General features: G+C 55.9%; 54 protein-coding genes, 1 tRNA gene and 1 riboswitch (1 of these 56 running past the window's edge). Of the genes, 14 read left to right on the forward strand and 41 right to left on the reverse strand.

Annotated features, from left to right (window positions below; all coding sequences use genetic code 11):
- Positions 1-751, reverse strand: partial view of a YbaL family putative K(+) efflux transporter gene (ybaL, locus tag ACCC84_RS14970; RefSeq protein ID WP_004954475.1) — the 5' end (the start) only. It extends 944 nt beyond the left edge of the window; 751 of the gene's 1,695 nt are visible here — the first part of the coding sequence; it begins with the start codon at positions 749-751; the stop codon falls past the left edge of the window.
- A gap of 229 nt (positions 752-980) precedes the next feature.
- Positions 981-2,201 (reverse strand): MFS transporter, encoded by a 1,221-nt coding sequence (locus tag ACCC84_RS14975; protein ID WP_004954469.1) that lies wholly within the window; start codon positions 2,199-2,201, stop codon positions 981-983.
- A gap of 178 nt (positions 2,202-2,379) precedes the next feature.
- Here ACCC84_RS14975 and ushA point away from each other — a divergent pair, with 178 nt between their 5' ends.
- Positions 2,380-4,032 (forward strand): bifunctional UDP-sugar hydrolase/5'-nucleotidase UshA, encoded by a 1,653-nt coding sequence (gene ushA, locus ACCC84_RS14980; RefSeq protein ID WP_198773337.1) that lies wholly within the window; start codon positions 2,380-2,382, stop codon positions 4,030-4,032.
- A 49-nt stretch (positions 4,033-4,081) separates the two neighbouring features.
- On the opposite strand, the gene ybaK is transcribed toward ushA, so the two are convergent.
- The 3 genes from ybaK to copA all read right to left on the reverse strand — a co-directional run bounded on the left by ybaK (position 4,082) and on the right by copA (position 8,276).
- Complete coding sequence (gene ybaK, locus ACCC84_RS14985; protein ID WP_371902030.1) at positions 4,082-4,561, reverse strand: Cys-tRNA(Pro)/Cys-tRNA(Cys) deacylase YbaK; 480 nt, start codon at positions 4,559-4,561, stop codon at positions 4,082-4,084.
- Positions 4,562-4,792: 231 nt separating this feature from the next.
- Positions 4,793-5,596 carry a TraB/GumN family protein gene (locus tag ACCC84_RS14990; protein ID WP_004954455.1) on the reverse strand — a complete coding sequence of 268 codons (804 nt, stop codon included), beginning with the start codon at positions 5,594-5,596 and terminating at the stop codon, positions 4,793-4,795.
- Positions 5,597-5,756: 160 nt separating this feature from the next.
- On the reverse strand, positions 5,757-8,276 hold the full coding sequence (gene copA / locus ACCC84_RS14995; protein WP_443096494.1) for a copper-exporting P-type ATPase CopA: 2,520 nt from the start codon (positions 8,274-8,276) through the stop codon (positions 5,757-5,759).
- A 106-nt stretch (positions 8,277-8,382) separates the two neighbouring features.
- Between copA and cueR the strand changes: the two genes are divergently transcribed.
- Complete coding sequence (cueR, locus tag ACCC84_RS15000; RefSeq protein WP_273869000.1) at positions 8,383-8,784, forward strand: Cu(I)-responsive transcriptional regulator; 402 nt, start codon at positions 8,383-8,385, stop codon at positions 8,782-8,784.
- On the opposite strand, the gene ACCC84_RS15005 is transcribed toward cueR, so the two are convergent.
- A complete protein-coding gene (locus ACCC84_RS15005) occupies positions 8,781-9,239 on the reverse strand; it encodes an NfeD family protein (RefSeq protein WP_273869123.1) in 459 nt (152 codons plus the stop codon). The two genes, cueR and ACCC84_RS15005, sit on opposite strands and share 4 nt — an antisense overlap.
- 2 nt (positions 9,240-9,241) lie before the next feature.
- A complete protein-coding gene (locus tag ACCC84_RS15010) occupies positions 9,242-10,147 on the reverse strand; it encodes an SPFH domain-containing protein (RefSeq protein ID WP_004954444.1) in 906 nt (301 codons plus the stop codon).
- 243 nt (positions 10,148-10,390) lie between these two features.
- Here ACCC84_RS15010 and cfa point away from each other — a divergent pair, with 243 nt between their 5' ends.
- A complete protein-coding gene (gene cfa / locus ACCC84_RS15015; RefSeq protein ID WP_198773334.1) occupies positions 10,391-11,542 on the forward strand; it encodes a cyclopropane fatty acyl phospholipid synthase in 1,152 nt (383 codons plus the stop codon).
- 182 nt (positions 11,543-11,724) lie between these two features.
- On the opposite strand, the gene ACCC84_RS15020 is transcribed toward cfa, so the two are convergent.
- From ACCC84_RS15020 to tesA, 3 genes are all read right to left on the reverse strand, one after another.
- The gene (locus ACCC84_RS15020) at positions 11,725-12,579 is read right to left on the reverse strand and encodes a thioredoxin family protein (RefSeq protein WP_004954440.1); all 855 of its coding nucleotides are present in this window, start codon (positions 12,577-12,579) and stop codon (positions 11,725-11,727) included.
- A gap of 77 nt (positions 12,580-12,656) precedes the next feature.
- On the reverse strand, positions 12,657-13,433 hold the full coding sequence (locus tag ACCC84_RS15025) for an SDR family oxidoreductase (protein ID WP_004954437.1): 777 nt from the start codon (positions 13,431-13,433) through the stop codon (positions 12,657-12,659).
- A gap of 25 nt (positions 13,434-13,458) precedes the next feature.
- Positions 13,459-14,097 carry a multifunctional acyl-CoA thioesterase I/protease I/lysophospholipase L1 gene (tesA, locus tag ACCC84_RS15030; protein WP_164844328.1) on the reverse strand — a complete coding sequence of 213 codons (639 nt, stop codon included), beginning with the start codon at positions 14,095-14,097 and terminating at the stop codon, positions 13,459-13,461.
- Between tesA and ybbA the strand changes: the two genes are divergently transcribed.
- Together ybbA and ybbP are read left to right on the forward strand one after the other, a co-directional pair.
- The gene (gene ybbA, locus ACCC84_RS15035) at positions 14,068-14,754 is read left to right on the forward strand and encodes a putative ABC transporter ATP-binding protein YbbA (protein WP_039991029.1); all 687 of its coding nucleotides are present in this window, start codon (positions 14,068-14,070) and stop codon (positions 14,752-14,754) included. The two genes, tesA and ybbA, sit on opposite strands and share 30 nt — an antisense overlap.
- A complete protein-coding gene (gene ybbP, locus ACCC84_RS15040; RefSeq protein ID WP_004954431.1) occupies positions 14,751-17,183 on the forward strand; it encodes a putative ABC transporter permease subunit YbbP in 2,433 nt (810 codons plus the stop codon). The genes ybbA and ybbP overlap by 4 nt, the downstream gene beginning before the upstream one ends.
- 57 nt (positions 17,184-17,240) lie before the next feature.
- Here the strand turns inward: ybbP and ACCC84_RS15045 are convergent, their stop codons facing one another.
- A complete protein-coding gene (locus ACCC84_RS15045) occupies positions 17,241-18,146 on the reverse strand; it encodes a LysR family transcriptional regulator (protein WP_371902031.1) in 906 nt (301 codons plus the stop codon).
- Between the two features lie 184 nt (positions 18,147-18,330).
- Between ACCC84_RS15045 and ACCC84_RS15050 the strand changes: the two genes are divergently transcribed.
- Positions 18,331-19,428, forward strand: coding sequence for an NADH:flavin oxidoreductase (locus tag ACCC84_RS15050; protein WP_371902032.1), 1,098 nt, complete (start codon positions 18,331-18,333; stop codon positions 19,426-19,428).
- Between the two features lie 87 nt (positions 19,429-19,515).
- On the opposite strand, the gene purK is transcribed toward ACCC84_RS15050, so the two are convergent.
- The 4 genes from purK to ppiB all read right to left on the reverse strand — a co-directional run bounded on the left by purK (position 19,516) and on the right by ppiB (position 22,498).
- Positions 19,516-20,583, reverse strand: a complete 1,068-nt coding sequence (gene purK / locus ACCC84_RS15055) for a 5-(carboxyamino)imidazole ribonucleotide synthase (RefSeq protein ID WP_371902033.1) — start codon at positions 20,581-20,583, stop codon at positions 19,516-19,518.
- Complete coding sequence (gene purE / locus ACCC84_RS15060) at positions 20,580-21,104, reverse strand: 5-(carboxyamino)imidazole ribonucleotide mutase (protein ID WP_004954422.1); 525 nt, start codon at positions 21,102-21,104, stop codon at positions 20,580-20,582. The genes purK and purE overlap by 4 nt, the downstream gene beginning before the upstream one ends.
- Before the next feature lie 166 nt (positions 21,105-21,270).
- The gene (locus tag ACCC84_RS15065) at positions 21,271-21,993 is read right to left on the reverse strand and encodes a UDP-2,3-diacylglucosamine diphosphatase (protein ID WP_004954419.1); all 723 of its coding nucleotides are present in this window, start codon (positions 21,991-21,993) and stop codon (positions 21,271-21,273) included.
- Between the two features lie 10 nt (positions 21,994-22,003).
- On the reverse strand, positions 22,004-22,498 hold the full coding sequence (gene ppiB / locus ACCC84_RS15070; RefSeq protein ID WP_004954414.1) for a peptidylprolyl isomerase B: 495 nt from the start codon (positions 22,496-22,498) through the stop codon (positions 22,004-22,006).
- Positions 22,499-22,777: 279 nt separating this feature from the next.
- On the opposite strand from ppiB, the gene cysS reads away from it, so the two are divergent.
- The gene (gene cysS, locus ACCC84_RS15075) at positions 22,778-24,163 is read left to right on the forward strand and encodes a cysteine--tRNA ligase (protein ID WP_004954412.1); all 1,386 of its coding nucleotides are present in this window, start codon (positions 22,778-22,780) and stop codon (positions 24,161-24,163) included.
- Between the two features lie 54 nt (positions 24,164-24,217).
- On the opposite strand, the gene ybcJ is transcribed toward cysS, so the two are convergent.
- On the reverse strand, positions 24,218-24,430 hold the full coding sequence (gene ybcJ / locus ACCC84_RS15080; RefSeq protein ID WP_004954409.1) for a ribosome-associated protein YbcJ: 213 nt from the start codon (positions 24,428-24,430) through the stop codon (positions 24,218-24,220).
- Positions 24,431-24,440: 10 nt separating this feature from the next.
- Entirely contained in the window at positions 24,441-25,307 is an 867-nt protein-coding gene (folD, locus tag ACCC84_RS15085) for a bifunctional methylenetetrahydrofolate dehydrogenase/methenyltetrahydrofolate cyclohydrolase FolD (protein ID WP_198773331.1), read from the reverse strand.
- A gap of 320 nt (positions 25,308-25,627) precedes the next feature.
- Between folD and ACCC84_RS15090 the strand changes: the two genes are divergently transcribed.
- Positions 25,628-25,704 (forward strand) — tRNA-Arg (locus ACCC84_RS15090).
- A 387-nt stretch (positions 25,705-26,091) separates the two neighbouring features.
- On the opposite strand, the gene ACCC84_RS15095 is transcribed toward ACCC84_RS15090, so the two are convergent.
- The 5 genes from ACCC84_RS15095 to ACCC84_RS15115 form a co-directional block, all read right to left on the reverse strand.
- On the reverse strand, positions 26,092-27,558 hold the full coding sequence (locus tag ACCC84_RS15095; RefSeq protein WP_371902034.1) for a hypothetical protein: 1,467 nt from the start codon (positions 27,556-27,558) through the stop codon (positions 26,092-26,094).
- A 363-nt stretch (positions 27,559-27,921) separates the two neighbouring features.
- Positions 27,922-28,536 (reverse strand): YagU family protein, encoded by a 615-nt coding sequence (locus tag ACCC84_RS15100; RefSeq protein ID WP_371902035.1) that lies wholly within the window; start codon positions 28,534-28,536, stop codon positions 27,922-27,924.
- A 705-nt stretch (positions 28,537-29,241) separates the two neighbouring features.
- A complete protein-coding gene (locus ACCC84_RS15105; RefSeq protein WP_371902036.1) occupies positions 29,242-30,345 on the reverse strand; it encodes an acyltransferase family protein in 1,104 nt (367 codons plus the stop codon).
- 400 nt (positions 30,346-30,745) lie between these two features.
- Complete coding sequence (locus ACCC84_RS15110; protein ID WP_127913644.1) at positions 30,746-31,081, reverse strand: hypothetical protein; 336 nt, start codon at positions 31,079-31,081, stop codon at positions 30,746-30,748.
- A 386-nt stretch (positions 31,082-31,467) separates the two neighbouring features.
- Entirely contained in the window at positions 31,468-32,367 is a 900-nt protein-coding gene (locus ACCC84_RS15115; protein ID WP_004954332.1) for a LysR family transcriptional regulator, read from the reverse strand.
- A 281-nt stretch (positions 32,368-32,648) separates the two neighbouring features.
- On the opposite strand from ACCC84_RS15115, the gene ACCC84_RS15120 reads away from it, so the two are divergent.
- Together ACCC84_RS15120 and ACCC84_RS15125 are read left to right on the forward strand one after the other, a co-directional pair.
- Positions 32,649-33,083, forward strand: a complete 435-nt coding sequence (locus tag ACCC84_RS15120) for a (R)-mandelonitrile lyase (protein ID WP_273869125.1) — start codon at positions 32,649-32,651, stop codon at positions 33,081-33,083.
- Between the two features lie 56 nt (positions 33,084-33,139).
- The gene (locus ACCC84_RS15125) at positions 33,140-34,189 is read left to right on the forward strand and encodes an NAD(P)-dependent alcohol dehydrogenase (protein ID WP_371902054.1); all 1,050 of its coding nucleotides are present in this window, start codon (positions 33,140-33,142) and stop codon (positions 34,187-34,189) included.
- 240 nt (positions 34,190-34,429) lie between these two features.
- Here the strand turns inward: ACCC84_RS15125 and ACCC84_RS15130 are convergent, their stop codons facing one another.
- The gene (locus ACCC84_RS15130; protein ID WP_371902037.1) at positions 34,430-35,497 is read right to left on the reverse strand and encodes an aldo/keto reductase; all 1,068 of its coding nucleotides are present in this window, start codon (positions 35,495-35,497) and stop codon (positions 34,430-34,432) included.
- Between the two features lie 93 nt (positions 35,498-35,590).
- Between ACCC84_RS15130 and ACCC84_RS15135 the strand changes: the two genes are divergently transcribed.
- Together ACCC84_RS15135 and ACCC84_RS15140 are read left to right on the forward strand one after the other, a co-directional pair.
- Positions 35,591-36,484, forward strand: coding sequence for a LysR family transcriptional regulator (locus tag ACCC84_RS15135; RefSeq protein ID WP_371902038.1), 894 nt, complete (start codon positions 35,591-35,593; stop codon positions 36,482-36,484).
- A gap of 459 nt (positions 36,485-36,943) precedes the next feature.
- The gene (locus ACCC84_RS15140; protein WP_004954322.1) at positions 36,944-38,392 is read left to right on the forward strand and encodes a GGDEF domain-containing protein; all 1,449 of its coding nucleotides are present in this window, start codon (positions 36,944-36,946) and stop codon (positions 38,390-38,392) included.
- A gap of 4 nt (positions 38,393-38,396) precedes the next feature.
- On the opposite strand, the gene ACCC84_RS15145 is transcribed toward ACCC84_RS15140, so the two are convergent.
- Complete coding sequence (locus ACCC84_RS15145; RefSeq protein ID WP_004954320.1) at positions 38,397-38,558, reverse strand: YnfU family zinc-binding protein; 162 nt, start codon at positions 38,556-38,558, stop codon at positions 38,397-38,399.
- Between the two features lie 76 nt (positions 38,559-38,634).
- Positions 38,635-39,114, reverse strand: coding sequence for a cold-shock protein (locus ACCC84_RS15150; protein WP_039991019.1), 480 nt, complete (start codon positions 39,112-39,114; stop codon positions 38,635-38,637).
- 302 nt (positions 39,115-39,416) lie between these two features.
- Between ACCC84_RS15150 and cspE the strand changes: the two genes are divergently transcribed.
- Positions 39,417-39,626 (forward strand): transcription antiterminator/RNA stability regulator CspE, encoded by a 210-nt coding sequence (gene cspE, locus ACCC84_RS15155; RefSeq protein ID WP_002210315.1) that lies wholly within the window; start codon positions 39,417-39,419, stop codon positions 39,624-39,626.
- Positions 39,627-39,683: 57 nt separating this feature from the next.
- On the opposite strand, the gene ACCC84_RS15160 is transcribed toward cspE, so the two are convergent.
- The 3 genes from ACCC84_RS15160 to crcB all read right to left on the reverse strand — a co-directional run bounded on the left by ACCC84_RS15160 (position 39,684) and on the right by crcB (position 42,143).
- Complete coding sequence (locus ACCC84_RS15160) at positions 39,684-40,877, reverse strand: Bcr/CflA family efflux MFS transporter (RefSeq protein WP_004954314.1); 1,194 nt, start codon at positions 40,875-40,877, stop codon at positions 39,684-39,686.
- Positions 40,870-41,481: a TetR/AcrR family transcriptional regulator gene (locus ACCC84_RS15165; protein WP_004954311.1), complete on the reverse strand. Its 612-nt coding sequence runs from the start codon at positions 41,479-41,481 to the stop codon at positions 40,870-40,872. Before ACCC84_RS15165 ends, ACCC84_RS15160 begins: the two co-directional genes overlap by 8 nt.
- A gap of 278 nt (positions 41,482-41,759) precedes the next feature.
- Entirely contained in the window at positions 41,760-42,143 is a 384-nt protein-coding gene (gene crcB, locus ACCC84_RS15170; protein ID WP_004954303.1) for a fluoride efflux transporter CrcB, read from the reverse strand.
- A gap of 175 nt (positions 42,144-42,318) precedes the next feature.
- Positions 42,319-42,381, reverse strand: a riboswitch (Fluoride riboswitch).
- 177 nt (positions 42,382-42,558) lie between these two features.
- On the opposite strand from crcB, the gene tatA reads away from it, so the two are divergent.
- Positions 42,559-42,765, forward strand: coding sequence for a Sec-independent protein translocase subunit TatA (gene tatA, locus ACCC84_RS15175; RefSeq protein WP_004954300.1), 207 nt, complete (start codon positions 42,559-42,561; stop codon positions 42,763-42,765).
- A 100-nt stretch (positions 42,766-42,865) separates the two neighbouring features.
- Here tatA and lipA read toward each other — a convergent pair whose 3' ends face one another.
- The 13 genes from lipA to leuS form a co-directional block, all read right to left on the reverse strand.
- Positions 42,866-43,831, reverse strand: a complete 966-nt coding sequence (lipA, locus tag ACCC84_RS15180; protein WP_004954298.1) for a lipoyl synthase — start codon at positions 43,829-43,831, stop codon at positions 42,866-42,868.
- A complete protein-coding gene (gene lipB, locus ACCC84_RS15185) occupies positions 43,824-44,492 on the reverse strand; it encodes a lipoyl(octanoyl) transferase LipB (RefSeq protein ID WP_198773327.1) in 669 nt (222 codons plus the stop codon). Before lipB ends, lipA begins: the two co-directional genes overlap by 8 nt.
- A gap of 134 nt (positions 44,493-44,626) precedes the next feature.
- Positions 44,627-44,893, reverse strand: coding sequence for a DUF493 family protein YbeD (ybeD, locus tag ACCC84_RS15190; protein WP_004965965.1), 267 nt, complete (start codon positions 44,891-44,893; stop codon positions 44,627-44,629).
- A 202-nt stretch (positions 44,894-45,095) separates the two neighbouring features.
- Positions 45,096-46,307, reverse strand: coding sequence for a D-alanyl-D-alanine carboxypeptidase DacA (gene dacA / locus ACCC84_RS15195; protein ID WP_039992375.1), 1,212 nt, complete (start codon positions 46,305-46,307; stop codon positions 45,096-45,098).
- A 161-nt stretch (positions 46,308-46,468) separates the two neighbouring features.
- Positions 46,469-47,545, reverse strand: coding sequence for an endolytic peptidoglycan transglycosylase RlpA (rlpA, locus tag ACCC84_RS15200; RefSeq protein ID WP_371902039.1), 1,077 nt, complete (start codon positions 47,543-47,545; stop codon positions 46,469-46,471).
- Between the two features lie 10 nt (positions 47,546-47,555).
- Positions 47,556-48,668: a peptidoglycan glycosyltransferase MrdB gene (mrdB, locus tag ACCC84_RS15205; protein ID WP_004965959.1), complete on the reverse strand. Its 1,113-nt coding sequence runs from the start codon at positions 48,666-48,668 to the stop codon at positions 47,556-47,558.
- 6 nt (positions 48,669-48,674) lie between these two features.
- Positions 48,675-50,570 (reverse strand): peptidoglycan DD-transpeptidase MrdA, encoded by a 1,896-nt coding sequence (gene mrdA / locus ACCC84_RS15210; RefSeq protein WP_198773325.1) that lies wholly within the window; start codon positions 50,568-50,570, stop codon positions 48,675-48,677.
- Positions 50,571-50,606: 36 nt separating this feature from the next.
- Positions 50,607-51,077 carry a 23S rRNA (pseudouridine(1915)-N(3))-methyltransferase RlmH gene (gene rlmH / locus ACCC84_RS15215; RefSeq protein ID WP_004965954.1) on the reverse strand — a complete coding sequence of 157 codons (471 nt, stop codon included), beginning with the start codon at positions 51,075-51,077 and terminating at the stop codon, positions 50,607-50,609.
- Positions 51,078-51,080: 3 nt separating this feature from the next.
- On the reverse strand, positions 51,081-51,398 hold the full coding sequence (gene rsfS / locus ACCC84_RS15220) for a ribosome silencing factor (RefSeq protein ID WP_039992842.1): 318 nt from the start codon (positions 51,396-51,398) through the stop codon (positions 51,081-51,083).
- An 88-nt stretch (positions 51,399-51,486) separates the two neighbouring features.
- Positions 51,487-52,149, reverse strand: a complete 663-nt coding sequence (nadD, locus tag ACCC84_RS15225) for a nicotinate-nucleotide adenylyltransferase (RefSeq protein ID WP_004965948.1) — start codon at positions 52,147-52,149, stop codon at positions 51,487-51,489.
- On the reverse strand, positions 52,139-53,173 hold the full coding sequence (holA, locus tag ACCC84_RS15230) for a DNA polymerase III subunit delta (RefSeq protein WP_004965946.1): 1,035 nt from the start codon (positions 53,171-53,173) through the stop codon (positions 52,139-52,141). The genes nadD and holA overlap by 11 nt, the downstream gene beginning before the upstream one ends.
- Entirely contained in the window at positions 53,170-53,742 is a 573-nt protein-coding gene (gene lptE / locus ACCC84_RS15235; RefSeq protein WP_039992374.1) for an LPS assembly lipoprotein LptE, read from the reverse strand. The genes holA and lptE overlap by 4 nt, the downstream gene beginning before the upstream one ends.
- A gap of 14 nt (positions 53,743-53,756) precedes the next feature.
- Positions 53,757-56,339, reverse strand: coding sequence for a leucine--tRNA ligase (leuS, locus tag ACCC84_RS15240; RefSeq protein WP_371902040.1), 2,583 nt, complete (start codon positions 56,337-56,339; stop codon positions 53,757-53,759).
- Positions 56,340-56,379 lie beyond the last annotated feature (40 nt).

Here is a 56,379-nt window from a genome sequence, read left to right on the forward strand (position 1 = left end):
ACGACACGTCAAACAGGCCGACGGCACCGTAGGCGATACCGAGCGCCAGCGCCAGCACCGCCAGGGTAAACAGTTCGCGTGAGCCCGTGCTGGCGGTCTTGGCCAGGATCCACGGCACGGCACGGCGGCCGACGACGATCATCAGCGCCATAAAGGCCACCACCTTGCCGATGGTGATTGCCAGCTCGCTCAGCAGTTGCAGAGTGCTGGCGTGATTGCCGCCGCCCAACAGATTGCCGAAGGCCGGCAACAGCACCAGCGTCAGCACCATCGCCAGATCTTCGACGATCAGCCAGCCGATGGCGATTTGCCCGCGCTGGCTGTCGATAAGCTGCCGTTCTTCCAGCGCCCGCAGTAACACCACGGTACTGGCGGTCGACAGGCAGAGGCCAAATACCAGCCCGGAAATCAGATCCCAGCCTAGCAGATGCGACAGGCCGATACCCAACAGGGTGGCGACGGCGATCTGCGCAACGGCGCCGGGGATGGCGATGGATTTTACTGCCAGCAGATCTTTAAGCGAGAAATGGAGACCGACGCCGAACATCAACAGGATCACGCCGATTTCCGCCAGTTCCGGCGCCAGTGAGGTGTCGGCGACAAAGCCCGGCGTGAACGGGCCGGCGAGTACGCCTGCGGCAAGGTATCCCACCAACGGGGAAATGCGCAGACGGTTCGCCAGCATGCCGAGGAGGAAGGCGAGTACTAACCCTCCGACGATGGTGGTAATCAGCGGTGTTGAATGATGCATCCAGTCTCCTTCATGCTTGCGGCGGGCGGGCTGTTACGTATTGATACATTTAGTTTATGACATTTGTCGGCACGCCGTTTGATTAAATGTTGCTATTTTGCGGAAAAAACGCTGATTGTTATGATAATCATGCCAAATGGCAGTTTTATGATGGATGGCGACAAATCACTAGTGGAGACAAGGAAGTGACCCGGTTGAAAGCTGATTTTCAACCGGGATAAAACGGCTGTTACTGCGGTTTATGATCCATATTTGGCAATAGTGCGGTGATAATGCCAATAAGAGGCAGGAAAGCACAGATTTTATAAACCAGCTCGATGCTGGTGGCATCCGCGACGTAGCCGAGTACCGCCGCGCCCAACCCGCCCATGCCAAAGGCAAAACCGAAGAACAGACCGGACACCATCCCCACTTTGCCGGGGATCAGCTCCTGCGCATATACCAGAATGGCCGAGAAGGCGGAAGCCAGAATCAGGCCGATGATCACCGTTAAAATGCCGGTCCATTCCAGCGAAACATAGGGCAGGGCCAGGGTAAACGGCGCCGCACCCAGAATGGAGGCCCAAATCACGTATTTGCGCCCGAAGCGGTCGCCAATCGGCCCACCGATAATGGTGCCGGCTGCCACCGCGAACAGAAAGGCGAACAGATGGATTTGCGCACTTTGCACCGACACGCCGAACTTGTGGATCAGATAAAAAGTGTAATAGCTACTGATGCTGGTGAGATAAAAATACTTGGAAAAAATCAGCACCAGCAAAATGGTCAGCGAAAAGGCGACGGTACGCTTGGGCAGCGGTTGCAGCAGCGCTGCCGGTTTGGCTTTGCCCTGTGCCGCACGATGCTGTTGTTGATACCATTTGCTGACCTGCAATAACACCACGATCGCCAATAGCGCCGCCAGGGTAAACCAGGCGACGTTGCCTTTGCCGTAAGGAGCAATAATCAGCGCAGCCAGTAGCGGGCCAAGCGAACTGCCAAAATTGCCGCCTACCTGGAACAGCGATTGTGCCAGTCCATGGCGCCCACCGGACGCCATGCGCGCTACCCGCGACGATTCCGGATGGAACACCGACGAGCCGGTACCGACCAGCGCCGCCGCCAGTAGCACCAGCGGGAAGGTGTTGGCCATCGACAGCAGCAGCAGGCCGCACAGGGTAAAGCCCATACCTATCGGCAGCGAATAGGGCTGCGGGTGCTTGTCGGTGTAATAGCCGATCAGCGGTTGCAGCAGCGAGGCAGTGAGCTGATAAGTCAGGGTAATCATGCCGATCTGCACGAAGCTAAGGTTAAAGTCGGCTTGCAAAATAGGGTAAATCGCCAGGATCAGCGATTGGATCATATCGTTAAGCAGGTGTGAAACGCTGATGGCGCCCAGTATGGAAAACGCGGTGCCCTTAACCGCGCTGCCTTTGGCCGGAGGCGTGGCGATGTCGCTACGGTCAGTCATATTATTGTTAGCCTGGTAAGGTTTAGTAGACAGGCTCACATCTTAAGCAGGTTGCTGGTTTTTTGCCAGATGCGACATAATCTGACGCATATCGCAAAAAATTGAAATCAGCGGTGGTTTATCTGCGTTACAATTCTGCACTCGTCACTTTGAACTGCTTATAACATGGAGATTCGTCATGCGTTTTGCGTTAAAAGCCAGCGTCTGTGCGTTGGCGGCGTCCCTCAGCGTGCTGCCAGGATTGGCCAGCGCCTGGGAAAAGGATAAAACCTACGACATCACCATTTTGCATACCAACGATCATCACGGCCATTTCTGGCGTAACGATCACGGCGAATATGGCCTTGGCGCGCAAAAAACGCTGGTGGACAGCATTCGTCAACAGGTGGCTGCACAGGGTGGCAGTGTGCTGCTGCTGTCGGGTGGCGACATCAATACCGGCGTGCCGGAGTCAGACTTGCAGGACGCCGAGCCTGATTTCCGCGGCATGAATCTGATTGGTTACGATGCAATGGCCATTGGCAACCATGAATTTGATAACCCGCTGAGCGTGTTGCGCCAGCAGGAAAAGTGGGCCACATTCCCACTGCTTTCCGCCAATATTTACCAAAAAAGCACTCAGCAGCGATTGTTCAAACCGTATGCGCTGTTTGACCGGCAAGGTATCAAAATTGCCGTTATCGGCCTGACAACCGACGATACTGCCAAAATCGGCAACCCGGAATATTTCACCGATATCGAGTTCCACGCGCCGGCCCAGGAAGCCAGGCGGGTGGTGGAGCAACTGCGTAACAGCGAAAAACCGGACGTGATCATCGCGGCGACCCATATGGGCCATTATGACGACGGAAAGCACGGCTCCAACGCACCCGGTGACGTCGAAATGGCCCGTAGCCTGCCGGCAGGCTATCTCGACATGATCGTCGGTGGCCACTCGCAGGATCCGGTATGCATGGCTGACAAAAACCATAAACAGGTCGATTACGTACCGGGTACGCCCTGTGCGCCAGACCGGCAGAATGGCACCTGGATCGTTCAGGCTCATGAGTGGGGCAAATACGTTGGCCGCGCTGACTTCCAGTTCCGCAACGGCGAGCTGAAGCTGGTGCATTATCAACTGATTCCGGTGAACCTGAAAAAGAAAGTGGACAAGGCCGACGGCAGCAGCGAACGGGTGTATTACACCCAGGAGATTGCGCAAGACCCCGGCATGATGAAATTGCTGACGCCGTTCCAGGACAAGGGCAAGGCGCAGCTGGAGGTCAAGATCGGCAGCGTTGACCGCAAACTGGAAGGCGATCGCAGCAAAGTGCGTTTTGTGCAGACCAATCTGGCGCGGGTGCTGCTGGCAGCACAAATGGAACGTGCCAACGCCGATTTCGCCGTGATGAGCGGCGGCGGGGTGCGGGATTCGATCGAGCCTGGCGACATCACCTATAAAAACGTGCTCAAGGTACAGCCGTTTGGCAACACCTTGGTGTATGCGGATATGACCGGTCGCGAAGTGGAAAAATACCTGGCGGTGGTGGCCAATATGAAACCGGATTCCGGTGCCTATGCCCAGTTCGCCAACGTCAGTCTGCTGGCCGATGGCACCGGCGTCAGCCAGGTGAAGATCAACGGACAACCGCTGCAGGCGGATAAAACCTACCGTATGGCGACGCTCAATTTCAACGCCCTGGGCGGTGACGGCTATCCGAAGATCGACGGCTTGCCAAGCTATGTCAACACCGGTTTTATTGATGCCGAAGTGCTCAAGCAGTATATCGAGCAACATTCGCCGCTGAAGGCTGCGGCGTATGAGCCAAAAGGTGAAATCGTTTATCGGTAAACCTGGCGGCGGTGTTTTGTCGACGACAAGGCACTGCCGTGCGCCATGCTCAGTCCCGCTTGGCGATATCGGCAAAGCTGCCTGACAGCAAACGACACAGGTCCGCTGCTGCCAGTTCAATATCCAGCCCGCGTTTGCCGCCGGAGACAAAGATGGTGGCAAACTGCTGTGCCGGGCTGTCGATCACCGTTGGCAGGCGCTTTTTTTGCCCAAGCGGGCTGATGCCACCGACCAGATAGCCGGTCACGCGTTGCGCCAGCTGCGGATCGGCCATTTCCGCCTTTTTGGCTCCCAGCGCCTTGGCCACCTTCTTCAGATCCAACTGACTGGCTACCGGCGTGACCGCCACCGCCAGGTGTTTGGCATCGCCGTTTAACGCCACCAACAGCGTTTTATAGACTTGATCGGCATTGAGCCCGAGCTTTTTGACCGCCTCATCACCAAAGTTGGTTTCGTCACTGTCGTGGTGATAAGGATGCAGGGTGAAGGCGACCTTTTGTTTTTCAAGCAGCACAACGGCGGGTGTCATAATGTTTGTCCTAGGATGATCCCGAGCGGGAAAGCGTTGCAACGTACGGCAACAAAATTACAAAAATAGCGCAAATACAGCAAGCCGTGCCGCCAATCAATAAAGCAGGTTGCCAATATGTTCACCAGATTGCTACCCTGTCAGCTGTAACCGTTAACACGGTTGCAATGCGTATAACTAGAATATGAGAAATTCCTCTTTGACTGGCCAATAGCGATATTGGCCATTTTTTTACTCTGCCAGCAGCATCGCCGGCAGGTTGTCCTCGCCGTACAAATGCAGGGCGCCGACCGCCACCACATATTTACCCGGCGGCAACGCCCGCAGTTGTTGCTGCCAGTTGCGGTTGCGCTGCTGCATCAGCACATCGTATAGCGCAGCGCTAAAGGTGGCCGGCAGCGTTTCCAGCGCCGTGTTGGGTTTGGCGTCCAGCCACCAACTGACCATGGTTTGCAGCAGGCGTGCATTGGTATGCCAATGCTCCAGCGTATCGCGCAGCAACGCCATACCGCCTTCGGGCAGCGCCTGCAGCATGTTCAATTGCTGTTGTGCACCTTCCAGCTCAATGACCTTTTTTTGCTGATCTCTGGCGGCCTGCAACAGCTGATAGTCAATGCCGTACTCCGCCCGTAGCCCAAGCCGTTGCGCTTGACGTGCCTGCATCATCAGCGCCACTTGCCAACCGGGCAGGGCGTTGAAAGCCTCAATATCCGTTCCCAGCTCCTGACACAGGAGTTGCAACTGCGCCAGCTCTTCTGCGTTGAGCCTTTCCGTCATCAGGGGCTGCGGATCGGCATCTGCGAACGGCGATGCGCTACCGGTAATGTCCGCTTCAACGATCAGCGCGTCGGCCTGCTTAAGCCGGCTGACCAACCGGGCAGGCAGTGGTTCCATGTCGACGGTGCCCATGTGAATGCTGCCAACCAGATGCAGTTGGCGATCGCCCGGCAGCGTCACGTCCAGAGCTGGATAGGCGTAGGCGATGGGAGAGATAAGGCCGAAAAAAGCGGCAATGCGGCGTAGCAGTTGACCCATACAACGTGGCTCCTGATGGCTCCGAGGACGCAGGCGATATGCTGTCGTTCATCGGGTAAAGCGTTTACCCCATGCTAAACGCTCTGCGCCGCGCAGGAAAGACAGAAAGTGGCAAAGAAGGGGCACAAAGAAAGGGGCCGCCAATGGCAGCCCCCGAGCATTACTGTTTAGGTTTAAAGCGCAATAAGCGGTTGGCGTTGCTGACCACGGTAATCGATGAGAGCGCCATTGCCGCGCCGGCCACCACCGGACTGAGCAGCGTCCCGGTGAGCGGGTACAGCACGCCGGCGGCGATCGGGATGCCCAAGGTGTTGTAAATAAACGCTCCGAACAGGTTTTGCTTCATGTTGCGCAGCGTAGCCTTGGACAGTTCAAGCGCATCGGCAACGCCGTTCAGGCTGTGGCGCATCAGCGTAATCGCGGCGGTTTCGATGGCAATATCGCTGCCGCTGCCCATGGCAATACCGACGTCGGCCTGCGCCAATGCCGGGGCGTCGTTGATGCCGTCGCCCACCATTGCGACACGATGGCCCTGTGCCTGCAATTGCTTGATGGCGTCTGCCTTGCCGTCTGGCAGAACGCCGGCAATCACTCGGTCAATTCCGGCCTCCTTGGCGATGGCGTTTGCCGTCACCGGGTTATCGCCGGTCAGCATCACCAACTGATACCCCTGTTGATGCAAGCGCTGCAATGCGGCGACGCTGTCGCTGCGCAGCGGATCGCGAATGGCGATCAACGCAGCCGGTTTGCCGTCGGCGGCCAACAGCACCGGCGTGATGCCGCGCTCGGCCTGTTGTTGCATCTGGCTTTCCAAGGCGGTGATGGCAATCTGATGGTCCTGCAACAACCTGGCGTTGCCCAGCAGCAGTTTTACCCCGTCGGCCTCACCACTGACACCGGCACCGCGCAGGGTACGGAACTGACTAATCTGCGGCAGGTTCTGGCCCTCGGCGTGGTCGATAATGGCGCGTGCCAGCGGGTGGCTGGCGCCCTGCTCGAGCGCTGCTGCCCAACGTAGCGCCTGCTGTTCGCTCACCTGATTAAAGGTGACGATCTCCACCACGCGTGGTTGGCCTTCGGTCAGGGTGCCGGTTTTATCAAACACCAGCGTATCGAGATTACTGGCCTGTTGCAGCGCATCGGCATCACGTACCAGAACGCCAAACTCTGCCGCACGGCCGACGCCGGAAATAATCGACATTGGCGTTGCCAGGCCGAGCGCACACGGACAGGCGATGATCAGCACCGTGGTGGCGATCACCAGGGTATAAACCAGCTGCGGCTGCGGGCCGAAGAAATACCAGATTGCCGCGCTGAACAGCGCGATGGCGACCACCGTCGGCACGAACACCGCAGATATCCGGTCGGCCAACTGGCCTATTTCCGGTTTACTGCTTTGCGCCTGGCGTACCAGCTTGATGATGCGCGCCAGCGTGGTTTTGCTGCCGATGGCGGCGGCGCGGAACAGCACGCTGCCGTCTTCCACCACCGTGCCGGCATGTACGGTATCGCCAATGCCTTTTTGCTGCGGTACTGCTTCACCGGTCAGCATTGCTTCGTCGATCCACACTTCACCCTGAATGATTTCTCCGTCCACCGGAATACGGTCGCCGGTAGTCAGGCGCAGCGTCATGCCCAGTTGCACTTCTGCCAGCGGGATACTCTGCTCACCGTTATCGGTAACCAGACGCGCAGTGGGCGGTGTCAGATCCAGCAGTCTTTCCAGCGCCTGCGAGGAGCGTTGACGTGCCCGCTGCTCCATTGCATGGCCGAGGTTAATCAAGCCGATGATCATGGCGCTGGCTTCGTAATACAGATGTCGCGCCGCCATCGGGAAGAATTCGGGCCACAGGTTAACGCTGATCGAATACAGCCATGCAGCGCCGGTACCGAGCGCCACCAGCGTATCCATGGTGGCGCTGCCGTTTTTCAGCGCACGCCAGGCGTTACGGTAAAAGTGACCGCCGGCAAACACCATGACCGCCAGGGTTATCAGACCGACGATCAACCACGGCCGTTGGGTCTGCGCCGTCAGCGTCATGCTGCCGCCAAACAGACCCCAGGCCATCAGCGGGATACCCAGAGCCAGGCCGAGCGCCGCCTGCCAGCGGAACCGCTTCATATTGTCCTGTGCGGTTTGTTGCTGGCGTTCGCGACGTTCGGTTTCATCCTGAATCATTTCCGCGCCGTAACCGGCTTTTTCCACTGCGGCTATCAGCTGCTGCGGATTGGCCGCGCCGGTGATCAATGCGCTGCGCTCCGCCAGATTGACCCGCGCCTGTTCGACGCCTGGCACGCTCTGCAGCGCATTTTGCACTTTGCTGACGCAGCTGGCACAGCTCATGCCGCTCAACAACAGTTGCACGCTGTCGTCGTCCTGCTCGGATGTTGCCGGAGTTAAAACCTGTGCCGCTGACTGCGTTTCCGGCAACGAAGGAGTTGCATCAACCAACGGCTCAGTTTTTGGGTGGCTATCGGCTCCCGCCAGGCTGGCATGATACCCGGCCTGTTCGACTGCCTCGATCAAGGTCTGCGGATCGGCGTCGCCGGTGACTTTGGCGCTGTCGATGGTGACGTCCGCAGTCGTGACACCCGGCACAGCTTCCAGGGCTTTACGTGTACTGCCAACACAGTGCATGCAGGACAGTCCCTGCAATGCCAACACGGTAGTTTGTGACATAGAGTGGTTCCTCGCGTTAGGGAGTTGATTAAGACTTGACCGCCTTAACTCTTTTCATTGAGAATGAGCTTAAACCTTCCAGCAAGGGTAAGGTCAAGGGGGGGGAATGAATATTAGCGATGTTGCCAAAAAAACCGGTTTAACCAGTAAAACCATTCGTTTTTACGAGGAAAAAGGCTTGGTCACCGCGCCGATGCGCAGCGAGAACGGCTACCGCAGCTACAGCGCGAAGCATATAGAAGAACTGACATTATTGCGCCAGGCGCGTCAGGTTGGTTTTAATCTGGACGAATGCCGTGAGCTGGTCGCGCTGTTTAACGATCCCGCCCGGCACAGTGCCGATGTTAAAGCCCGCACGCTGCAAAAAGTGGTCGATATTGAAAAACACATTCAGGAACTGGGCGAAATGCGTCAGCGCCTGTTGCTGCTGGCGGAGCAGTGCCCGGGGGATGATGGTGCAGACTGCCCGATCATTAACAATCTGGCAGGCTGCTGCCACAAACATTAGCGATTAAGCGCGCGGATCACCAGCGTAGCGCCGTCAACCGCAATCACTTCTACTTCGGTACCGGCCGGTAAATCCTGTGCTGCCTGCGCACGCCAGCTGCTGTCACCGATGTTTACCCGCCCCACGCCGTTGCGTATCGGTTCGCTCAGCGTGGCGCGGGTGCCGATCAACTGGCGGTTGCGTTGATTCAGTACTGCGCTACCGCCGGTTTCCTGCGGGCGCTGTCGTAGCCAGTACCACCATAGATAGGCTACCAATATCACCAGAATGGCAAACAGTACGCCTTGCCATTCCCAACTGATGGCCGGCAGCAGCCAGGCGATGGCGCCGACCACTACCGCAGCCACGCCGCTCCACAACAGGTAGCCGCTGGCGCCAAGCATTTCCGCCGCCAGCAGCAGACCGCCGAGTGAAAGCCAGAACCAGTGTGGATGTGCCGCAATCTGTTCCAGCATCATTATTGGCCTTTGCTGTCTTTCAATAATTCGCTGATACCACCAATCGAGCCGAGCAGGCTGCTGGCATCCAGCGGCATCATGATTACTTTACTGTTGTTGGCGGAGCCGATTTTTTGCAGCGCGTCGGTGTATTTCTGCGCGACGAAGTAATTAACTGCCTGAATGTTTCCGTTTGCTATCGCGTCGGACACCAGTTGGGTGGCGCGGGCTTCGGCTTCGGCTGCACGTTCCCGCGCTTCTGCCTGCAGGAAGGCAGACTGACGTTCGCCTTCCGCCTTGAGGATTTGTGACTGTTTATCCCCCTCGGCGCGCAGTATCGCGGCCTGCCGTACTCCTTCGGCTTCCAGAATGTCCGCACGTTTGGTACGTTCCGCCTTCATTTGCGCGTTCATCGAGGCGACCAGCTCGGCCGGTGGGCGCACGTCGCGGATTTCGATACGGGTGATTTTGACGCCCCACGGATTGGTGGCCTCGTCGACGATATGCAGCAGTCGGCTGTTGATACTGTCGCGCTGCGACAGCATTTCATCCAGTTCCATCGAGCCGAGAACGGTACGGAAGTTGGTCATGGTCAGATTGACAATCGCCAGCTCAAGGTTGCTGACCTCATAGGCGGCACGCGCCGGATCGACCACCTGAATAAAGCACACGGCGTCGATGGCGACGTTGGCGTTGTCACGTGAAATGATTTCCTGCGACGGGATGTCGAGCACCTGTTCCATCATGTTGATTTTGCGACCAATACGGTCCATGAATGGCACTACCAGGTTCAGGCCGGGCATCAGCGTCTTGGTGTAGCGGCCAAAGCGTTCAACCGTCCATTGGTAACCTTGCGGCACAATTTTGACGCCGGCGAACACCACGATCAACGCCACGACGATGATGATGGGAATAAGGGTAAACATGGCATAACCTCCTGTCAGACATATGTAAATAGATATTACGCCACCCGGTGGGTAAAGCCTAATCAATCCACAAGATGTCATCTTCAACTATGCCAATTTGGCATGTTGCCAATAATTTTAATTCATTTCATGCCATTTAACCGCTTGGTTACAGTAATAGAGAGGACAACCTCCCATTTCAAAAATTTGTCATTTCAATTTGCGACTATGCTTTTTGAAACGTCTTTTACGGCAAGGATTCTTATGGATTCGATCGGTATTAATGAACTGTCGCAGAAAAAAGATCGCTGGCATGTCATTATTGAACAGATGCTTGGTGAGGCTGGCATAACAATTAATGGCAGCCAGACGTTTGATATTCAGGTAAAAAACCCGGCGTTGTTCAAACGTATATTGCAGGAAGGCTCGCTGGGTTTCGGTGAAAGTTATATGGATGGCTGGTGGGATTGCGAACGGCTGGATATCTTGTTCACCCGTATTTTACGGGCGGGCATTGATGAACGCCTACCGAGCAGCCTGACGGATATTGCGCGTATCGCCTATGCACGACTGGTCAACCGCCAATCGCGCAAACGCGCCTGGCAGGTTGGCAAGGAACATTACGACATTGGCAACGACCTGTTCAGCCAAATGCTGGATCCCTACATGCAGTATTCCTGCGGCTATTGGAAAGACGCGGACACGCTGCAGCAGGCACAGCAAAACAAGCTGAAGATGATCTGCGAAAAGCTGTGCTTGCAACCGGGAATGAGCTTGCTGGATATCGGCTGCGGCTGGGGTGGGCTGGCGCAGTATGCGGCGGAACAGTACGGAGTAAAAGTGCATGGCGTGACCATTTCTGCCGAACAGCAAAAAATGGCGCAGCAACGTTGTGCCGGCCTGGAGGTCGAGATTTTATTGCAAGATTACCGCGATCTGCATCGGCAGTTTGACCGCATCGTCTCGGTGGGGATGTTCGAGCACGTCGGGCCGAAAAACTACGACACTTATTTTAACGTAGCGGCACGCAACCTGAAGCCTAACGGACTGTTTTTGCTGCACACCATCGGTTCCAATCAAACCGATCTCAACGTAGACGCCTGGATCGATAAATACATCTTCCCGAACGGCTGTCTGCCATCGGTAAAACACATCGCCGAGGCCAGTGAAGGGCGTTTTGTGATGGAAGACTGGCACAATATCGGCGCGGATTACGACCGCACCCTGATGGCCTGGCTTGATAACTTCACCCGGGCATGGCCGTCGCTGGCGGACAATTACTCCGAGCGCTTCGAACGCATGTTTACCTACTACCTGAATGCCTGCGCCGGCGCATTTCGTTCGCGCAATATTCAGCTATGGCAGGTGTTGTTCAGTCCGCAAGGGGTTGAGGGCGGGGTGCGGGTTTACCGTTGATATCCCCGTTATATTTCACGCTGCCTCGGCGTTGGCTGCCTTCAGTCACCCCGGTCACACAGTGACCTATGCTGCCGGGGATTCCTGGCGTTGCCGCCTTGATGCAACGCGAACTATCCAAGGGATAACGTTCGCGTCTGGGATCGCGTCGAAAAGGGCGGTGGAGCCCGCCCACTCGGCGATCAGTAGAGCAATGAATACAGCTGGCGGCGGTACTTGGCTGCCAGCGCATCGCCGGTACCGAGCGCGGCGAGGATATCCATCAGCGTCTTGCGGGCGCTGCCGTTGGCGGCGGTCAGATCTTTCTTCAGGTGACCCATCAGCTGTTCCAGTGCTTCTTCGTTGCGACCAACCTGGTGCAATTGCAGCGCCAGCTGTACCGCCAATTCGGCGTTGGTTGGGTCGGCGTCAACCTGCTGCTGCAAAAGCTGGATTTCCGGCGTATCGGCGGCCTGTTTCATCAGTTCGATCTGTGCTACCAACCCTTGATAACGCGTGTCGCGATCTTGCAGCGGGATAGTGGCCAGCACCGCTTCGGCGTCTTCAATGCGGTTGAGCGTCAACTGGGTTTCCGCCAGTGTCAGTCCGATATCACCGCGCTGATTGCTGCTCTGCCAGGCGTCCTTCAACAGCGGCAGCGCCTCGATGGCGTTGCCTGCCTGCAACAGTTCATTGGCCTGTGCCAGCTTCAGATCTTCCGCCTTCGGCAGAAAACGCTGCAGGAATTCGCGGATAACCTCTTCCGGCTGCGGGCCCTGGAATCCGTCTACCGGCTGGCCGTCTTTAAACAGATAAACGGTAGGAATCGAACGTAACCCGAACTGCGAGGCAATCATCTGTTCGGCATCACAGTCCACTTTTGCCAGCACGAACTGGCCGGCGTATTCCGTCGCCAACTTGTCCAGCAACGGCGTCAGTTGCTGGCAGTGCTGGCTGCGATCGGACCAGAAGTAGAACAGCACCGGAACGGACATCGATTGTTCCAGCGTTTGCTGCAGATTCATTTCGTTAATATCAATAACAGTCGGAGCTAGCATGGGTTTCTCTCTGATCGTGCAAGTCTGATTAACACTAGGTGGGGGCAGGGGGGACATCGTTCAACCCCGCAATGAAATTAACCGTTGCTGCGCAACAGCCAGTCCAGCGCGCGACCGGGCAAAATACGGCGCAGTACGCTCAAGGCATGGGCCAACAGGGTCACCGGATAGCGCAGCCGCGCTTTCGGGCTTTCCAGCGCATGGCGCAATTTGGGCAACACCGCCTCTGGCGGCAGCGTCAGGCGTTTGGCAATCCCCGGATTGTGTACCGGCCGATCGCTACGCGTTTGGTTGACGTTTTGGCTGAAATGGGTAGTCAGCGGGCCGGGTTCGATCAGACTGACCTGAATACCGGTACCGTGCAGTTCCATACGCAGGGCATCTGACCACGCTTCCAGCGCGAACTTGCTGGCGGCATAGGCGCCGCGCCCGGCACTGGACACCAGCCCCATCACCGAACTGGTCTGAATAATGCGCCCTTCGCCGTGCGGCAGCATGGCCGGCAACAGCAGTTGCGTCAACTGGTGGGTGCCGAACAGGTTGGTGGAAAACTGCTGTTCCAACTGTTGGCGGGAAATGCCGCTGAGCGGGCCGTATACCCCGAACCCACCATTGTTGAACAGGCCGTACAGCCGACCGCCGGTCATGTCGATCACCTGCGCCGCCGCCCGCTCAACGCTGGCGCTGTCGTCCAGATCAAGCTCGATGCCTTCCAGCCCGAGCTGCTGCATGTTGTCGACGTCCTGCGCCTTACGACAGGCCGCCAGCACGCGGTAGCCGCGGTTACGCAAGTCCTGAGCTGCGATCAGGCCAATGCCGCTGGAACAACCGGTTATCAATACCGCTTTTTGCATAACTTTACCTAGTGTACAACCCTATTTAATTAGACTCATGTTTTACTAATGGTTTCAGGCGCTCCGCCATCCAGGTGGCGATAAACGGCTGCGCGTCGCGGTTGGGGTGCAAACCGTCATCCTGCATCCATTCCGCTTTGATCGCCACCTGTTCCATATAAAACGGCACCAGCGGAATGTTGAACTGTTTGGCCAACTGCGGGTAAATCGCGCTGAAGGCCTCAGTATAGCGGCGTCCGTAGTTCGGCGGTATGCGGATTTGCATCAGCAGCGGCTGGGCGCCAGCCTGTTGCACCAGGGTAATGATCTGGCCGAGATCGCGCTGCACATCCTGCGCCGGGAAGCCGCGCAGGCCGTCGTTGGCCCCCAGCTCAATCAGCACCCAACGCGGTTTATGCTGCGTCAACAGCGTCGGCAAGCGTGCCAGGCCTTGAGCGGCGGTGTCGCCGCTGATACTGGCATTGATTACCGTCGGCTCACCGGGCTGCTGCTGCCATTGGTTGGCCAGCAGCGTCGGCCAGGCCTGTGCGACCGGCAGCCGATAGCCGGCGCTTAAACTGTCGCCAAGAATCAATAACGTATCGGCAGCCGCCGCACGTAAACCGAATAAGCCCAACAGCAAAAGGAAGGGAAAATGCCAGCGGAAAACGTTCTTGAAGTTCATCATCTTAGTAAACACGTTGGTCAGGGTGAGCATCAGCTCACCATCCTTACCGGAGTCGAGCTGGTTGTCAAACCCGCGCAGACAATTGCCCTGATAGGCGAGTCCGGTTCGGGCAAGTCGACGCTGTTGGGGATCCTGGCCGGGTTGGATGACGGCAGCGCAGGCGATGTTCATTTACTGGGCGAATCATTGACCGCGTTGGACGAAGAGGGGCGCGCCGCGTTGCGCGCCAACAACGTCGGCTTTGTGTTTCAGTCGTTCATGCTGGTGCCGACGCTCAACGCGTTGGAAAACGTACAATTGCCGGCGTTGCTGCGCGGCGAAAGCGATCGCCAGAGCCGCGAACAGGCGGTGCAACTGCTGGAGCAGCTTGGTCTGGGGCAGCGTCTGAGTCATCTGCCGGCACAGCTGTCCGGCGGTGAGCAGCAGCGGGTGGCGCTGGCGCGTGCCTTTAGCGGTCGGCCGCGGGTGCTGTTTGCCGACGAGCCGACCGGCAACCTGGACCGCCAGACCGGCGAGCGCATCGTCGATCTGCTGTTTACCTTGAACCGCGATTTTGACACCACGCTGATCCTGGTGACTCACGATGAAACGTTGGCGGCGCGCTGCCAGCGTCGGCTGCGCTTGCGTGAAGGCAAGCTGTGGGAGGAAGCATGATCTGGCGCTGGTTCTGGCGTGAATGGCGCTCGCCCTCGCTGCTGATTGTCTGGTTGGCATTGACATTGTCGGTGGCCTGCGTGCTGGCGCTTGGCAGTATCAGCGATCGCATGGACAAGGGGCTAAGCCAGCAGAGCCGGGATTTCATTGCCGGCGATCGGGTGTTGCGCAGCGCGCGGCCGGTGCCGGAGGGCTGGCTGCTTGATGCGCAACAGCAGGGCTTGCAGGTCAGTCGCCAACTGTCATTTACCACCATGACCTATGCCGGCGACAGACCGCAACTGGCGAACGTCAAGGCGACCGATCTGGCCTATCCGCTGTATGGCCGGCTTGAGACACGCCCGGCCAACGTCAAGCCGCAACCAGGCACGGTGCTGGTGGCGCCGCGCCTGCTGGCGTTGCTGGGGGTGAAGGTCGGCGATAACCTGGAGGTGGGTGATACCCGGCTGCGTATCGCCGGGGAGATCGTCCAGGAGCCGGATTCTGGCTTTAACCCTTTCCAGACCGCGCCGCGTATTCTGATCAACATGGCGGATGTCGACAAAACCGGTGCGGTGCAGCCCGGCAGTCGCTTGACCTATCGCTATATGTTTGCCGGTACGGCGGAGGATCTGGCGCGTTATGAAACGCGTCTGACCCCACAGCTGAAAGCCGACCAACGTTGGTTTGGACTGGAAAATTCCGGCGGGGCGCTGGGTAAGTCGCTGCAACGTTCGCAACAGTTCCTGCTGCTGTCTGCGTTATTGACGTTGCTGCTGTCAATCGCCGCGGTGGCGGTGGCGATGAGTCATTATTGCCGCAGCCGTTACGATCTGATCGCGGTATTGAAAACCCTGGGCGCCGGCCGCCGGGCACTACGTCGGCTGATTATCGGCCAGTGGCTGGCGGTGCTGGCGCTGGCAGCGCTGTGCGGCAGCGTCATCGGGCTGGCGTTTGAGGCGTTGCTGATCAGATTGCTGGCGCCGGTGTTACCGGGCGAGCTGCCGGCAGCCGGCGGCTGGCCGTGGTTGTGGTCGATGGGTGCGCTGGTGCTGATCTCCCTATTGGTCGGTATACGGCCGTATCGCCAGCTGTTGGCCACCCAGCCGCTGCGCGTGTTGCGGCGCGATGTGGTGGCCAATGTCTGGCCGCTGCGCTATTTCCTGCCGGCGACCGCCATCGTGGTGGTGGCGGTGCTGACGGTGCTGATGGGAGCCAGCACGCTGCTGTGGTCGATTCTGGCCGGTATGCTGGTGCTGGCGCTGCTGTTGGGCGGCATTGGCTGGGGCAGTCTGCTGTTGCTGCGTCGTATCACGCTACGCAATCTGGCGCTACGTCTGGCGGTCAACCGGCTGTTGCACCAGCCGTGGGTGACGGTCAGCCAATTGGCGGCCTTTTCGCTGTCGTTCATGCTGCTGGCGTTGCTGTTGGTGTTGCGCGGCGATCTGCTGGATCGTTGGCAGCAGCAACTGCCGCCGGATACGCCGAACTACTTCCTGCTGAACATGACCGGCGAGCAGGTACCGCAGGTCAAGGCGTTCCTGCAACAGCATCAGCTGCCGGAGGAAACCTATTATCCGATTGTGCGCGTCCGTCTGACGGAAATTAACCAACAGGTGGCGACCGAACGGGTGCATGAGGACGACCCGGGCGGCGAAGCGGTCAACCGCGAGCTGAACCTCACCTGGCTGGCGGCACGGCCGGATCACAATCCGCTAACCGCCGGATACTGGCCACCGAAGGCCGGTGAAGTGTCAATGGATGCCGGCATCGCTGAGCGACTTAAGGTGACGTTGGGCGATACGCTGACCTTCAGCGGCGATACGCAGTCGTTCAATGCCAAAGTAACCAGCCTGCGCCAGGTGGATTGGGAAAGCCTGAAACCCAACTTCTACTTTATCTTCCCGCCGGGTGCGCTCGACGGTCAGCCGCAAACCTGGCTGACCAGCTTCCGTTACGACGGTGACGGCAGCATGCTGACGCAATTGAATCGGCAATTCCCGACCCTAAGCCTGATGGATATCGGTTCCATCCTGCAACAGGTCGGCGGCGTGTTGCAGCAGGTGAGTCGGGCGCTGGAGGTGATGGTGGTACTGGTGGTGGTGTGCGGCGGTCTGCTGTTGCTGGCGCAGGTGCAGGTCGGCATGCGCCAACGGCGACAGGAACTGGTGGTGTACCGCACGCTGGGCGCCAGCAAGCGTTTGCTGCGTGGCACGCTGTGGTGCGAGTTTGCACTGCTCGGTCTGGTGGCGGGGATCGCCGCTGCGGTCGGCGCAGAGGCGGCGCTATGGTTGCTGCAAAGCCGGGTGTTTGACTTCCCGTGGCAGCCAACGCCGCTGTTGTGGTGGTCATTGCCGTTGCTCAGCGCGTTGCTGCTGTCACTGTGCGGCGGCTGGCTGGGAGTGCGCCTGCTGCGTGGCCAGGCGCTGTTCCGCAGCTACGAGGGTTAACGCCGTTATGACCAGCCCAGCCCTGTGGCGGCGTTCCGCCTGCTACAGGGCTGGTGATCAATGGCCCTGCCGGCGGTGGCCGCCGTCTGGCTGCGTGAGCGCGGCTTTCAAGGCGTCGATAAAAACCGTCACCCTGTGCGGCAGATAGCGAACGGTGGGCACGACCGCCCAAATTGAGAGCTGCTGCGGGTTCGCGTCCTGCAAGCTGACTTCTTGCAACAGACCCAGGGCAAGCTCCTGTTTGACATCCCAGCGGGATAATTGCGCCAATCCTACTCCCTGCAGGCATAACGCCCTGATCCCTTCCACATTGCTGCAGCTGAAGCGCCCGTCAACGCTGCAGCCGGTTATCTGCCCATCAATATCAAACGACCACTGCGGCACGTTGGAGAGTCGCAGACAGTGGTGTTGCCCGAGCTGATTTATCGAGCGTGGCGAGCCGTGCAGCGCCAGATAATCCGGCGATGCGCAGAGTATGCGTGGGTTATCGGCGATTTTGCGCGCGATAAGGCTGGAGTCACGCAGCGGCGCCACCCGCACTGCCACATCGATACCACGGCCGACGATGTCCACCACTTCATCGCTGAGCTGCAGATCGATACGCATCTCGGGATTGTTGGCCAACAGCGTGGGTAGCAGCGGCAGTAACGTCCTGTTTCCCAGTCCTGATGGCGCGGTGATGCGCAATAATCCGCTGGCGCCTTTGCTGTCGGGGAGAAACAGCGCTTTCGCGCTCTCTTCAGCCTCGGCGATCGCTCTGGCATAGGGAATAAATTCGGCGCCTTCCTGGGTGAGCGAAATGGCGCGCGTGGTGCGTTGTATCAGGCGCTTGCCCATTTCCTGCTCCAGTGCCGCCAGTCGTCGCGAGGCTGACATCGGCGTGATGCCGAGCCGCCGCGCTGCCTGCGCCAGACTGCCGCTTTCGGTAACGGTAAGAAAAAGCTGAACATCGCTGATATTCATTATTCATTGCCTATGTCTGTCGCGCCGCTGCAATTGCCCGGATGACCGGCAACGCCGGTTCGCTGAACGGAGTTACCCTGATTATAACGATTTTCGTTATTCTGCCGTATCAGAATGGGCGATTTCCGCTTTGTCTCACAAGGATTATATTTTTTGCAGAGATAAATAGTCATCAGGAGTCGTTATGTCCCTTTCCCCGCTGTTCAGTCCCAACACCGTTAATCGCCTACGCTTGCGCAATCGTCTGGTGGTGGCGCCAATGACCCGCGTAACCGCGTCGCAAGACGGCATCGCCAGTGAACGAATGCAACGTTACTACCAGGATTTTGCCCGCGGTGGCTTTGGGTTGACGATTACTGAAGGTATCTATATTGATGACCAATGGTCGCAGACCTATGATTTCCAGGCGGGACTGATAAATGACGCGCAGGCCAACGCCTGGTTGAGCATCACCGACGCGCTGCATGCGCATGGCGGCAAGATGATTGCCCAGTTGCAGCATGCGGGGGCGCTGTCTCAGAGCGATCGTTACCGCCAGGGTACGGTGGCACCCTCCGCCGTTCAGCCGCAGGGAGAGCAGTTGACGTTCTATCGCGGTGAGGGGCAGTACCCGTTGCCGCGCCAACTGAGCGATGCAGAAATCCGCGCTATTATCGACAGCTTTGCCGGGGCCGCCGAACGCGCGGTCAGTCAGGCGGGCTTTGATGGCGTAGAGATCCACGCTGCGAACGGTTATCTGCTGGATCAGTTCCTGACCAAACACACCAATCTGCGCAGCGATAAATGGGGTGGGGATACCGCGCAACGCATGTCGCTGAACCTGGCGGTGATCGACGCCGTCCGCAGCCGGCTCGGCAATGATGCGCTGGTTGGCATCCGTATCTCACAGGGCAAGGTGAATGACTTTCAGCACAAGTGGGAAAACGCCGAGCAGGATGCGCGCACGGTATTTACCCTGTTGGCTGAGTCGGGGGTAGATTATATCCATCTCACCGAGCATCAGGCCTGGCAGCCGGCGTTTGCCGACGGCGGGCTGTCGCTGGTTGCGCTGGCGCGAAAATATGCGCCTGAGGTAACGATTATTGCCAACGGCGGTCTGCATGAGGTTGCCAAAGCAGAAGCGTTGCTGCAACAGGGCGCCGATCTGATCGCCCTGGGACGCGGTGCGCTGGCAAACCATGACTGGCCAAAACGCGTTGAAGGTGGTGAGCCGTTGCGCGAATTTGATCGTCGCATCCTTGGGCCGATAGCCGATATCAAAGACAGCGAATTACCGTCATAGTCACCGTTTTTGGCGGTACGGCAATAAAAAAGGGCGCGATTCATTGGAACCACGCCCTTTTTGCTGCCGGTCAGCGAAGACCAGGAATTAGGCCAGCCTTTGCCGCGCCCAGTCGAGGCCGCTGCGGTATTCCGCCGGCAGCAGGGGAGTCAGATCTTCAAGTGCCTGCGCCAGTGCGTCGGCGTCGGGATCGTTGAGATTGAGGTGACCCACTTTGCGACCTTCGCGCACCTCTTTGTCATACCAGTGCAAATGCACCAGCGGCAGGCCGAGCCAGGCGGTATTCACTGCGGTGCCAATCAGATTGACCATCACCGACGGCGTATTGACCACCGGTTTGGGCAGCGGCAGGCCGAGAATAGCCCGCAGATGCAGCTCGAACTGGCTGATTGACGCACCGTTCTGCGTCCAGTGCCCGCTGTTGTGTACCCGCGGCGCCAGTTCGTTAATCAGCAGTTTGTCGCCGACGATAAAGCATTCCATCGCCATTACGCCGACGTAGTCGAGCGCATCAAGGATGGCCGACAGCATCTGTTCCGCCTGCTGCTGTAACGCCGGGTTTGGCGTAGGCAGCGCCACGCTGGTGCGCAGAATGCCGTCTTCATGCAGGTTGTGGGTCAGCGGATAGAATACGCATTGACCATCATGACCGCGTGCACCGACCAGCGACACTTCACCCGAAAAGTTGATGCCCTGCTCGACGATGCATTCGCCGTATGCATCGGCCGGCAATTCGTGCTGCTGACCATCGCGCAAACGCCATTGGCCGCGACCGTCATAGCCGCCGACGCGGCGTTTGACAATTGCCAGCTCACCCAACGAGGCGAACACCTGCGGCCATTCGGCGGCATCCGCCAGCAGTTGCCACGGCGCGGTAGCCAGATTGAGCCGATCGAGCAGCTGTTTTTGCGTCAGGCGATCGGCCAGACGCGGGAAGATATCGCGGTTGACGAAGCTGTTATGCGTCGCCAGTTCGCGCGTCAGCGCCGTTTCTGGCCAGCGCTCGATTTCGGCGGTGATCACGCTGTTTTGGTACGGCACCGCTTCGGGTTCGGCATCCAGCCCGACAGGGTAAACGGCGATGCCCAGCGGTTCGCCGGCCTGGCGCAGCATGCGCCCGAGCTGTCCGTTGCCGAGTACGCAAACCGGTTTCATGCATCCTCCCGCGGGTCCGGATGGTTCAGCACCTCATCGGTTTGCGCCTGGCGCCAGTCGGCCAGACGCTGTGCCAGTGCGGCATCGTGCAGTGCCACAATCTGTGCCGCCAGTAGCGCGGCGTTCGCTGCGCCGGCCTTGCCGATCGCCAGCGTGCCGACTGGAATGCCGCGTGGCATCTGGACGATGGAATACAGGCTGTCAACGCCGCTCAAAGCCGCGCTCTGCACCGGCACACCCAGCACAGGTACCAGCGTTTTCGCCGCCAGCATGCCTGGCAGATGCGCTGCGCCGCCGGCACCGGCGATAATCACCTCAAAGCCGTTGGCGCTTGCCTGTTCGGCAAAGCTGAACAGTTTATCCGGCGTGCGGTGAGCGGAGACGACCTCGACATGGAACGGGACATCAAGTGAAGTCAGAACCTCGGCCGCGAATTGCATGGTGGCCCAGTCACTTTTTGATCCCATTACAATTGCGATTTTAGCCTTGGTATTGGCGGCTGAAGCAGCGTTGGCTCCCATGGATGTAAGGCTCCTGTAGATTGTTCACGCATCGGCCGGTTGCCAGCGGAGGCAGGCCGTTTGAGGGCGTAGAGCATATCATGGGTACACGGCGAGGAAAACGGTTGCGTGGCCGCTTTTCGCCGTCAAAAGCGCTAAAATTTTTAGTACAGCGTCAGCGTGGCAATCAGAACGGGAATGGGATCAGCTCAACGGCGTCGGCGGTGACCTTGACCATCGAACCTTGATGATGCCAGGCGCCAAGCACCACTCGCTGCGCTTTGCCGTTGGCGAGTTGCAACGAATGCACCGCAGGGCGGTGGGTATGGCCATGGATCATCCAGTGTACCTGATGTTGCACCATCGCCTGCTCAACCGCCTGTGGATTGACGTCCATGATGTCCAGCGATTTATGCTGATTGCTTTGCTGGCTGCGCGCGCGCATATTGGCGGCGATCTTCAGGCGCCAGCGTAAAGGCATCGCCAGGAACAGTTTCTGGATCAGCGGGTTATGTACCCGACGGCGAAACTTTTGATAGGGCAGATCGTCGGTGCACAGGGTATCGCCGTGCAGGATCAGTATCCGTCGACCGTACAGCTCCACCACCTGCTGTTCCGGCAGTAGCGTCATGCCGCTGGCGTTGGCAAAGCGTTTGCCGAGCAGAAAATCACGGTTGCCGTGGATGAAATAGCACGGGACGCCAGCCTGTTGCAGCGCTTTCAAGGCGGCGGCGATTTCAGCGTGCAGTGGTTCGGGATCGTCGTCGCCAATCCAGGCTTCAAACAGATCGCCAAGAATGTAGAGCGCTTCTGCCTGAATGGCTTCTCGCTGTAAAAAACGCAGAAAACCGGCAGTAATTGCCGGTTCCTGTGCGCATAGATGCAAGTCTGCGATAAACAGCGTGCTCATGCCGCCGCGATTACTCGCTGACGGTAACGCTGGTGATCACCACGTCTTCTACCGGCACGTCCTGGTGCATGCCGCTGCGGCCGGTTTTCACACCTTTGATTTTATTGACCACGTCCATGCCTTCAACCACTTCGGCAAATACGCAGTAACCCCAACCCTGTGCGTTCTCGCCGCGGAAGTTCAGGAAATCATTGTCTGCCACGTTGATGAAGAACTGCGCGGTAGCGGAGTGCGGATCGTTGGTGCGCGCCATCGCCAGGGTGCCAACGGTATTTTTCAGGCCGTTGTTGGCTTCGTTGTTGATTGGCGACTGGGTGCTTTTCTGGTTCATGCCAGGTTCAAAACCACCGCCTTGAATCATAAAGCCATTGATAACACGGTGGAAAATGGTGTTGTCGTAGAAACCAGCGCGGCAGTAGTTCAGGAAGTTTTCAACGGTGACCGGTGCTTTGTCTGCGAAGGTGTTGATGACGATGTCGCCGTGATTGGTGTGGAAAGTAACCATAGTTTTAATCCTAACAAGATGAAGTGAGATGCCACAAAACAGGTGTGAACAATCAGAACGACCTTATAACATATCTCCTTTGGCGAGTCAGTAGCGGCAACCGGACACGCCGTCGCCACAAACGGGGATGTTATGTTATAACTCATCAAGCAGATCGCAGGTTTCTGTCGCCCGCCAGCGCAAACCTTGGCCTTGACCTTGCATTAGATCGGCCTTCGCGGTTCAATACGCTGATCCCTGTTATTAATACTGTTACTACGCACACCACGGAATGTCCCGATGCTAAAGATTTTTAATACCCTGAGTCGTCAAAAAGAGGAATTCAAACCTATTCATGCCGGAAAAGTCGGTATGTATGTGTGCGGGGTAACCATTTATGACCTGTGCCACATTGGCCACGGGCGTACCTTTGTTGCTTTCGACGTAGTAGCGCGTTATCTGCGTTACCTCGGTTACGATCTGAATTACGTGCGCAACGTGACCGACGTTGACGACAAAATCATCCGCCGTGCGGCGGAAAACGGTGAAACCTGCGATCAACTGACCGGTCGCATGCTGGCAGAAATGCACGCCGATTTTGATGCGCTGCTGATCGAACGTCCGGATCTGGAACCGCGAGCCACACAGCATATCGCCGAGATCATCGAGCTCACCGAGCGTTTGATCGCTCGCGGTCACGCCTATGTCGCCAGCAACGGTGACGTGATGTTCGCCATCGACAGCGATGCGGATTACGGTCTGTTGTCGCGCCAGGATTTGGACCAGTTGCAGGCCGGTGCGCGCGTTGAGGTTGACGACGTCAAGCGTAACCCGATGGATTTCGTGTTGTGGAAAATGTCCAAGCCGGGCGAGCCGAGCTGGCAGTCGCCGTGGGGCGCTGGCCGTCCTGGCTGGCACATCGAATGTTCGGCGATGAACTGCAAGCAGCTCGGTACCCATTTCGATATCCATGGTGGTGGTTCGGATCTGATGTTCCCGCACCACGAAAACGAAATCGCCCAGTCCAGCTGCGCCCATGACGGTCCATACGTCAATTACTGGATGCACTCCGGCATGGTGATGATCGACAAAGAGAAGATGTCCAAGTCGTTGAACAACTTCTTCACCATTCGCGACGTATTGGGCTATTACGACGCAGAAACCGTGCGTTACTTCCTGATGTCCGGCCACTATCGCAGCCAACTGAACTACAGCGAAGAGAACCTCAAGCAGGCGCGTGCATCGCTGGAGCGCTTGTACACCGCGCTGCGCGGTACCGATCCGTTGGCGACTCCTGACGGTGGCGCCGAGTTCGAGGCCCGTTTTCGTGAAGCGATGGATGATGACTTCAACACGCCGGAAGCCTATTCCGCCCTGTTTGATCTGGCGCGTGAAGTGAACCGTTTGAAGAACGAAGACATGGCGGCCGCTAACGCAATGGCGGCGGAATTGCGTAAACTGGCCAAGGTGCTCGGCCTGCTGCAACAAGAACCGGAAGCGTTTCTGCAAAGCGGTGCACAGGCCGACGACGGAGAAGTGGCGGAAATCGAGGCGTTGATCAAACAGCGTAACGATGCGCGCAAATCCAAAGACTGGGCGCTGGCGGATGCCGCGCGCGATCGCCTGAACGAAATGGGTATCGTGCTGGAAGATGGCCCGCAGGGCACCACCTGGCGGCGTAAGTAAGTTTGTCTCGGTAATAAAAAAGGCGCCTCAGGCGCCTTTTTTACTTGACCGTGTTCAGGGTTTTACCGTCACTTTACTGCCGGCGAATTCGACCACCTGGTCGGCAACGATCTTGCAGCGTTTACGCGTTTCCACCTTGCCATCAACCTTCACCAACCCTTCGGCGATGACTTCTTTGGCGGCACCGCCGCTTTCGCACCAGCCCTGAAACTTCAGCAGATCGCACAGTTCGACGTGAGGGTGACTTTCCAGATTAAAAATTTCCATACTGCCTTACTTATTTAGGTTGAACGTCATGGTATTCCTCGCAGGCCTGCAAGGTATTCTGGATCAGTGTAGCAACGGTCATCGGGCCGACGCCACCCGGCACTGGCGTGATGTAGGCCGCACGCTGGCTGGCAACGTCAAATTCTACGTCGCCGACCACTTTGCCGCTTTCCAGGCGGTTGATGCCGACATCAATGACGATCGCGCCCGGCTTGATCCAGTCGCCGGGAATAAAGCCCGGTTTGCCCACCGCCACCACCAGCAGGTCGGCGTTCTCGACGTGGTGACGCAGGTTCTTGGTGAAGCGGTGGGTAACGGTGGTGGTGCAACCGGCCAGCAGCAATTCCATGCTCATCGGTCGACCGACGATGTTGGATGCGCCGACCACCACGGCATTCAGGCCGTAGGTATCGATATTGTAGCGTTCCAGCAGCGTAACGATGCCACGTGGGGTGCAGGGGCGCAGCTTGGGGGCACGCTGACACAGGCGGCCGACGTTGTAGGGATGGAAGCCGTCGACGTCTTTGTCCGGATTGATGCGTTCCAGCACTTTGACATTATCAATACCGGCCGGCAGCGGCAGCTGTACCAGAATACCGTCGATGTCGCCGTCGACATTCAGTTGGTCGATCAACTTCAGCAGTTCGGCTTCGCTGGTGGAAGCCGGCAGATCGTAAGAGCGGGAAACAAAACCCACTTCTTCACAGGCACGTCGCTTGCTGGCAACGTAAATTTGCGAGGCCGGGTTCTCGCCAACCAGCACTACTGCCAGGCCTGGCGCGCGTTTACCCGCGTCCAGACGTTGTTTAACTTGCTCAGCCACTTCGTTTCTAACCTGCTGCGCAATCGTTTTACCATCAATAATCTTTGCTGCCATCGGTGTGGAAATCCATCAAATAAGAAAAGCGGGGATGCGGCTATTTTGTCAGAAGCTGAGCGCGCTGTCAGGCGCTGAATCAGGATATGCATCGTTTACTGCGGATGAAACGCTCCCATCCCAGGCATTTTTTGCCGGCTTGTGTGGGTTGCCGGCGGCAAAATATCACGGCGCACGGCCAGATAGCGGCTGGTAAGCCATTGCGCTGGATGAAAAATCAGCATAAGGCGCGCTTGGCGCGGCGAGGTTATGAAAAGGCATTGACTCAACAACCTCTGACCGTATAATCCAACCCGCAACTTCGGTTGCCGCATCCCAATGCGCCCTTAGCTCAGTTGGATAGAGCAACGGCCTTCTAAGCCGTAGGTCACAGGTTCGAGCCCTGTAGGGCGTACCATTTTCGCTTCTCCCGACCTCTACTAAAGTCCACCGGTCTTCCATCACATGCGACTTCTGCAAGCAGCTTGTCTAGCCATACCTCTTAAGGTGATTAATCCCTGGCCGTTGCATAGGCGCTTGGTACATTCGCAACCGGGAGATCATAAAGCGTATCGCTATTGCAGTTGCGGCAGATAATACGATCGCCATCGATGGCATAAATAGCTCAGGCAAGCTATCTACAGCGCGGAACTACATCCAACAGACCATTAAGTGCTATTGATCGTCTGCGGTATTCCGATAACAACTCAAGCTTGCCGGTTGGTATCATGCTATAACCCGATTATGGCGGTGTACTGACGGCGCTAATCTATTAACAGCGGACGATTAACGCCGGTTGATTGTATTAATCGCAGCTGAAAGTGATGTTTTTTTCATAAACAAATATTTGTTTATCGCCAACATTGATCACTTTCGATGGAGTGCCAAAACTTTTTATGATTATCTCTCGCATTAAATTATCGTCTGTTATTATGAAGTTTCCGCCGCGTTGGTACCACTCAGCTTTCGACAACCATCTATTGCAGGCGAGGATATTCAAATCTCTATTTACATTAAGTGGAGCAACGGATATATCACCGTCAATGCTAACAGATGACGCAAACCAAAATGAGGCGTATCCATTTTCCAGGTGATTTTCTCTAATAGCGATTTTTAACTGGTTTATGATGTCACTTGATATGTCTTTTTTCTCACTAACCACAACGGAAGAAACTAGCACTGCAATGACAACAGCGCCAAGTATGCAAAATCTCCATCCTTTGGATAAGGACGATCTACCAATGACTACGGGTGCTAGAATAAAGAAAGAAACGATATATCTTATTGTCCATACATCTATCGGGCGATTACTGACAAGATAGGCTGGCACCATAACCAGGCAGGCTAGGCAAATGGTCATGTTCAACATCGAGGTCGTGAATATCTCTTTTATTGATAATGCACAGGCAATAATCAAAATGGTCAAAATAATAAAGCAGAAAACAGAAAGTATAGCCGTGATATCAGAAGGTGACTTGCCAAAAAAGAAGGCGCCGCTATAAAGAAGGAATCCTTTTGTGAAGAGGTACAGATTGTTCCCGATGTCATCAAAGGCAACAAACGTTGGGGCGGGGATCCCGGGCAGGATGAACCAACCGTTGGATCTCGCATATCTGACCATCATCTTTGATGCCACATATGCCAATAGGCTGGCAAACAGTATTATAATATATACAGGTCTTTTTTCCTTTGCAAAGAAATAAATAGAAGATATTAATATCGGCGAAAGCATAAGTAGTTTTATTATATCGTCACTGAAACAGGCCAACGTCAACGATAAGGTATAAATAATTATCGACAATAATGAATCTGTTTTAGTGTAACGTTCAATCATTATGAAGCATACAAGCATGCAGACATAGGTACCGACGTGTATTACCGCTATTAAGGTGTTTAATGCAGCGAATCCAGATGGAATAGCCACGCCAAACGCAATGGCCCATAGCGAGCCAGCGTTTTCCCTAGACAGATAAAATGTCATCAACGTCACCATTGTATACATTATCGCTGGTATTAAATATGCTTGATATGCTCCGTAGCCGAAACTTTTTGATGCAAGACCGTACCAGATTATATCGGTAAAATAAAATGACACGGTAGAAAGATGCCAGCCGCCAAGCGTCCAGTTTCCGTTAGCCATATCCTTGCCGGCTAACAATCCTGAAACGGCATCTGAATTTGGTCGTATCTGGCTGGAAATGTGTGCATAGAACAATGTTAAAATTACAAAAGCAATGGCGTAAAAAACTATTTTCTTTATAGATGATGGCATTTTATCGTTCCTTTAAAATTTATCTATTATTATTTGAAATAGTTGACAGTATTTATATGGGCCTTGCCTATAGTTTTAGATTGCAATCTCCAAACATGTTTTTGTTATATGGTTTTTGAGCGACATTATAGGAAAGCCATTCGTCTGCGTGCATCCTACGTTCAGTGCTTTCTTTCTTTAATGTAAAACAGCCAGCCGGGAAGTGCATCGCGGATATTCAGCCGGTGACGGAGCAAGCAAAGCTATTATTGTGATTAGCCAATGGCCACAGAGCCAACGTTAATTCAAACCTTGACGATGTGATATACACCAGTTAAATACTTAAGTGCTATGTAATATCCCCCCGTTATACGGGGGGATCTGTCATCGGCTTGTTACCCGTGGGATCTCCGGATCTGGTTCGTGAGTTATTCGGTTACGCAGATCTCTGCGGATAATTTCAATCGACCAGAACCAGACTAAATGCCCAAAAATTTCAGACACATTTTCATACCATGGTAGGTCTAACAGAGCAGGAGTCAACCCCATGAGAGGGAAGGAAATCATATGTACAAATAGCTGTGCTAATGCACCCGCCAATAACCCTTGCCAGAGTTTGATTTTCGGGAAAACCTCGGCTACAACGCAGTAACCCAGCGCGAAAACTATTGAAAAGATGATGTGTGTGACACCGACCCAGTTAAACACATGTCCGGCAAAGGTATAGACTGCCGAGTTAGGATCGGCAAAACCCAACCAGTCACGCAGAAAAATATAGGGTGGGTTGAGGAAGTTGCGGGAGCAATCGATTTGTTCCGCCGCTCTGATTAATGACTCAGGGCCACAGGCAGCAGTAAAAATATCCGTTGGGCTGCGAGGGGGGAAAGGTACTTCGGCCCCCCATTTGACGAATGCTGACACGATGCCGGCAATCAGGCCGATAAAAACAGCCAAACCATAACGTCTACGCTTTGCTGGAGTCTGTTCAAATATATTCATATTCCATCCATTGAATTTACTTATGTTAATGTAATCATTTATTAGTATTCCAAAAGGTTAGGAATATAAATAAATGCCTTGATGGGGAGACCAATTATACTATTGCAATATAAAGCATTCACCCGGACCAGCCAAGCCAGCGGTCGGGTTCCAATTCGCCAGTTCACTACCTTGCTAGCGCCGCAGCCCACCACCGGCGACGGTAATCCTTCCCTTTACTCCTTTTGTCGTGGATATATTGCAAGCCTTTGTAGGCTAACAGAGGGGGCGTCGCTGGCAATGAGAAGTCTTTTTTAGTGGTTAAAACGAGGACGTTTGATTGAATTTATATGCGGGGCGTAACAATATGAGGGTAATCCGGCAATGCTTAAAGCGACCATCAGCAAGACAACGTTATACTAATTTTTAGTAACATAACTCTCGTGCTTGTTTTCAACCCGACTTGATGGTCGGTTATTATTGAAAAACTCTGAGTGGAAGCAAAAAGCCAGCTGTCGGGTGGGTTGTTGAGCATCCCCTCAGCAACCATGCAGCTTTTGGCGGCGTGGCTGCATTGCTGTGCCTATCAGCATTGTTGAGACGGTTTTTGCCGGCTTCTCATGCTGACGGGAACACTAACGTCGGCGATTGATCCCCTGGTAGAGGGATCGCCAGGGGAGCCTAACCGTAGTAAGGAGATCATGGCCGTCAGCGCGGCCATGGCCATCAGGCAATTTTCTTGGACAGGAAAATTGAGGGTTTTTCTACCGTATAATGCAGCAGCGTTGATAATAATAGGATAAAGGCAAAGGTAATAAAAAATGCGGCTGCAACACCCACGTTATGATCAACCAGGATGCGTAAGGTGGCATAGCCAATAACGGAATGTAACGCGTAATAGGGATAGCTGATACTAGACAGGAATGAGAGTATCCGGAATTCCCTGAATTTATCTCTCAATGCATAGCATGTGCTAAATAGCAGCAATGCATAAGCGTAGCTCATGGGGGAGTTGGGAAATTGATCGGCGATCGGCCCTATGTACCAGGTAACCAGCACTATGGCAAACAACGCTATAGCGTAGATAATTAACTGTCTGCTATTTATCCTCTGCTCTAAATGATAGTGGAATAAAATACCTATCGACATAAACAGCATAAAAAGTAGACACATTTTTATACCGTAAGGGGAGAGTTTAAATTCGCCGATAGAATAGGTATTCGGCATTCCTTTTGATAAATAGGTCAATAAACAAACGGTGAGAGAGGTGATGAAAATCAATGAGACGCTGCCGCTCAATATCTTGCCCCTGAAAACGGCGCAAAACAGGTAAAATACGATCTCTATCGATAGCGTCCAGTTGACCGCATCCATTGAGCGCTGATCAAAGATCAGCTGTGTTAGCGTCAGATTTGCCAGCACGTTCCAGAAGGAAAACTCAGGCGCGGCTCCCCAGTAAAAGCGTGAGGTCATAAATATAAATAACATCATAGTCAATGACGCAAATATATAGGTTGGGTATATTCTTATTGCCCGTGCCATTATAAATCGGGCTGGCTTTTTGTTTTTTAACGAAAATGGAATGACAAATCCGCTGATCAGAAAAAACACTGCAACGCCAAAGCTCCCATAGTCAAACCATGGCACCGGCGGCATCAGCCGGTCGATGTAGTGTGGGGTTATGCCAATAATTTCTGGTGATTTTGTCAGATATGCCACCACGGGTTGCGCCTCCCAAAATCTGCCAACCCAATGCGTTATCACCACAGAAATAAATGCCAAAACGCGAAGTTGATCGGCAAATACGACTTTCCCGGCCTTATTGTTCACTTTTAGTTCCCTGTTTTTCAATAGCACAGCTTGCCGGCAAAGCTTGAGCCATACATGACGCAAGCTTAAATTATGCAAACGCCACAATGCCGACATCAGCGTTAAGCAGCAGATCCTGACGGCGCTGTGAGTGTTGGTTAGGCCTGGCAAAAAGCAAGGCTACTCAGCATTTTACCTGGTGATAAGCGATAGGTCACGGGGGATGCTGGTGGAACGTTAATGATGTTAGCGTTGATGAACGGAAAAATGGCTTGGTGAACGAGGATTACGCTTTATTCCTTTACAACGCATTACGATAACTGACAGTTTAATAACATTTGATTTACAAAATAACCTTATCAGCGGGATTTAAACGTCGATGGGGCACCAGGTGATTTTTTATGTGTATCACTAGCGCGAGTCATCTTTTTGCAAACTCTTTATGCTGATAAAAAAACTGCGCATCTTTATTTTGTGGGCGAATAGTGAATGAAAGATTATCTGAAGCTTGCATTACACCTTCAATTTCCTGCACTGAAAAGATCGGCGATGAGTTAGGATGATCGACCTTACAGATTGAAATCCATGAGTTTTTATCAGAAGATAATGAACAGAAAGTGTTGTGATGAGTGATTGCGCTGATTCTCTTTTCGATAAGCTTGTTGGCATTAACCGCAAAGGAAGGAGGGGATTGATCACAGCCGACAATTATTAATGCAACAACAAAAATAGACAATTTCTTACACAAGCCATCCATATATTTACCTATTAATTATATATTAATTTACGGGTGATTGAGCTTGGTGATTATACCAGATGCAGTATGTGTGACAATATTTCGCCGCTAATCATTCACAGAATAAATAATAAATGCGCACTTTAGGTAAATACATTCGACATAATAAGCCAAGCGTGCCGTTTGTCGTGTCGAGGCGTTATCCCTGATAACTGGGTAAGGAAAACCTGATAGCAAGCCAATCATGGGCCACTCCGGGCAGTGCGTCAGCCACCCTGGGCTCGAACCTGTGACCTGCGGCTTAGAAGGCCGTTGATCGATTATTGGCGTTTTGCAGCATATTACCGGGTGGTCGGCAACAGCACCACGGCAGCTGGCAGCGTGGCACATTGATCGCCGTCGGCAGCTTATACCTGTCGGGGGTAGCGTAACGCATCGACAAACAGCGAAAAGGCGGTGGTGTGCTGCCTACGGCTTGGGTAATACAGGTAATAGCCGGGAAACGGCGCGCACCAGTCGTCAAGCACGTTGAGTAACTGGCCGTTGGCAATATCTGCCGCTACCGTGTCTTCTGGAACGAATGCAATCCCCAGACCGCTGCGCGCGGCATCAATGCGCTGTGGTAGGCTGTTGATGGTCAATTGACCGTCAACGCGCACGTTGACGGTACGGCCGTCTTTTTCAAATTCCCAGGCGTACAATCCGCCTTGCGTCGGTAACCGCATAGTAATGCAGCGATGACGTTGCAGCGCTTGCGGTGTCTCGGGCTGGCCATGCTTGGCGAAATAGTCTGGCGATCCTACTGCGACAAACCGCAGCTGTGGGCCGATGGGTATGGCGACCATATCTTTTGCCAGCTGTTCTCCCAAACGAATGCCGGCGTCAAAACGGCCGCTGACGATATCGGTGAGCGAATTGTCGGCGATCACTTCCACGTGGATATCCGGGTAACGTTGTAAGAAGGGATTCAGCACTGGCCATAGCACCGAATGAATGGCATGTTCACCTGCGGTGAGGCGAATATTTCCCGCCGGCGTTGCGCGCATATCCCCCAGCGCCACCAGTTGATGTTCAATTTCGCTGATGTGTGCGCCGATGGCGTTGACCAGGCGCTCACCGGCCTCGGTCAATGCAACGCTGCGCGTGGTGCGGGTCAGCAAGCGAAGATCAAGACGCTCCTCCAGCCCGCGAATGGCATGGCTCAAGGCCGACTGTGATACGCCGAGCCTGGCGGCGGCACGGGTAAAACTGCGTTCTTCTGCCACCATAAGAAACGACAGCAAGTCGTTGAAATTCTCTTTTAACATTTCTCTGCCTGAGTGAGTCATCGTGTCAACGGCTGGTTGCGCCGCCGCGAAAATGAGGGGGTTTCCAGCAGCAACGAAACCGCAGATTTAATGAGTTTACCTCATAAGCGCATTCTTATTTTGCACTCTAATCGGCAAAGTCCGTCGCTGTTATTCTTGCCATTACCGTCGGCGGTAAAAACCGTTGCATGCCGAATCTACGGCAGTTCGATACCGAATCGGCTAAACCTTAATGAGGAGCGATTATGAAATTACTCGCAGCGTCAGCGGTAATGATGTCTATGTTAGCCCCGGCAGCGTATGCCGATGTGGAGGAAAAAATGAAAATTCAACGCAGTGGTTCGCAACCGTCGCAAGCCGGACCGGAAGCCTATTTCAGCGGTCAGGTGCGTATCGATGCGCCTTTTCAGGGCAGCGAGCCGGCGCGGGTGGGAGGTGCGACCGTCACCTTCGAACCGGGCGCGCGTACTGCCTGGCACACTCACCCACTGGGTCAAACGCTGATCGTCACCCAGGGGCGTGGTTGGCTCCAGCAGTGGGGTGAGGCAATGCAGGAAATCAATCAAGGTGATATTGTCTGGATCCCGCAGGGCGTCAAACACTGGCATGGCGCAACCGCCACCACGGCAATGACGCATATCGCGATTGCCGAATCACTCAACGGCAGCCCGGTTGAGTGGATGGAAAAAGTCAGCGACGAACAGTATCAGCAGTAAGCCACAGAACCGCCGTTGCTCATTGTTAGCTATCCCGCCGAACAGGAGTCTAGATGATGAAAGTACTTGGTTATGCAGCTAAGTCAGCGCAGGTGCCGCTGGCGCCGTTTGAATTTACACGCCGCGATCCACGCCCGGACGATGTGGTGTTCGAGGTTCTTTATTGCGGTGTGTGCCATTCGGATTTACATCAGGCACGCAACGACTGGGGAATCAGCCTTTATCCGCTGGTGCCGGGTCATGAGGTGATTGGCCGCGTGACGGCGGTAGGTGACCAGGTGACCGGCGTTAAACTCGGCGATATTGTCGGCGTGGGGTGCATGGTGGACTCGTGTCGCCAATGCCAACCATGTCAGCAGGGACTGGAGCAGTACTGCGAGCAGGGGAACATCCAGACCTATAACGGCATCGATCCTCACGACAGCTTGCCGACCTATGGCGGTTATTCGCAAACCATGGTGACGACGCAAGATTTTGTGCTGAAAATTCCCGCAGGTATGGATCCCTCATCAGCGGCTCCGCTGTTGTGTGCTGGCATCACCACCTGGTCGCCGTTGCGCCGTTGGCATATCGGCAAAGGCAGCAAAGTAGCGGTGGTTGGCCTGGGAGGGCTGGGCCATATGGCGCTGAAGCTGGCAAATGCGCTGGGTGCCGATGTTACGCTGTTCACCCGTTCGGCGTCGAAAGAGGAGGACGCTCGCCGGCTGGGGGCGCATCACGTGATCCTGTCCAGCAGCGACGCGCAAATGGCCGAAGTGGCAGGGACGTTTGATCTGATTATTGATACCGTGCCGTACGTCCATGATATCAATCCGTATATGTCGACCCTGACGCTTGACGGTACGCTGGTGTTTGTCGGTTTTCTGGGTGATATCGATCCGATGCTGAACACCGTTCCGCTGATTTTAGGGCGTCGTTCGGTGGCTGGCTCGTGCATCGGCGGTATTGCCGAAACGCAGGAGATGCTGGATTTTTGTGGGCAGCATGGCATTACCTGCGACGTTGAGATGATAGCGATACAGGATATAAACCAGGCTTATGAGCGGATGCTGAAAAGCGACGTGAAATATCGCTTTGTCATTGATATGGCCTCGCTGCATGCATAACGGACGAATGGAATAATGCGCTCAAGCCCTGGCCGCTGACGTCAGCAGCTAACGCCAGCATGGCCAAGGTTTATTTTTCCATTCGGCGTTACATCTGTCACAGCAAACTTACCGAGCCATGACAAATCTATACACTGGAATTGCTAGTGTTAACTCACCCGATGATGTTGTGTGTTATTCCTTTCCTGTAGTGTATATCCCATCCCTATTGAGTTTATCCCGCCTGGTGCGGGATTTTTTTTATTGACGTGCGGCGATATTTATCTCGCCGGACATGATGTTGCGGGTGGTAGGCAGGGCCAAAAAGTCATGCGGGAAACCGAGTTCGATGGCGCTGACCTCAGCCAGCCGTTGCCATTGCTCCGCCTCCAGGCAGACTTCCAGCGCGGCCAGGTTATCCTCTAGCTGCGCCAGCGTACGAGCGCCGACGATCGGCGCGGTGACCGCCGGGTTTTGCAACGTCCAGGCCAGCGCAACCTGCGCCGGGCTGTAACCGGCCTGCTGCGCAATGATTTGCACCGTTTCGGCGATGGTGAGGTTACGTTCACTCAGCGAGCCCTTGCTGCGCGCGACGTCACGTCGGGTACCGCTCTCATCGCCAGTGGGGCGTAGATCCTGGCGCGAATATTTGCCACTCAACACGCCGCTGGCCAGTGGCGACCAGGGGATGACGCCCATACCCAGGGCCTGTGCCATCGGGATCAGCTCACGTTCAACGGTACGCTCGGTCAGGTTGTATTCAATCTGCAAGGCGATCAGCGGCGACCAGCCGCGCCAATCGGCCAGCGTTTGCATGCGTGCCGCCTGCCAGGCAGGGATATCGGAAATCGCCAGGTAAAGCACCTTGCCGGCACGCACCAGATCGTCCATTGCGCGCATGATTTCATCTACCGGCGTGGTGTCATCCCAGGCGTGCAGGTACAACAGATCGAGGTAATCGGTTTTTAGCCGTTTCAGGCTGTTCTCTACCGAATGCACCATGCTTTTCCGGTGGTTGCCGCCGGAGTTGGCATCGCCAGGATAAGTGGGCAAAGTGTATTTGCTGGCGATCACCAGACTGTCGCGGCGGCCGACGGCGAATTCGCCGATAAACTGCTCCGCGCTGCCTTCGGTATAACGGTTGGCGGTATCAATGAAATTGCCGCCGCGATCGACATAAGCGTCAAATATATGGCGTGATTGCTCTTTCTCGGCCCCCCAGCCCCAATCGGCGCCAAAGGTCATGGTGCCGAGCGCTAACGGCGAAACGCGCAGGCCGGAGCGGCCGAGTAAACGATAGGTATCCAGCGTGGTGGTAGCCATGGGCATTCTCCTGTGGTGTTGGTATTTTTAAGATAGTTGCCCAGCGCTATCGACGGAATACACTATAATGCGCATGTATTATTAAGTCAGAGAGGCATAATGAGAGGCGGTGACTTTGCAGAACTACGCGCCTTCGTGGCGATTGCCGAACACGGGAGCTTTGCTCGCGCGGCCGCTCACCTTGGCATGTCGGCGTCGGCGCTTAGCCAGACGCTGCGCAATCTGGAAACCCGCCTCGGCGTGCGGCTGTTAAACCGCACCACCCGCAGCGTGGCGCCGACCGAAGCCGGCGCGCAGCTGTGGGAAAGGTTACGCCCGCTAATGACGGACCTGGACGCTGCCGTCGCACAGGTGATTGACCAGCGTCAGCAGCCGGCCGGATTGCTGCGGCTCAATATCACGCGGGTGGCTGCGATGCATTTTCTTGCGCCGCGCATCAGCGCTTTTAACGCGCAGTACCCGGATATTACCCTCGATCTGAACGTCGAAGATAAGCTGGTGGATATTGTCGCTGGCGGTTTTGATGCCGGGGTGCGGCTGCACGAAAAACTCGACAAGGATATGGTGGCGATCAAGCTTGGCGGGGAACTGCGGATGCGCGTGGTTGCCGCACCAAATTATCTGTCGCGCTATGGCGAGCCACAAACGCCACGCGATCTGTTGCAGCATCGCTGTCTCAACTATCGCTGGCCGACCAATGGCAATCGGTACCGCTGGGAGTTTGAGCGCGGCGCGGAGAAGCTGGACATTGCCGTCGAGGGGCCGTTGGTAGTTAACGAGCCGGAGATATTGGTGCAGGCCGCCATCGACGGCATGGGCATCGCCTATCTGTTTGAGCATCAAATAGCCGCTGGGTTGGCGGAGCGGCGGCTGCTGCCGTTGCTGGATGACTGGACGCCGCCGTTTCCCGGTTTTTATCTTTATTACCCAGCTAACCGGCAGATGCCGCGCCCGTTGCGCGCGTTTATCGACTTCGCCCGGGCGAAGCGTTAAATGTGTGCCGTCGCTGCCCCTGTTCATTTTTTCTGCACATTTTGGCGGTACCGTATGCGCGTTATTAGCCCGCTTAGGCTAACACTGCATACTGGTACAAATACTCCCGGTTCCTAGACCGGGTTTTTTGTTGGCATTTGCCAGCACGTCACATAATCCCGCGCGAAAACAGCAGCATCTCGGTAAATAGCCCTAAGAATAATGTGGCTTACTGTTTGTTCCGAAAGACTACGGCTTGCGCTATGCTGTTGACGTCTAGCCGCTCACCGAGAAAGCTGCGGCGATGCTGATAGAGCCGACCATTAAGCGATTTGCCCGAATAATGCGTTAGAATGTTCTTGTTAAATAAAATTAACGCGGCAGACAGCCTGATTTGCGGCTTATTTATCTTCCCTATTTTGCTGGGTCATAGAATATGCACACAACTATTCTGGTTATTATGCGCGCGTGGTCAACACCATGAACGCCAGGATAATTTCTAAATATGGCCTACCGGTTGCACTTCAGCTTATTAACCTTTTCTTACTGACATTTCTGCTATCGCTGGTAGGGATATTTTCTCGTCCGATCGGCTCGCTGTCATTATTCTGGCCGGTCAACGCCATTTTACTGGGACTGTTATTGCGCAAGCCGGCGTATGCCACGCCGATGGGCTGGCTGGCCACCTACCTTGGCATGGTCAGCGCCGATCTGACCACCGGTGAAGGCGCGCCGCTGGCGCTATGGCTGAATGCCTGCAATATGGCGTTGATCGCCACCGGTTACGGCGTGATGCTGTTACTGCCCCAGTCGCAACGGCGGATGGGCAAGCCGCAGGCCATTCTGTATATGTTCGCTGCCAGTTTATCCGGCGCGGCGGTGGCGTCGACGCTGTCGGTGCTGCGCAATGACAGCCTGTATAACAATACGGTGATTACCGCCTGGCTGGCCTGGTTTAGCGAACAGTTTTCCACCACCTTGCTGATTCTGCCGGTGCTGCTGGCTGCCCCGCGCCTGAAGCCACTGCTGCGGATGCGATTCAACTGGCGGTTGAGCGCCAGCCTGCCGTTACTGGCGCTGATCGCGTCGTTGCTGTTTAGCGTGTACATCGGTGGGCCGGGAGCGATTGCCTTCCCGATCCCGGCGCTGCTGTGGTGCGCAGTCAGTTATCAATTGTTTACCGTTACGCTGTTGACGCTATTGACCGGCATTATCGAAATCAGCAGTATTTCGGCCAATGTAATGCTGTATGAAACCCCGAGCACCCGCGGCGCGCTGCTGGATACGCTGATGTCCGCCCGCTTGGGTATTGCCATGCTGGTGATGGGGCCGTTGATTGTGTCGAGTTCGATAGCCGTTAACCGCAAGCTGATGCGGCGGCTGGAACACAGCGCCAGCCATGATTTTCTCACCGGCACCTTGACGCGCAGCGCGCTGATGCGCAAAACCCGCGAACTGCTGGAGCAGAAACAGCGCTGCAAAGAGGCAGTGTCGTTACTGTTGATTGACGTCGACCATTTCAAACTGATTAACGATAGCTATGGCCACGTGATTGGCGATCGGGTGTTGGCGAATTTTATTCATCTGCTGCGGCGCGAATTGCGCCCCGATCAACTGCTCGGCCGTCTGGGCGGTGAGGAGTTTGCCATCGTGATGCCGCGTGCCCTGGCGGCACAGGCGGTGGCCATGGGGGAGTATTTGCGGCGTCAGGTGGAAAAAGCGCAAATCGACACGGGCGATCGCGCGCCGTTGAAACTGACCATTAGCGTCGGCGTCGCCAGCCTGGCGATGAACGAAGACAAGTCGCTGGAGCAGTTGATGAACATGGCGGATATCGCGCTGTATCGCGCCAAATCGCTGGGGCGTAACAGGGTCGAACCGTTTAACGTGCTCAGTGGCAACAGCGTCGATCACATCCTGTTCAAATAGGGGCTCAGCCCTGCTGTGGTTTGAATTTAACGCCGCAGTTTGGGCAAATCAGCATCACGCTTTGCTGCAGGCGCGAGCACTGTTGATTGGTGACATAGGCACATTTCGGGCAGGCGATTCGCATGGTGCGATGAATGATGCCTTTAACGTCGCGGGACTCAGACATGGCAGCTCCCTGTGTGAGGTGAAAGTCCACGCTAACACAGGTGCTTTGAAATTGCCTTAGGGATTTGTTGCCGGCGTTACAGCGCCTTCAACGCGCTCAAGGTTTCATCCATATCAATCTCGTGTTCAGAGAAGGTGTGGGTGACGTTTTGAAAGGTGACGATCGACAGCATGCGCAGACTTTGCATGGCTTGCGGCTCGGCCGCTGCCTGCGGGCGGATGCGATTCATCAACAGGCCGACTGACAGCACGGTATTTTCTTTGTCCACCTCGGCTTTTACCGGCACCTCTTTGGTGAAGGTATGGAACGACTTGATGCTGCTGATCTTGATGCGTTCATTGGCAATAATGATGTATTTGCTTGGCGCCAGAACTTTAACCGCAAAGGCAGAAGGCCCCTTGGCATTGTTGGTCGGTTCAAAGGTCACCGCGGCATTTTTCTTTATCAGCTCCGGGTTTTGCACTTTAATCACGTGAAAATAACGATTTTCTCCGTTCTCATCGGTAATAAAGCCGAAGCCTTTGTCTTCAAAAAAAGTCGTTATCTTGCCGTTCATGGTCATTCTCATCAGTTTGTACAATACAGTGCTTATGATAGCGCGGAATGTGGCGCAGTGACAGCCGGGCAACGCTAGCGGAGGCGCTGTAAGCGGGACGTCTGGGGGGCACAACCCCTTGTTCGGCATGATTGGCGGCGACGACACGTTGGCGGTATGCTGAAGTGGGCGCGGCTGGTCAGGCGATTATTTCATTTTTTATTGGTTTTATGTGATCTCGGTGGTGGACAAAATCTCGCCCAGTTGCTGTACTGTAATGGACACACGTTTTGTGTCTTACATTCACGTTAAAGGTAAGTTTGATGTCTAAGATTAAAGGTAGCGTTAAGTGGTTTAATGAATCCAAAGGTTTCGGCTTCATTACCCCGGAAGATGGTAGCAAGGACGTTTTCGTTCACTTTTCTGCCATCGCTAGCAATGGTTTCAAAACTCTTGCTGAAGGCCAGCGTGTAGAATTTGAAATCACGAACGGTGCCAAAGGGCCATCTGCTGCTAACGTTATCGCTATCTAAGCTATAATCGCTAATATTCTTAAAACCCGCTCATCGAGCGGGTTTTTTATTGCCCGTTTATGCCGTCTGCGGTTTACGCACCAGCGTGGTGAACAGCGTGATGGCGATAGCATAACAGCCGACGATGGTCAGCGCCATTGAGGTGCTCGAGGTGCCGCCCAAGCCGGTGATTGGCACGCTGCACGCCCCGAGCGCGAACATGCATACGCCAATCAACGCCGATGCGCTGCCGGCCCGATCGCCCTGGCTTTGCATCGCCAGCGATGAGGCGGTGGGGCCAACGGTGCCAACCACCGCTACTGACAGGAACAGCGGCACCAGCAGCAGTATCAGCGGCGCATGCAACCAGCCGGCCAGCAGCAGTAACAGCGACGAGATGGCCGCCAGGCTCAGCCCGGCTTTCAGCACCCGCAGTTCGCCGAAGCGATGACTCAGGCGTGCCGCCGTCTGGGCGGAAATCACCAGACCAATACCGTTAATCGCAAAGCACAGGCTAAACATTTGCGGGCTGAGTCCGTAAATTTCTTGCAGCACGAACGGCGAGGCGCCGATATAAGCGAACATGCCGGCCATCACAAAGCCCTGCGTCAGGCACAGGCCAATAAACTGGCGTTGGCGCAGCAGGCCGCCCAGCGACATCAGCATGGTCAAAATGCCGCCCTGACTGCGACGCTCTGCGGGCAATGATTCATGCAGTTTCAGTAACGAAAGGGCAAACAGCAGCAAGGCGATCAGCGCCAGCGCGCCAAAAATGCCACGCCAATCCATAAACTTCAGCAGCACGCCGCCCAACACCGGAGCGACGATCGGCGCCAGTCCGTTCACTAGCATCAACAGCGCAAAAAAACGCGTCAATTCATGGCCGGAATACAGGTCGCGGGCGATGGCGCGAGAGATCACCGCGCCGCCGGCGCCGGCCAGCCCCTGCAATAAACGGGCGATCAGTAACTGATCGATACTGGGGGCCAGTGCGCACCACAGCGAGGCCGCCAGTAGCAACAGTAGTGACAACAGCAATGGGCGCATTCGCCCCAACTTGTCGCTATAAGGACCGAATATCAGTTGACCGAGGCCCAGGCCGAGCAGGCCGGCGGTCAGGCTCAGCTGCGCAGTGGCGGTGGTGGTGTTCAGTTCCCCGGCCAGCTCCGGCAGGGCGGGCAGATACAAATCGGTACACAGCGGGCCAAGCGCTGCCAAAAGGCCGAGCACCAGTGCATAAACCAGGCGCTGGCGATGTTGTTGTTTAGTCATTAGGCGTTTCTAGCTGGTGGAAAAGATGTGAGATAGCCTGCTGATACAAACCTTCCAGCAGGGTGATGTCGGCTTTTTGCGTGGTCAACAGGCGGTAGCCGGTGCCTTCGCTCAGCACTGCGATGAACTCGACCCGCGCAGCGATTTCCGCATCGCTAAATTGCGGATAGAGCGTTTTCAGGTTGCGGCAGACATGGTGGAACAGACGCGCTTCGGCATCGCTGAGTATCTTGGCTACTAGCGGATTGCGCGTGGCTTCGGCGGTGACTTCCAGCATCAGCAGGTGATCGATCTCGCTTTGGCCGGGCGTTTGATACAGCGTACGGGCGGCGAGGGTAGCGGCGATCAGATTGATGTGGTCGCTGATGTCTTCCAGCCGTCGCATTTTCTCATTGATGATACGGTTGACGATTTCTTCAATGATGGCGTCTTTATTGGCGAAGTAGCGATAGATCTGGCCAACGCTCAGCGCAGAACGCTGGGCGATTTCCGCCATGCTGGCTGCGTGAAAGCCACGTTGCCGGAAGCAGATTTTCGCGGCATCGACGATTTGGTTGCGTCGCAGTTCGGCTTTGGCCTGTCTGCTTGCCGTTGGGGTTGGCATAGTCCGATCCTGTGCCAGCAAATCGCTGACGTTTGGGTGTGAACGTTCATTCTCAATTGTAAGGCAAGATCGGTTTTTTGTGGAGTTTTTTATACCCGCGTTAATAACGCTAGGCGAACAGGTAAACGTTGATAAACGTCACCACGATCGCCAGGCAAAATACGGTCACCGCCATTTCAGACAGGTTTTTCGGCAAGCTCGGCATAGGGAATCTCATCCAGTTGATCACACGGGATAAGATTATCCGTACGCAGGATTAAGAAAACATTAAGCTGAGGTTACTGGCCGCTGATCCAGTTGACCAACATGAACGCCAGTAAGGTCATTGCCAGTGAACCAGCCAGGTTAATCAGGGCATTAGTCAGCGCCCAGAGCATGCGCCCGTCCTGAATCAGGTAAACGACTTCCAGCGAAAAGGTTGAAAAGGTCGTCAGACCGCCGCAAAAGCCGGTGGTGATCAATAAACGCCAGGTGGCGTCAATGGAGCCCGCGCGGCTAAACAGCGCCATCGCCAAGCCGATGATAAATCCGCCCAGCAGATTGACCGCCAGCGTGCCAAGCGGAATATGCGCATGCAGTGGGTTCAGTTTCATTCCGACTAGCCAGCGCAGTACGCTGCCCAACCCGCCACCAATAAAAACAGCCAGTAAAGAACTCATCATGATCGGAAAATCCCTTGATTAAAATTGACCATCTCAGATAGGCGGTGCTCACATATTCATGTTGCAGATGGGGTAGTTCACCGATCCCGCATAACAGCGTGGAGAATCAATGCCAGCTACGCCGTTGTGCTTTGTGATATGACAAGTACCGGCGCGACGCTACCCACCTCTCTGAGGTAACGTAGGCATCATCAGCCGGTAAGGGCGGTTATGGAGGAATGCCATCTCCAAGGGAAGAAATCTTACACCTTGTGTGGCGGATTTTGTAGTCCCGTCAGCGGTCGGAACGCGACCATGACGATCGAACTCTGTTACAGGTTGCAGTTGTTTTAGCCGATCAAAAGTAGGTAAATATCCACAGGCAAGGTTTGTTTCTTCGCTGCCTCCGCAGCAAACATGAATAGAGAAGGGATATATGGAAGGTATCAGTATTACCAAACTGCTGGTGATTGCCGTGTTGATCGTACTGCTGTTCGGCACCAGCAAGTTACGCACCCTGGGCGCGGATCTTGGCGCAGCGCTGAAAGGCTTTAAAAAAGCGGTTGGCGATGATACGCCGCCGGCTCAGAATAACGCCGAACAACAGACCACGGCGCAAAACGTCGAAAAGAAAGATCGCTAAGCGCAGGTCGACGAAATAACAAAAACGGATGCCGCAAGACATCCGTTTTGTATTTTTTGCAGGTCAAAGCGTAACAAAAAATTACGCTATTACCCCGTGCTTATTTTACTTCCATGCCTTTAGCTTGCAGATCGGCATGATAGGAAGAACGCACAAACGGGCCGCAGGCTGCGTGCGTGAAGCCCATCGCCAGCGCTTCTTCTTTCATTTCGTCAAACTCGGCCGGGCTGACGTAACGTTGTACCGGCAGGTGGTGACGGCTTGGCTGCAGATACTGGCCCAGCGTCAGCATGGTCACCCCGTGGCGGCGCAGATCGCGCATCACTTCAACGATTTCGGCATTGGTTTCACCCAGGCCGACCATCAGGCCGGATTTGGTTGGAATATCCGGATGTGCTTCCTTGAAACGCTCCAGCAGCTTCAATGACCATTCGTAGTTGGCGCCGGGACGCACCTGGCGATAAACGCGCGGCACATTTTCCAGATTGTGGTTGAACACATCCGGCGGCGTCGCGGTCAGGATATCCAGCGCGCGATCCATTCGGCCGCGGAAGTCCGGCACCAGCGTTTCAATCTTGATGTTCGGGCTTTTGGCGCGAATGGCGGCGATGCAATCGGCAAAGTGCTGGGCACCGCCGTCGCGCAGGTCATCGCGGTCAACCGAAGTGATTACCACGTAGCGCAGACCCATATCGGCGATGGTTTGCGCCAGTTTTTCCGGCTCGTTGACGTCGGGGGCCACTGGACGGCCATGCGCCACATCGCAGAACGGGCAGCGACGGGTGCAGATGGCACCGAGGATCATAAAGGTGGCGGTGCCGTGGTTGAAGCACTCGGACAGATTGGGGCATGAGGCTTCTTCACAGACTGAATGCAGGCCGTTCTTGCGCATGGCGGCCTTGATGCCCTGGATACGCGTTGAATCGGCAGGCAGCTTGATCTTCATCCACTCGGGTTTACGTAACAGCTCCTGCCGTTCGGTGACCACCGTTTTTACCGGGATCAACGCCATTTTGTCTGCATCGCGGTATTTTACGCCGCGTTCCATCTGAATTGGTTTACTCATAGTCGTGCAGGTTCCAGTTACGAGACTCGACCGTCTGGTAGCCGAGTAAATGAACAAATTCCTGAACCAGGATTGGATGTACGTCTTCTATGCCAACGCCGGGCGCCAGGGCGCTGACCTGGGTCATCTGCATGCCAGCGTAGCCGCAGGGATTGATACGTTGAAACGGGCCGAGATCCATCGACACGTTAAGGGCCAGGCCGTGGAAGGAGCTGCCCTTGCGAATACGCAGTCCCAGAGAACAGATTTTCTGTTCCCCCACATAGACGCCGGGCGCGTCGGGGCGCGCACGTGAATCAATGCGAAAGTGGCTGAGGGTATTAATCACGGTATCTTCTATGGCGGTGACCAGTTGGCGGACGCCAACCTTGTTGCGTTTAAGATCGATCATTACGTACAGCACTTGCTGGCCTGGCCCATGATAGGTGACCTGACCGCCGCGATCGCTCTGGATCACCGGAATATCGCCGGGCATCAGCAGGTGCTCGGCCTTGCCGGCCTGCCCTTGGGTGAATACCGGCTGATGCTGCACCAGCCACAGTTCGTCGGGCGTGGTTTCGCTACGGCGATCGGTGAAGTTGTGCATGGCTTGGGATACAGGCGCATAAGGCTGTAACCCCAGCTGACGCAAAATGATCTTATTGTGTTGCAAATGAATCATCGTCAGGTTACAGAGGTGGTAAAGCGATTATACCGGGCGCTCTGGCTCGCGACCAGCGTTTCGCTGAGCAAAAATGCGCAACCCGGGCAGAGGATGGTCTAGCCCGGGTTGCTAAGCAGTGTTTTATGCTGGGATTACAGCACCATGCGGACAATTTCAATATTGCCCAACTCTTCGTATAAGGTTTCCACCTGGTCGATATGACTGGCGGTAATGGTGATGGAAACGGAGTGGTAGTTGCCTTTGCTGCTCGGCTTGACCTGCGGGGTATAATCCCCCGGCGCATGGCGCTGCACCACTTCAACCACCTGGTCTACCAGCTCGGGTTGCGCCAGGCCCATCACCTTGTAGGTAAAGGAACAGGGGAATTCGAGCAGTTCGTTCAGTTTAGTTTTTTGCATGTGCGCTCCAGAGTGACATCTTTTAAACCCGATATTTGGCGTTGCGGCATGGCGTGTACGGCGTTTCGGGTTGACTGGCAAACCAGGGAACCGACATCAGTGTACGCTGCTTCAAATCTGCGGGCTGTATAAATTATAACTCCCGCCGGAGCGAGAGTTAGTGTTAATTGCTATATGGGGGCGTTTTCGCCGATTTCAAGCGTTAGCCGAACCAGTGATGGAACATCAATTTGATGTAATCCACGATGCGGCTGACGAAGCCGCCTTCCTTCACTTCGTTCAACACCACCAGCGGGCGTTGATCGATGGTCTTGCCGTCCAGTTGGAAGTTGATGCTGCCAACCACCTGGTTTTTCGCCAACGGCGCGTGAATTTCCGGCGTGTTGAGCACGTAGCTGGCTTTCAGATCTTTCATCCGGCCGCGTGGAATGGTCAGGTAAACGTCTTTGTCGACGCCCAGTTCGACGCGATCGGCGTCACCGAACCATACTGGTTCAGAGGCGAATTCCTTGCCGGCTTTCAGTGGCGCAACGGTTTCAAAGAAACGGAAGCCCCAGGTCAGCAGTTTCTTGCTTTCGGTTTCGCGACCCTTATAGGTACGACCACCCAGCACCGCCGAAATCAGACGCATCTGGCCTTCGGTCGCCGATGCCACCAGGTTGTAACCTGCGGCAGAGGTGTGGCCGGTCTTGATGCCGTCAACGTTCAGGCTGGTATCCCACAGCAGGCCGTTACGGTTCACCTGACGGATATTGTTGAAGGTGAACTCTTTTTCTTTATAGATGGCGTATTCGTCCGGCACATCGCGGATCAGCGCCTGGCCGATCAGCGCCATATCGCGCGCCGAGCTGAATTGACCCTGCGCATCCAGGCCGTGCACGGTCTGGAAGTGGGTGTTCTGCAGGCCCAATTGCTTGACGTAGGTGTTCATCAGATTGACGAACGCGTCCTGGCTGCCGGCAACGTAATCGGCCATCGCCACGCAGGCGTCGTTACCGGATTGCAGGTTGATGCCGCGCGTCAGTTTGGAAACCGGCACGCGATCGCCAGGCTTCAGGAACATCAGCGAAGAGCCCTTGAACACCGGGTTGCCGGTAGCCCATGCATCTTGACCGACGGTCACCAGATCTTCCTGGCCGATTTTGCCGGATTTGAGCGCCTGGCCGATGACATAACTGGTCATCATTTTGGTCAGGCTGGCGGGATCGCGACGCGCATCCGCATTGGATTCCGCCAGAACTTTGCCGGAGTTGTAATCAATCAGGATGTACGATTCCGCATCGATTTGCGGGACACCCGGGATCATGGTTTTGATATTAACATCATCGGCATGCGCGCTGTTGGCTGCGCTCATCGCGATAACGGTACCGAGCGCTAGGCTCTTGATTATGCGAAAAGAAGTTACATGTTTCATGATCTGGACTACAACATCCGTGAGAAAGTAAATGAAAAAACGAGCCACACTATAACAGATGGGATCCCGGCAAGCATTAGTCATTCATCCGACTAACAATGCTTTACACTTTTTTGCTGAAAGAAAATGTTTCCGCAAATTCTTGCCAGCCGGGTATCTGATCACGGTGCCGCAGTGACAAATGATTGTTGTTGTGCCTCGGTTGCCAAGCGTTGCTGCAGCTGCAGCGCCTGCTGACGATCGCTGAACGGGCCAAGCTGCACACGATACACGTTACCACTGTTGCTGACGGTGCCTGGCACGCTGAACTGCTGGCTGATCTGTTGCTGCCATTGCTGCGCACGTGCGGCATTGCTCAACGCGCCGACCTGCACCACAAACCCGGATGCAGAACTGGCAGAGGCTGTGCTGGTCGTCGCAGCAGTTGCCGCCACGCCGGCAGCGACAGGCGCTACCGCGTTCACCGGTTCGTCGCTTTCCAGCACGCCGGCCGGTACGGCGCTTGGCGCGCCGAGGAAACCACTACGGCTGTTGCCGGTCGCTGGCGTTTCGCCGTTGTTCAGGCTGGCATTGTCAATCGGACGGACGTCGTTGGCGTTCATGGCCGGCGGATCCTGCTGAATGGGCGTACCCATGGCGCCACTGCTCAGATCCGGGCGCGCCGGCAGCGCATAGCTCTGCTTGGCGACGGTGGTGCCGATGGTGCCTGGTCCGCTCAGCGTACCGTCCGGGGCGACGTTGATAAAATCAACCTTCACCTTGGTATTGTTCGACAGGTTCAAACGATCGGCCGCCGCTTTGGACAGATCGATAATACGCCCCTTGGTATACGGGCCGCGGTCATTGACGCGCACCACCAGTTGGCGGCCGTTGGCCAGGTTGGTCACCCGCACGTAGCTTGGAATTGGCAGAGTAGGGTGCGCGGCGCTCAGTGCGTTTGGATCAAACGGCTCGCCAATGGCAGTGGTATTGCCACTGAGCTCCTCGCCATACCAACTGGCCAACCCGGTTTGCGAGAAGTTTTGCGGATCCTTGACGATGCGATAGGTGTCGCCATTAACCTTATAGTCCTGCGAGGTGCCAGGGTTATAGGGTTCATAGTGAGGCTCCACGCCGCCGATTTCCACCACCGGTCCGTTATACGGCTGCTGCGGTGGCGCCTGCTGTTCTGTCGTTGTGGTGGTGCAGGCGGAAAGCAATACCGCAACTGCGCCGATCCAAAGCCATTCCTTACGCATTACTCACCTCTTATAAACTCTTAGACAGCATTTTCCGATGCGTGTGGATCGACATCACGATGCCGAAGCCCGCCATGAGCACGATCAGCGCCGATCCACCGTAACTGACCAGAGGCAAAGGTACGCCAACTACCGGCAAAATGCCACTGACCATACCAATGTTAACAAACACATAAACGAACAGAATCAGCATTAATCCGCCGACCATCACGCGGCCAAAGGTGGTTTGCGCCTTGGCGGCGATCATCAGCCCGCGAATGATCACCAGCAGGTACAGCGCCAGCAGCACCAGTACGCCGATCAGCCCCAGTTCTTCTGCCAACACGGCAAAAATGAAGTCGGTGTGGCGTTCCGGCAAAAACTCCAGCTGCGACTGGGTGCCGTGCAGCCAGCCTTTGCCCGACAGGCCGCCGGAGCCAATGGCGATTTTCGATTGGATAATATGATAGCCGGCGCCCAGCGGGTCGCTTTCCGGATCGAGCAGCATCATCACGCGGTCGCGCTGATAGTCATGCATCAGGAAGAACCACAGCACCGGAATGAATGCGGCCAGCAACACTGCAGCGACGGCGATCAGCTTCCAGCTCATGCCGGACAGGAACAGCACGAACAACCCGGATGCGGCAATCAGAATCGAGGTGCCAAGGTCCGGTTGCGCGGCGACCAGCAGCGTCGGCAGGAAAATGAGCACCAGCGCAATGCCGGTGTTTTTCAACGACGGCGGGCAGACGTCACGGTTCATAAAGCGAGCCACCATCAGCGGCACGGCGATTTTGGCTATTTCCGACGGCTGAAAGCGCACGAAGCCGAGATCCAGCCAGCGCTGCGCGCCTTTACTGATTTGGCCGAAGGCATCCACCAGGATCAGCAGGATAACGCAGAAGATATACAGGTACGGCGCCCAGCTTTCATATACCCGCGGCGGGATCTGCGCCATCACGCCCATCACGATCAGGCCCATGACGATTTGGCCGATCTTGCGCTCCATCATGCCGATATCCTGGCCGCTGGCGCTCCACATGACGAAGGCGCTGTATACCAGCAGGGCCAGAATGAAGAGCAGGAAGGTGGGGTCAATGTGGATTTTGGTCCAGATCGAGCCCTTTTGTTGGCTTTCGGTCATGGTCTGTTAATCACCTTCTGAACCGGGCGGCGCCGGTGGCGCGTCCGGTAATTGCGTATTGTCGTCGCCCAGCAAAATATGATCCAGGATCTGGCGGGTAATGGTGCCGACCGCCGGGCCGGCGCCGCCGTTTTCCAGAATGATGGCCACCGCAACCGTTGGGTTTTCGTACGGTGCAAAGGCGGTCATCAATTTGTGGTCACGCAGATGCTCTGCGAGTTTGTGGGCGTTATAAGTTTCATAGCCGAATACCTGAGCGGTACCCGATTTCGCCGCGGCTTTGTACGGTGTCTTGTCAAAATACTTGCGTGCAGTACCGTTGGGACGGTTGGCAACGCCGTACATGCCGTCTTTGGCAATTTCCCAGTAGCCAGAGTGAATATCGCCGATCTGCAGGCTTTCCTGCTGGCGGAACGGCACCCGCGTGCCGTTGATTTTGGTGCTTTCCAACAGATGCGGCGTTTTGACGTTGCCGTCGTTAATCAAGGTGTTCAGCGCCTTGGCCATCTGGATCGGCGTGGCGGTCCAATACCCCTGGCCGATACCGACCGGGATGGTATCTCCCTGGTACCAGGGTTTCTTGTAGCGTTTGAGCTTCCATTCGCGCGTTGGCATCAGGCCGGAGCGCTCCTCGGAGAGATCGATGCCGGTATAGTCGCCGTAGCCGAACTTGCCCAGCCAGCTCGACAGCCGGTCGATGCCCATGTCATACGCTACCTGATAGAAATAGGTATCGGCGGATTCTTCCAGCGCTTTGGTCACGTTCAGGCGACCGTGACCCCATTTTTTCCAGTCGCGGAAACGTTTTTCCGAGCCAGGCAACTGCCACCAGCCCGGGTCGAACACCACGGTGTTTTTGGTGATCACGCCGGCGCTGAGGGCAGAAACGGCAATGTAGGGTTTCACCGTTGATGCCGGCGGATAGACGCCCTGCGTCGCGCGGTTGATCAACGGGCGATTCGGGTCGTTCAACAACCCTTGATACTCTTTGCTGGAGATGCCGTCAACGAACAGGTTCGGGTCATAGCTGGGATTGGACACCAGTGCCAGGATGCCGCCGGTACGCGGATCGCTCACTACCACCGCGGCACGGCTACCGACCAGCAACTGCTCGATATAACGTTGCAGGTTGAGATCGAGCGTCAGGTAGATGTCTTGCCCGGCGGACGGCGGCTGTTCGTGCAACTGGCGGATCACCCGACCGCGGTTGTTGACTTCAACCTCTTCATAGCCGGTTTTGCCGTGCAGCGTATCTTCGTAATAGCGCTCGATGCCCAGTTTGCCAATATCGTGAGTGGCGGCGTAGTTCGGCATTTTACCGTCTTTGTTCAGCCGTTCGACGTCGCGGTCGTTGATCTTCGACACATAGCCGATCACGTGGGTGAGGGCGGAACCGTAAGGATAATAGCGGCGCTGATAGCCTTTGACTTCCACGCCGGGAAAGCGGAACTGGTTGACCGCAAAGCGGGCGACCTGAACTTCGCTCAGCGCGGTTTTTACCGGAATGGAGACGAAGCGGCGCGAGCGTTTGCGCTCTTTTTCAAAGTTGGTGATGTCGTCATCGGTCAGATCGACCACCGGCCGCAGCGCCTGCAGCGTCGCTTTCAGATCGTCGACCTTTTCTGGCATCAGCTCAAGCTGGTAAATGGTGCGGTTAAGCGCCAGCGGCGTGCCATTACGATCGTAGATAATGCCGCGGCTGGGGGCGATTGGCACCAGCTTGATGCGGTTTTCGTTGGAACGGGTGCGGTAATCCTCAAAGCGGTCGATCTGCAAATTGTACAGATTGGCGATCAGGACGCTGGTCAGCGCCAGAATAACCAAGAACGCCACCAGGGCGCGGCGTACAAACAGGGCAGATTCAGCCGTATAGTCGCGAAAAGGGTTACGTTCTATTTTCATCCCGTTGTTTTATTTCACTCTCACTGTCAGCGCCGGTCATTCCCGGTGGTAAGGATGATTGGTCGTAATGCTCCAGGCGCGATAGAGGCTTTCCGCCACCAATACGCGCACCAGAGGATGCGGCAGCGTTAACGGCGAAAGCGACCAGCTCTGTTCCGCTGCGGCTTTACATGCCGGTGCCAGCCCTTCCGGACCGCCGATCAACAGGCTGACGTTGCGGCCATCCTGTTTCCAGCGTTCCAGCTGCTGCGCCAGCTGCGGCGTTTCCCATTTGCTGCCGGGGATATCCAGCGTGACGATACGGTTGCCTTTGCCCACGGCCGCCAGCATTTGCTCGCCTTCCTTGTCCAGAATGCGTTTGATGTCGGCATTCTTGCCGCGCTTGCCTGCCGGGATTTCGGTCAGCTCAAACGGCATATCTTTGGGAAAACGGTGCAGGTAATCCATAAAGCCGGTCTGAACCCAGTCCGGCATTTTGGTGCCAACGGCGACCAGTTGCAGTTTCACCGCTTAACTCCAGAGCTTTTCCAGTTCGTACAGGCGGCGGCTTTCTTCCTGCATGACGTGTACGATCACTTCGCCCAGATCGACAACCACCCAGTCAGACGCTTCCTGGCCTTTCATGCCGAACAGTTCCATGCCCTGGGCACGGGATTCCTGCACTACGTGGTTGGCAATCGACATCACATGGCGGGTTGAGGTGCCGGTGCAGATGATCATGCAGTCAGTGATGCTGGATTTGCCCTGGACGTCCAGAGCGATAATGTCTTGGCCTTTCAGGTCATCGATTTTATCGATAACGAAATCTTGGAGCGCTTTACCTTGCAAAGGTTCCCCCTCGGGTGTGTTCTGTTCAATCGGTTTCATGCAGGCGGATACCTGAAAAATAGCGGCGCAGTATATCACGGGGTCTGAGCTAGCGATATAAACCCTGCAACTCGATATAGCGCTGCACCGAACGCGGTAACAGATCGTCGCAACTGATGCCGTGATGGCGGCGTTCGCGGATCTCGGTGGCGGAAATTTCCAGCAGCGGAGTCTGCGCCAAATAGAGATAGCCCTGCGGCTGTTCGCTCAGCGCGGCGGCGTCGCGGACGCGATGCCGCTCCAGCCAGCGTTGCAGTGCCGGCGTCTCCATCTGCTCACCGTAGCCCGGGCGCGCCAGCACCAGCAGGTGGCAATAGCTCAGCAGATCTTGCCAGCGGTGCCATTTGTGCAGACTCAGCAATGAATCCTGGCCAATGATAAATGCCAGTGGCTGCGTACTGCCACGTTCTTTACGCAGCGTTTCCAGCGTCTCAACGGTGTATGACGGCGAGGAGCGCTGCAATTCGCGATCGTCAACGGCAAACAGTGGGTTATCGGCAATGGCCAGCTCGACCATTGTCAGACGTTGCTGGGCGCTCGCTTCCGGCTGTGGACGGTGCGGCGGCACGTGGTTGGGCAGCAGCGTCACCTGGTTGAGGCCGACTTCAGCGGCCAGCGCTTCTACCGGCCGCAGGTGGCCGTAATGGATAGGATCAAAGGTGCCGCCGAACAGGGCGTGCAGCGCCGCGGCGCGCGGTGGGTTAGTGGGCATCGGGGACGCTCGTGGCCAGAGGTTTACCGCACAGCAGCATCGACAGGCTCTCCAGTTGTGGCCATACCGATTGGCCGTAGTCCTGTTTCAGCGTGATTTCAATCTGCGTCAGCAGGTGCACCGCCTGTTGCAACTGGGCGGCGGACAGCCGCTGCAGCGCCTGGGTGATCAGGTTACGGCGATTCTGCCAGACTTTGTGCTGGTCGAAGAGGGTACGCAGCGGTGCGCTGGCCATGCGGCGTTGCAGCGTCAGCAACATCAGCAGCTCGCGCTGCAGCGTGCGCAGCAGGATCACCGGCTCGGCGTCCTCCTGTTGCAGCTGTTGCAGGATATGCCAGGCACGTTTGCTTTTGCCGGCCAGCAGCGCATCCAGCCAGTGATATGGCGAGAAGTGCGCGGCATCGTTTACCGCCTGCTCAACGCGCGGCAGCGTCAGTTTGCCGTCCGGATACAACAGTGACAGCCGTTCCAGCGCCTGTGCCAACGCCAGCAGATTGCCTTCGTAGCAGTAACACAACAGTTGGTTGGCGGCGTCATCCACTTCCAGCTTCATCGTTTTGGCGCGCGTGGCCACCCAGCGCGGCAGTTGCGCCTGTTCCGGCGTCTGGCAGGTGACGTAAACGCCGTTCGGGCTCAGTGCCTTGAACCAGGCGCTGTTTTCCTGCGCCTTGGTGAGACGCGGGCCGCGCAGCATCAGCAGAATATCGTCGTGCAGCAGGCTGGACAGTTTCACCAGTTGTTCGCCAATCGGCGCCGTCGGGCCATTTTCCGGCAATATCAGCAGTAGCGTTTGCCGGCTGGCGAACAGGCTCATCGCCTGGCAGATGCTGAAGATGGCATCCCAGTCGGTGTGGGCATCGAGGGAAATGCTGTAGTGTTCGCTGAACTGCTGCTGTTGCGCGGCCTGCCGAATCAGATCCTGGCTTTCCTGCAATAACAGCGGTTCATTGCCGCTCAGTAAATAACAAGCGCGCAGCCCCTCTCGGAGCTGCGCGGCAAGTTGTTCAGGGTAAAGGCGGATCATTGCGCTGGGCGACTGACCGGTTGCTCAGCGACGGCCGCCGCAGCGGCTGCGGCTTTTTGCTGGGCTTCTTCTTCTGCCGCATGCACGCTCAGCAGTTTACGCACCAGCTGCTGTGCTGCCTGCTGACGCATTTCCTGCAGGATGATTTCCTGTTCGGAGTCTTTTGCCAACGCGGTAAGCGGGTTGTCGAAGAATGAGCGGAAGACCTTCGCATCCAGCGGATAAATGTCATGACCCGGGATCAGTACCTGCGCCTGGACGGTCATCACCATCTGGTATTCCGCAGTTTTGCCGTCCTGGAAGATTGACACCGTGTCCTGACTCTGGTTGGTGCCGACGATACGCAGGGAAGGGATGTCCTGACGCTTGGCATCCTTGACGATAGTCACGCCGTTCAGGCGCAACTGTTCACGCACTGCGCGGGTCAGCGGACCGTAAGGGTCATAGCTGTCCAGCATCAGCGTTTTCATTTCCGAGGGAACCTGCGTGGTGCCACGCAGGTGAAAACCGCAGCCGGCGGTGACCAGCACCGCCAACCCCAGCAACAACGTCATAATACGAAGTCGCACAACGCCTCCTTGTGTTAACCCACAACCAGGTTAAGCAATTTGCCAGGAACATAGATCACTTTACGTACCGTGACCCCGTCCAGATATTTAGCCACCAGATGCTCCTCAGCGGCACGTTCACGCACCTGTTCTTCGGTTGCATCGGCTGGCACGGTAATTTTAGCGCGAACCTTGCCATTGACCTGTACCACCACCAGCTTGGAGTCTTCGACCATGGCGGCGTCATCGGCCTGCGGCCATGGCGCGGTGTCGATATCGCCAGCGCCGCCCAGCGACTGCCACAGGTCAAAGCACACGTGCGGTGTGAACGGATACAGCATACGTACCACGGCCAGCAGCGCTTCCTGCAGCAGCGCGCGATCCTGTTCGCTGTCCTGCGGTGCGCGGCCCAGTTTGTTCATCAGCTCCATCACTGCGGCGATGGCGGTGTTGAAGGTCTGGCGGCGGCCAATGTCATCGGTCACCTTGGCAATGGTTTTGTGCACATCGCGGCGCAGCGCCTTTTGATCTTCGTTCAGTGACGCAACGTCCAGCGGTTGTACGGCGCCTTTTTCGAGGTGATCGAAAGCCAGTTTCCAGACGCGTTTCAGGAAGCGGTTGGCCCCTTCAACGCCGGACTCCTGCCATTCCAGCGTCATTTCTGCCGGTGAGGCGAACATCATGAACAGACGCACGGTGTCGGCACCGTATTTCTCTACCATCTCCTGCGGATCGATGCCGTTGTTCTTCGACTTCGACATTTTGCTCATGCCAGCATAGACCAGTTCGCGGCCTTGTGGATCGGTTGCTTTGACAATGCGGCCTTTTTCGTCACGTTCAACGGTGGCGTCAACCGGGGAAACCCACACGCGCTCACCGCTGTTGCCGGTGTAGTAGAAGGCGTCAGCCAGCACCATTCCCTGGCACAGCAGACGTTTGGCCGGCTCATCGGAATCCACCAGGCCGGCGTCGCGCATCAGCTTATGGAAGAAACGGAAATACATCAGGTGCATGATGGCGTGTTCAATGCCGCCGATATACTGATCGACCGGCAGCCAGTAGTTGGCAGCCGCCGGATCCAGCATCCCGTCGTCATACTGTGGACAGGTGTAGCGCGCGTAATACCAGGAAGACTCCATAAAGGTGTCGAAGGTGTCGGTTTCACGCAGTGCCGGCTGACCGTTGACGGTGGTCTTCGCCCACTCGGGATCGGCCTTGATCGGGCTGGTGATGCCATCCATCACCACGTCTTCCGGCAGGATCACCGGCAGTTGATCTTCCGGCGTCGGCATCACGGTGCCGTCTTCCAGCGTTACCATGGGAATTGGCGCGCCCCAGTAGCGTTGGCGGGAAACCCCCCAGTCGCGCAGACGGTAGTTGACCTTGCGCTGGCCTACGCCCTTGGCGACCAGTTTGTCGGCAATGGCATTGAAGCCGGCTTCGTGGTCCAGACCGTCGAACTCGCCGGAGTTGAACAGCGCGCCTTTGTCGGTCATGGCTTCGCTGCTCACGTCAGGCTGGCTGCCGTCAAGGTTGAGGATCACCGGCGCGATGCGCAAATCGTATTTGGTGGCGAATTCCCAGTCGCGCTGATCGTGGGCGGGAACGGCCATGACCGCACCGGTGCCGTATTCCATCAACACGAAGTTGGCGACCCACACCGGCAGCTTTTCACCGCTCAACGGATGAATGGCGAACAGGCCGGTGGCCATGCCTTTCTTCTCCATGGTGGCCATTTCGGCTTCGGCAACCTTGGTGTTGCGGCATTCTTCGATAAACTCGGCCAATGTCGGGTTGTTGATGGCGCCTTGTTGCGCCAGCGGGTGGCCCGCGGCGACTGCGACGTAGGTCGCGCCCATAAAGGTATCTGGACGGGTGGTGTACACCGTGACCTTCTCGTCGCTATCGGCGACGTCGAAGGTGATTTCCACGCCTTCAGAACGGCCAATCCAGTTGCGCTGCATGGTTTTTACCTGCTCTGGCCAGCTTTCAAGCGTGTCCAGATCGTTCAGCAACTGATCGGCGTAAGCGGTGATCTTGATGAACCACTGCGGGATTTCCTTGCGCTCGACTTTGGTATCGCAGCGCCAGCAGCAGCCGTCGATAACCTGTTCGTTGGCCAATACCGTCAGATCGTGCGGGCACCAGTTGACCGCAGAGGTTTTCTTGTAGACCAGGCCTTTCTCGTACAGCTTGGTGAAGAACCACTGCTCCCAACGGTAGTAGTCGGGCTTGCAGGTCGCGATTTCACGATCCCAGTCATAACCGAATCCCAGCAGTTTCAGCTGGTTCTTCATGTATTCGATATTGTCGTAAGTCCACGGTGCTGGCGCGGTGTTGTTTTTAACCGCGGCGCCTTCCGCCGGCAGGCCGAAGGCATCCCAGCCGATTGGCTGCAGTACGTTTTTGCCCAGCATGCGCTGGTAACGGGAAATTACGTCGCCAATGGTGTAGTTGCGCACATGGCCCATGTGTAGACGCCCGGAAGGGTACGGCAGCATCGAGAGGCAATAGTACTTCTCTTTGCTGGCGTCTTCGGTCACCTTGAATGTCTGTTTTTCTTGCCAGTGACGCTGTACGTTGGTTTCGATATCTTCGGGGCGATATTGCTCTTGCATGGCGGCTGGTGGTCCTGTAGGTGTCAAACAGCTACATCCG

Origin of the sequence: Serratia odorifera (assembly GCF_041448735.1) — a bacterium.
In the GTDB taxonomy this organism is placed as follows: domain Bacteria; phylum Pseudomonadota; class Gammaproteobacteria; order Enterobacterales; family Enterobacteriaceae; genus Serratia_F; species Serratia_F odorifera.

What these genes read in the sequence shown, in the direction of transcription:
- purK (WP_371902033.1), bottom strand. Translation starts at nt 20,583, where the DNA reads ATGAAACCGGTTTGCGTACTCGGCAACGGACAGCTCGGGCGCATGCTG.
- ACCC84_RS15115 (WP_004954332.1), bottom strand. Translation starts at nt 32,367, where the DNA reads ATGTTAAAAGAGAATTTCAACGACTTGCTGTCGTTTCTTATGGTGGCA.
- ACCC84_RS15165 (WP_004954311.1), bottom strand. Translation starts at nt 41,481, where the DNA reads ATGCCAACCCCAACGGCAAGCAGACAGGCCAAAGCCGAACTGCGACGC.
- ACCC84_RS15130 (WP_371902037.1), bottom strand. Translation starts at nt 35,497, where the DNA reads ATGCCCATGGCTACCACCACGCTGGATACCTATCGTTTACTCGGCCGC.
- lipA (WP_004954298.1), bottom strand. Translation starts at nt 43,831, where the DNA reads ATGAGTAAACCAATTCAGATGGAACGCGGCGTAAAATACCGCGATGCA.
- tatA (WP_004954300.1), top strand. Translation starts at nt 42,559, where the DNA reads ATGGAAGGTATCAGTATTACCAAACTGCTGGTGATTGCCGTGTTGATC.
- ACCC84_RS15100 (WP_371902035.1), bottom strand. Translation starts at nt 28,536, where the DNA reads ATGAATATATTTGAACAGACTCCAGCAAAGCGTAGACGTTATGGTTTG.
- ybcJ (WP_004954409.1), bottom strand. Translation starts at nt 24,430, where the DNA reads ATGGAAATTTTTAATCTGGAAAGTCACCCTCACGTCGAACTGTGCGAT.
- ACCC84_RS14975 (WP_004954469.1), bottom strand. Translation starts at nt 2,201, where the DNA reads ATGACTGACCGTAGCGACATCGCCACGCCTCCGGCCAAAGGCAGCGCG.
- leuS (WP_371902040.1), bottom strand. Translation starts at nt 56,339, where the DNA reads ATGCAAGAGCAATATCGCCCCGAAGATATCGAAACCAACGTACAGCGT.
- holA (WP_004965946.1), bottom strand. Translation starts at nt 53,173, where the DNA reads ATGATCCGCCTTTACCCTGAACAACTTGCCGCGCAGCTCCGAGAGGGG.
- ACCC84_RS15120 (WP_273869125.1), top strand. Translation starts at nt 32,649, where the DNA reads ATGTTAGCCCCGGCAGCGTATGCCGATGTGGAGGAAAAAATGAAAATT.
- crcB (WP_004954303.1), bottom strand. Translation starts at nt 42,143, where the DNA reads ATGATGAGTTCTTTACTGGCTGTTTTTATTGGTGGCGGGTTGGGCAGC.
- ybeD (WP_004965965.1), bottom strand. Translation starts at nt 44,893, where the DNA reads ATGCAAAAAACTAAACTGAACGAACTGCTCGAATTCCCCTGTTCCTTT.
- nadD (WP_004965948.1), bottom strand. Translation starts at nt 52,149, where the DNA reads ATGCCCACTAACCCACCGCGCGCCGCGGCGCTGCACGCCCTGTTCGGC.
- ybbP (WP_004954431.1), top strand. Translation starts at nt 14,751, where the DNA reads ATGATCTGGCGCTGGTTCTGGCGTGAATGGCGCTCGCCCTCGCTGCTG.
- rlpA (WP_371902039.1), bottom strand. Translation starts at nt 47,545, where the DNA reads ATGCGTAAGGAATGGCTTTGGATCGGCGCAGTTGCGGTATTGCTTTCC.
- mrdA (WP_198773325.1), bottom strand. Translation starts at nt 50,570, where the DNA reads ATGAAAATAGAACGTAACCCTTTTCGCGACTATACGGCTGAATCTGCC.
- cysS (WP_004954412.1), top strand. Translation starts at nt 22,778, where the DNA reads ATGCTAAAGATTTTTAATACCCTGAGTCGTCAAAAAGAGGAATTCAAA.
- dacA (WP_039992375.1), bottom strand. Translation starts at nt 46,307, where the DNA reads ATGAAACATGTAACTTCTTTTCGCATAATCAAGAGCCTAGCGCTCGGT.
- ybbA (WP_039991029.1), top strand. Translation starts at nt 14,068, where the DNA reads ATGCCAGCGGAAAACGTTCTTGAAGTTCATCATCTTAGTAAACACGTT.
- ACCC84_RS15145 (WP_004954320.1), bottom strand. Translation starts at nt 38,558, where the DNA reads ATGTCTGAGTCCCGCGACGTTAAAGGCATCATTCATCGCACCATGCGA.
- ACCC84_RS15010 (WP_004954444.1), bottom strand. Translation starts at nt 10,147, where the DNA reads ATGTTTACCCTTATTCCCATCATCATCGTCGTGGCGTTGATCGTGGTG.
- ushA (WP_198773337.1), top strand. Translation starts at nt 2,380, where the DNA reads ATGCGTTTTGCGTTAAAAGCCAGCGTCTGTGCGTTGGCGGCGTCCCTC.
- cspE (WP_002210315.1), top strand. Translation starts at nt 39,417, where the DNA reads ATGTCTAAGATTAAAGGTAGCGTTAAGTGGTTTAATGAATCCAAAGGT.
- ACCC84_RS15020 (WP_004954440.1), bottom strand. Translation starts at nt 12,579, where the DNA reads ATGCTAGCTCCGACTGTTATTGATATTAACGAAATGAATCTGCAGCAA.
- ACCC84_RS15135 (WP_371902038.1), top strand. Translation starts at nt 35,591, where the DNA reads ATGAGAGGCGGTGACTTTGCAGAACTACGCGCCTTCGTGGCGATTGCC.
- ppiB (WP_004954414.1), bottom strand. Translation starts at nt 22,498, where the DNA reads ATGGTTACTTTCCACACCAATCACGGCGACATCGTCATCAACACCTTC.
- cfa (WP_198773334.1), top strand. Translation starts at nt 10,391, where the DNA reads ATGGATTCGATCGGTATTAATGAACTGTCGCAGAAAAAAGATCGCTGG.
- folD (WP_198773331.1), bottom strand. Translation starts at nt 25,307, where the DNA reads ATGGCAGCAAAGATTATTGATGGTAAAACGATTGCGCAGCAGGTTAGA.
- ACCC84_RS15050 (WP_371902032.1), top strand. Translation starts at nt 18,331, where the DNA reads ATGTCCCTTTCCCCGCTGTTCAGTCCCAACACCGTTAATCGCCTACGC.
- purE (WP_004954422.1), bottom strand. Translation starts at nt 21,104, where the DNA reads ATGGGAGCCAACGCTGCTTCAGCCGCCAATACCAAGGCTAAAATCGCA.
- ACCC84_RS15095 (WP_371902034.1), bottom strand. Translation starts at nt 27,558, where the DNA reads ATGCCATCATCTATAAAGAAAATAGTTTTTTACGCCATTGCTTTTGTA.
- ACCC84_RS15045 (WP_371902031.1), bottom strand. Translation starts at nt 18,146, where the DNA reads ATGAATATCAGCGATGTTCAGCTTTTTCTTACCGTTACCGAAAGCGGC.
- ACCC84_RS15110 (WP_127913644.1), bottom strand. Translation starts at nt 31,081, where the DNA reads ATGGATGGCTTGTGTAAGAAATTGTCTATTTTTGTTGTTGCATTAATA.
- ACCC84_RS15140 (WP_004954322.1), top strand. Translation starts at nt 36,944, where the DNA reads ATGAACGCCAGGATAATTTCTAAATATGGCCTACCGGTTGCACTTCAG.
- copA (WP_443096494.1), bottom strand. Translation starts at nt 8,276, where the DNA reads ATGTCACAAACTACCGTGTTGGCATTGCAGGGACTGTCCTGCATGCAC.
- ACCC84_RS15160 (WP_004954314.1), bottom strand. Translation starts at nt 40,877, where the DNA reads ATGACTAAACAACAACATCGCCAGCGCCTGGTTTATGCACTGGTGCTC.
- ACCC84_RS15005 (WP_273869123.1), bottom strand. Translation starts at nt 9,239, where the DNA reads ATGCTGGAACAGATTGCGGCACATCCACACTGGTTCTGGCTTTCACTC.
- ybaK (WP_371902030.1), bottom strand. Translation starts at nt 4,561, where the DNA reads ATGACACCCGCCGTTGTGCTGCTTGAAAAACAAAAGGTCGCCTTCACC.
- mrdB (WP_004965959.1), bottom strand. Translation starts at nt 48,668, where the DNA reads ATGACCGAAAGCCAACAAAAGGGCTCGATCTGGACCAAAATCCACATT.
- ACCC84_RS14990 (WP_004954455.1), bottom strand. Translation starts at nt 5,596, where the DNA reads ATGGGTCAACTGCTACGCCGCATTGCCGCTTTTTTCGGCCTTATCTCT.
- cueR (WP_273869000.1), top strand. Translation starts at nt 8,383, where the DNA reads ATGAATATTAGCGATGTTGCCAAAAAAACCGGTTTAACCAGTAAAACC.
- tesA (WP_164844328.1), bottom strand. Translation starts at nt 14,097, where the DNA reads ATGAACTTCAAGAACGTTTTCCGCTGGCATTTTCCCTTCCTTTTGCTG.
- lipB (WP_198773327.1), bottom strand. Translation starts at nt 44,492, where the DNA reads ATGATTCATTTGCAACACAATAAGATCATTTTGCGTCAGCTGGGGTTA.
- ACCC84_RS15150 (WP_039991019.1), bottom strand. Translation starts at nt 39,114, where the DNA reads ATGAACGGCAAGATAACGACTTTTTTTGAAGACAAAGGCTTCGGCTTT.
- ACCC84_RS15065 (WP_004954419.1), bottom strand. Translation starts at nt 21,993, where the DNA reads ATGAGCACGCTGTTTATCGCAGACTTGCATCTATGCGCACAGGAACCG.
- ACCC84_RS15025 (WP_004954437.1), bottom strand. Translation starts at nt 13,433, where the DNA reads ATGCAAAAAGCGGTATTGATAACCGGTTGTTCCAGCGGCATTGGCCTG.
- ACCC84_RS15125 (WP_371902054.1), top strand. Translation starts at nt 33,140, where the DNA reads ATGAAAGTACTTGGTTATGCAGCTAAGTCAGCGCAGGTGCCGCTGGCG.